Origin of the sequence: Aeromonas salmonicida subsp. salmonicida (assembly GCF_001643305.1) — a bacterium.
Taxonomy (GTDB): Bacteria; Pseudomonadota; Gammaproteobacteria; order Enterobacterales; family Aeromonadaceae; genus Aeromonas; species Aeromonas salmonicida.
The window spans coordinates 1-56,694 of record NZ_LSGW01000071.1; the positions used below are offsets into that span (position 1 = coordinate 1).

At 60.3% G+C, this 56,694-nt stretch carries 53 protein-coding genes, 5 tRNA genes and 1 pseudogene (1 of these 59 only partly in view); 22 read left to right on the forward strand and 37 right to left on the reverse strand.

What is annotated here, in order from left to right:
- The 3 genes from AXW79_RS23780 to AXW79_RS13040 form a co-directional block, all read left to right on the forward strand.
- Positions 1–738, forward strand: a 738-nt coding sequence (locus tag AXW79_RS23780; RefSeq protein WP_043151485.1) for a hypothetical protein, incomplete at its 5' end; no start/stop codon positions are given.
- The gene (locus AXW79_RS13035) at positions 735–1,277 is read left to right on the forward strand and encodes a baseplate complex protein (protein ID WP_005321890.1); all 543 of its coding nucleotides are present in this window, start codon (positions 735–737) and stop codon (positions 1,275–1,277) included. The genes AXW79_RS23780 and AXW79_RS13035, both read left to right, overlap by 4 nt.
- A complete protein-coding gene (locus AXW79_RS13040; RefSeq protein ID WP_011899150.1) occupies positions 1,274–2,887 on the forward strand; it encodes a hypothetical protein in 1,614 nt (537 codons plus the stop codon). The genes AXW79_RS13035 and AXW79_RS13040 overlap by 4 nt, the downstream gene beginning before the upstream one ends.
- Positions 2,888–2,912: 25 nt before the next feature.
- Here AXW79_RS13040 and AXW79_RS13045 read toward each other — a convergent pair whose 3' ends face one another.
- The 3 genes from AXW79_RS13045 to AXW79_RS13055 all read right to left on the reverse strand — a co-directional run bounded on the left by AXW79_RS13045 (position 2,913) and on the right by AXW79_RS13055 (position 5,421).
- Positions 2,913–3,449 carry a hypothetical protein gene (locus AXW79_RS13045; protein WP_011899149.1) on the reverse strand — a complete coding sequence of 179 codons (537 nt, stop codon included), beginning with the start codon at positions 3,447–3,449 and terminating at the stop codon, positions 2,913–2,915.
- Positions 3,446–4,489: a type VI secretion system PAAR protein gene (locus AXW79_RS23785; RefSeq protein WP_011899148.1), complete on the reverse strand. Its 1,044-nt coding sequence runs from the start codon at positions 4,487–4,489 to the stop codon at positions 3,446–3,448. Before AXW79_RS23785 ends, AXW79_RS13045 begins: the two co-directional genes overlap by 4 nt.
- A gap of 846 nt (positions 4,490–5,335) precedes the next feature.
- Positions 5,336–5,421 (reverse strand) — tRNA-Leu (locus AXW79_RS13055).
- A 143-nt stretch (positions 5,422–5,564) separates the two neighbouring features.
- Here AXW79_RS13055 and AXW79_RS13060 point away from each other — a divergent pair.
- Positions 5,565–6,086 carry an RDD family protein gene (locus AXW79_RS13060; RefSeq protein WP_005315730.1) on the forward strand — a complete coding sequence of 174 codons (522 nt, stop codon included), beginning with the start codon at positions 5,565–5,567 and terminating at the stop codon, positions 6,084–6,086.
- A 72-nt stretch (positions 6,087–6,158) separates the two neighbouring features.
- On the opposite strand, the gene lptG is transcribed toward AXW79_RS13060, so the two are convergent.
- Both lptG and lptF read right to left on the reverse strand, forming a co-directional pair.
- Positions 6,159–7,229 carry an LPS export ABC transporter permease LptG gene (lptG, locus tag AXW79_RS13065; RefSeq protein WP_005315733.1) on the reverse strand — a complete coding sequence of 357 codons (1,071 nt, stop codon included), beginning with the start codon at positions 7,227–7,229 and terminating at the stop codon, positions 6,159–6,161.
- Positions 7,230–7,254: 25 nt separating this feature from the next.
- Positions 7,255–8,367 carry an LPS export ABC transporter permease LptF gene (gene lptF / locus AXW79_RS13070; protein WP_011899147.1) on the reverse strand — a complete coding sequence of 371 codons (1,113 nt, stop codon included), beginning with the start codon at positions 8,365–8,367 and terminating at the stop codon, positions 7,255–7,257.
- Between the two features lie 172 nt (positions 8,368–8,539).
- Between lptF and pepA the strand changes: the two genes are divergently transcribed.
- The 6 genes from pepA (at position 8,540) to pbpG (ending at position 16,733) form a co-directional block, all read left to right on the forward strand.
- Entirely contained in the window at positions 8,540–10,048 is a 1,509-nt protein-coding gene (pepA, locus tag AXW79_RS13075; RefSeq protein ID WP_005315741.1) for a leucyl aminopeptidase, read from the forward strand.
- Positions 10,049–10,222: 174 nt separating this feature from the next.
- Entirely contained in the window at positions 10,223–10,678 is a 456-nt protein-coding gene (locus tag AXW79_RS13080) for a DNA polymerase III subunit chi (RefSeq protein ID WP_005315744.1), read from the forward strand.
- Positions 10,679–10,743: 65 nt separating this feature from the next.
- A complete protein-coding gene (locus tag AXW79_RS13085; RefSeq protein ID WP_005315747.1) occupies positions 10,744–13,608 on the forward strand; it encodes a valine--tRNA ligase in 2,865 nt (954 codons plus the stop codon).
- Between the two features lie 184 nt (positions 13,609–13,792).
- Entirely contained in the window at positions 13,793–15,085 is a 1,293-nt protein-coding gene (locus tag AXW79_RS13090) for a hemolysin family protein (protein WP_005315750.1), read from the forward strand.
- Positions 15,086–15,103: 18 nt separating this feature from the next.
- Positions 15,104–15,769, forward strand: a complete 666-nt coding sequence (locus tag AXW79_RS13095; RefSeq protein ID WP_005315753.1) for a DedA family protein — start codon at positions 15,104–15,106, stop codon at positions 15,767–15,769.
- A gap of 136 nt (positions 15,770–15,905) precedes the next feature.
- Positions 15,906–16,733 (forward strand): D-alanyl-D-alanine endopeptidase, encoded by an 828-nt coding sequence (pbpG, locus tag AXW79_RS13100; RefSeq protein WP_011899145.1) that lies wholly within the window; start codon positions 15,906–15,908, stop codon positions 16,731–16,733.
- Between the two features lie 327 nt (positions 16,734–17,060).
- Here pbpG and AXW79_RS13105 read toward each other — a convergent pair.
- The 10 genes from AXW79_RS13105 to pncC all read right to left on the reverse strand — a co-directional run bounded on the left by AXW79_RS13105 (position 17,061) and on the right by pncC (position 24,401).
- A tRNA-Arg gene (locus tag AXW79_RS13105) sits at positions 17,061–17,137 on the reverse strand.
- Between the two features lie 26 nt (positions 17,138–17,163).
- Positions 17,164–17,240: transfer RNA gene (locus AXW79_RS13110), tRNA-Arg, on the reverse strand.
- A gap of 27 nt (positions 17,241–17,267) precedes the next feature.
- Positions 17,268–17,344, reverse strand: a tRNA-Arg gene (locus AXW79_RS13115).
- 3 nt (positions 17,345–17,347) lie between these two features.
- Positions 17,348–17,440, reverse strand: a tRNA-Ser gene (locus AXW79_RS13120).
- Between the two features lie 213 nt (positions 17,441–17,653).
- A complete protein-coding gene (gene csrA, locus AXW79_RS13125; protein ID WP_005315760.1) occupies positions 17,654–17,842 on the reverse strand; it encodes a carbon storage regulator CsrA in 189 nt (62 codons plus the stop codon).
- 93 nt (positions 17,843–17,935) lie between these two features.
- A complete protein-coding gene (locus AXW79_RS13130; RefSeq protein ID WP_005315763.1) occupies positions 17,936–19,183 on the reverse strand; it encodes an aspartate kinase in 1,248 nt (415 codons plus the stop codon).
- 16 nt (positions 19,184–19,199) lie between these two features.
- Positions 19,200–21,824 (reverse strand): alanine--tRNA ligase, encoded by a 2,625-nt coding sequence (gene alaS / locus AXW79_RS13135; protein ID WP_005315766.1) that lies wholly within the window; start codon positions 21,822–21,824, stop codon positions 19,200–19,202.
- A gap of 398 nt (positions 21,825–22,222) precedes the next feature.
- On the reverse strand, positions 22,223–22,732 hold the full coding sequence (locus tag AXW79_RS13140) for a regulatory protein RecX (protein WP_005315770.1): 510 nt from the start codon (positions 22,730–22,732) through the stop codon (positions 22,223–22,225).
- Between the two features lie 35 nt (positions 22,733–22,767).
- On the reverse strand, positions 22,768–23,829 hold the full coding sequence (gene recA / locus AXW79_RS13145; protein ID WP_005315774.1) for a recombinase RecA: 1,062 nt from the start codon (positions 23,827–23,829) through the stop codon (positions 22,768–22,770).
- 80 nt (positions 23,830–23,909) lie between these two features.
- Positions 23,910–24,401, reverse strand: a complete 492-nt coding sequence (gene pncC, locus AXW79_RS13150; protein ID WP_005315776.1) for a nicotinamide-nucleotide amidase — start codon at positions 24,399–24,401, stop codon at positions 23,910–23,912.
- A gap of 201 nt (positions 24,402–24,602) precedes the next feature.
- On the opposite strand from pncC, the gene ybaK reads away from it, so the two are divergent.
- Positions 24,603–25,076: a Cys-tRNA(Pro) deacylase gene (gene ybaK / locus AXW79_RS13155; RefSeq protein WP_005315779.1), complete on the forward strand. Its 474-nt coding sequence runs from the start codon at positions 24,603–24,605 to the stop codon at positions 25,074–25,076.
- A 40-nt stretch (positions 25,077–25,116) separates the two neighbouring features.
- On the opposite strand, the gene AXW79_RS13160 is transcribed toward ybaK, so the two are convergent.
- The 3 genes from AXW79_RS13160 to AXW79_RS13170 all read right to left on the reverse strand — a co-directional run bounded on the left by AXW79_RS13160 (position 25,117) and on the right by AXW79_RS13170 (position 26,858).
- Positions 25,117–25,857 (reverse strand): GNAT family N-acetyltransferase, encoded by a 741-nt coding sequence (locus AXW79_RS13160; RefSeq protein ID WP_005315783.1) that lies wholly within the window; start codon positions 25,855–25,857, stop codon positions 25,117–25,119.
- Positions 25,847–26,284: a rhodanese-like domain-containing protein gene (locus tag AXW79_RS13165; RefSeq protein ID WP_005315786.1), complete on the reverse strand. Its 438-nt coding sequence runs from the start codon at positions 26,282–26,284 to the stop codon at positions 25,847–25,849. The genes AXW79_RS13160 and AXW79_RS13165 overlap by 11 nt, the downstream gene beginning before the upstream one ends.
- Positions 26,285–26,369: 85 nt before the next feature.
- Entirely contained in the window at positions 26,370–26,858 is a 489-nt protein-coding gene (locus AXW79_RS13170; RefSeq protein ID WP_005315789.1) for an OsmC family protein, read from the reverse strand.
- 131 nt (positions 26,859–26,989) lie between these two features.
- Between AXW79_RS13170 and pdxR the strand changes: the two genes are divergently transcribed.
- The gene (gene pdxR, locus AXW79_RS13175; protein ID WP_005315791.1) at positions 26,990–28,417 is read left to right on the forward strand and encodes a MocR-like pyridoxine biosynthesis transcription factor PdxR; all 1,428 of its coding nucleotides are present in this window, start codon (positions 26,990–26,992) and stop codon (positions 28,415–28,417) included.
- 109 nt (positions 28,418–28,526) lie between these two features.
- The gene (locus AXW79_RS13180; RefSeq protein WP_005315794.1) at positions 28,527–29,405 is read left to right on the forward strand and encodes a hypothetical protein; all 879 of its coding nucleotides are present in this window, start codon (positions 28,527–28,529) and stop codon (positions 29,403–29,405) included.
- Between the two features lie 8 nt (positions 29,406–29,413).
- On the opposite strand, the pseudogene AXW79_RS13185 reads toward AXW79_RS13180, so the two are convergent.
- Positions 29,414–30,281, reverse strand: a pseudogene (locus AXW79_RS13185) (LysR substrate-binding domain-containing protein).
- Between the two features lie 126 nt (positions 30,282–30,407).
- Between AXW79_RS13185 and AXW79_RS13190 the strand changes: the two are divergent.
- The 4 genes from AXW79_RS13190 (at position 30,408) to AXW79_RS13205 (ending at position 33,417) form a co-directional block, all read left to right on the forward strand.
- Positions 30,408–30,800, forward strand: a complete 393-nt coding sequence (locus AXW79_RS13190) for a CidA/LrgA family protein (protein ID WP_005315796.1) — start codon at positions 30,408–30,410, stop codon at positions 30,798–30,800.
- A complete protein-coding gene (locus AXW79_RS13195) occupies positions 30,793–31,482 on the forward strand; it encodes an LrgB family protein (RefSeq protein ID WP_005315798.1) in 690 nt (229 codons plus the stop codon). The genes AXW79_RS13190 and AXW79_RS13195 overlap by 8 nt, the downstream gene beginning before the upstream one ends.
- 58 nt (positions 31,483–31,540) lie before the next feature.
- On the forward strand, positions 31,541–32,455 hold the full coding sequence (locus tag AXW79_RS13200) for a hypothetical protein (protein WP_005315800.1): 915 nt from the start codon (positions 31,541–31,543) through the stop codon (positions 32,453–32,455).
- A 77-nt stretch (positions 32,456–32,532) separates the two neighbouring features.
- Positions 32,533–33,417: a type 2 periplasmic-binding domain-containing protein gene (locus tag AXW79_RS13205; protein WP_005315802.1), complete on the forward strand. Its 885-nt coding sequence runs from the start codon at positions 32,533–32,535 to the stop codon at positions 33,415–33,417.
- Between the two features lie 86 nt (positions 33,418–33,503).
- Here the strand turns inward: AXW79_RS13205 and AXW79_RS13210 are convergent, their stop codons facing one another.
- Together AXW79_RS13210 and metB are read right to left on the reverse strand one after the other, a co-directional pair.
- Positions 33,504–35,957 (reverse strand): bifunctional aspartate kinase/homoserine dehydrogenase II, encoded by a 2,454-nt coding sequence (locus AXW79_RS13210; RefSeq protein ID WP_005315804.1) that lies wholly within the window; start codon positions 35,955–35,957, stop codon positions 33,504–33,506.
- Positions 35,957–37,129: a cystathionine gamma-synthase gene (gene metB, locus AXW79_RS13215; RefSeq protein ID WP_005315807.1), complete on the reverse strand. Its 1,173-nt coding sequence runs from the start codon at positions 37,127–37,129 to the stop codon at positions 35,957–35,959. The genes AXW79_RS13210 and metB overlap by 1 nt, the downstream gene beginning before the upstream one ends.
- A gap of 295 nt (positions 37,130–37,424) precedes the next feature.
- Between metB and metJ the strand changes: the two genes are divergently transcribed.
- The 3 genes from metJ to AXW79_RS13230 all read left to right on the forward strand — a co-directional run bounded on the left by metJ (position 37,425) and on the right by AXW79_RS13230 (position 38,969).
- The gene (metJ, locus tag AXW79_RS13220; protein WP_005315809.1) at positions 37,425–37,748 is read left to right on the forward strand and encodes a met regulon transcriptional regulator MetJ; all 324 of its coding nucleotides are present in this window, start codon (positions 37,425–37,427) and stop codon (positions 37,746–37,748) included.
- 39 nt (positions 37,749–37,787) lie between these two features.
- Positions 37,788–38,546, forward strand: a complete 759-nt coding sequence (locus AXW79_RS13225; RefSeq protein ID WP_034283774.1) for an AraC family transcriptional regulator — start codon at positions 37,788–37,790, stop codon at positions 38,544–38,546.
- A gap of 84 nt (positions 38,547–38,630) precedes the next feature.
- Positions 38,631–38,969 (forward strand): tRNA-binding protein, encoded by a 339-nt coding sequence (locus tag AXW79_RS13230; RefSeq protein WP_005315814.1) that lies wholly within the window; start codon positions 38,631–38,633, stop codon positions 38,967–38,969.
- A gap of 72 nt (positions 38,970–39,041) precedes the next feature.
- On the opposite strand, the gene AXW79_RS13235 is transcribed toward AXW79_RS13230, so the two are convergent.
- From AXW79_RS13235 to nudE, 3 genes are all read right to left on the reverse strand, one after another.
- A complete protein-coding gene (locus AXW79_RS13235) occupies positions 39,042–40,313 on the reverse strand; it encodes an aromatic amino acid transport family protein (protein WP_005315817.1) in 1,272 nt (423 codons plus the stop codon).
- Positions 40,314–40,725: 412 nt separating this feature from the next.
- Positions 40,726–41,538, reverse strand: a complete 813-nt coding sequence (gene cysQ / locus AXW79_RS13240; protein WP_005315821.1) for a 3'(2'),5'-bisphosphate nucleotidase CysQ — start codon at positions 41,536–41,538, stop codon at positions 40,726–40,728.
- Positions 41,539–41,579: 41 nt separating this feature from the next.
- On the reverse strand, positions 41,580–42,188 hold the full coding sequence (gene nudE / locus AXW79_RS13245) for an ADP compounds hydrolase NudE (RefSeq protein ID WP_005315824.1): 609 nt from the start codon (positions 42,186–42,188) through the stop codon (positions 41,580–41,582).
- A 148-nt stretch (positions 42,189–42,336) separates the two neighbouring features.
- Between nudE and yrfG the strand changes: the two genes are divergently transcribed.
- On the forward strand, positions 42,337–43,005 hold the full coding sequence (gene yrfG / locus AXW79_RS13250; RefSeq protein WP_005315828.1) for a GMP/IMP nucleotidase: 669 nt from the start codon (positions 42,337–42,339) through the stop codon (positions 43,003–43,005).
- A 434-nt stretch (positions 43,006–43,439) separates the two neighbouring features.
- Here the strand turns inward: yrfG and tyrS are convergent, their stop codons facing one another.
- Positions 43,440–44,708 (reverse strand): tyrosine--tRNA ligase, encoded by a 1,269-nt coding sequence (tyrS, locus tag AXW79_RS13255; protein ID WP_005315832.1) that lies wholly within the window; start codon positions 44,706–44,708, stop codon positions 43,440–43,442.
- Between the two features lie 160 nt (positions 44,709–44,868).
- Between tyrS and AXW79_RS13260 the strand changes: the two genes are divergently transcribed.
- Positions 44,869–45,690, forward strand: coding sequence for a helix-turn-helix domain-containing protein (locus AXW79_RS13260; RefSeq protein WP_005315836.1), 822 nt, complete (start codon positions 44,869–44,871; stop codon positions 45,688–45,690).
- A gap of 62 nt (positions 45,691–45,752) precedes the next feature.
- Here AXW79_RS13260 and exeN read toward each other — a convergent pair whose 3' ends face one another.
- The 12 genes from exeN to exeC all read right to left on the reverse strand — a co-directional run.
- Positions 45,753–46,511 (reverse strand): GspN family type II secretion system protein ExeN, encoded by a 759-nt coding sequence (exeN, locus tag AXW79_RS13265; RefSeq protein WP_005315839.1) that lies wholly within the window; start codon positions 46,509–46,511, stop codon positions 45,753–45,755.
- Positions 46,512–46,608: 97 nt separating this feature from the next.
- The gene (gene exeM, locus AXW79_RS13270) at positions 46,609–47,100 is read right to left on the reverse strand and encodes a GspM family type II secretion system protein ExeM (RefSeq protein WP_005315842.1); all 492 of its coding nucleotides are present in this window, start codon (positions 47,098–47,100) and stop codon (positions 46,609–46,611) included.
- Positions 47,097–48,281: a GspL family type II secretion system protein ExeL gene (gene exeL, locus AXW79_RS13275; RefSeq protein WP_073531791.1), complete on the reverse strand. Its 1,185-nt coding sequence runs from the start codon at positions 48,279–48,281 to the stop codon at positions 47,097–47,099. Before exeL ends, exeM begins: the two co-directional genes overlap by 4 nt.
- A 120-nt stretch (positions 48,282–48,401) precedes the next feature.
- Positions 48,402–49,427: a GspK family T2SS minor pseudopilin variant ExeK gene (exeK, locus tag AXW79_RS13280; protein ID WP_011899138.1), complete on the reverse strand. Its 1,026-nt coding sequence runs from the start codon at positions 49,425–49,427 to the stop codon at positions 48,402–48,404.
- Positions 49,417–50,040, reverse strand: a complete 624-nt coding sequence (gene exeJ, locus AXW79_RS13285; protein ID WP_011899137.1) for a GspJ family T2SS minor pseudopilin variant ExeJ — start codon at positions 50,038–50,040, stop codon at positions 49,417–49,419. The genes exeK and exeJ overlap by 11 nt, the downstream gene beginning before the upstream one ends.
- A gap of 20 nt (positions 50,041–50,060) precedes the next feature.
- Complete coding sequence (exeI, locus tag AXW79_RS13290) at positions 50,061–50,420, reverse strand: GspI family T2SS minor pseudopilin variant ExeI (RefSeq protein WP_005315853.1); 360 nt, start codon at positions 50,418–50,420, stop codon at positions 50,061–50,063.
- Positions 50,417–50,980, reverse strand: a complete 564-nt coding sequence (gene exeH, locus AXW79_RS13295) for a GspH family T2SS minor pseudopilin variant ExeH (RefSeq protein ID WP_011899135.1) — start codon at positions 50,978–50,980, stop codon at positions 50,417–50,419. The genes exeI and exeH overlap by 4 nt, the downstream gene beginning before the upstream one ends.
- A gap of 44 nt (positions 50,981–51,024) precedes the next feature.
- Positions 51,025–51,456, reverse strand: a complete 432-nt coding sequence (gene exeG, locus AXW79_RS13300) for a GspG family T2SS major pseudopilin variant ExeG (protein WP_005315859.1) — start codon at positions 51,454–51,456, stop codon at positions 51,025–51,027.
- A gap of 36 nt (positions 51,457–51,492) precedes the next feature.
- On the reverse strand, positions 51,493–52,713 hold the full coding sequence (gene exeF, locus AXW79_RS13305) for a GspF family T2SS innner membrane protein variant ExeF (RefSeq protein ID WP_005315860.1): 1,221 nt from the start codon (positions 52,711–52,713) through the stop codon (positions 51,493–51,495).
- Between the two features lie 71 nt (positions 52,714–52,784).
- The gene (exeE, locus tag AXW79_RS13310) at positions 52,785–54,290 is read right to left on the reverse strand and encodes a GspE family T2SS ATPase variant ExeE (protein ID WP_005315863.1); all 1,506 of its coding nucleotides are present in this window, start codon (positions 54,288–54,290) and stop codon (positions 52,785–52,787) included.
- Entirely contained in the window at positions 54,290–56,326 is a 2,037-nt protein-coding gene (exeD, locus tag AXW79_RS13315) for a GspD family T2SS secretin variant ExeD (protein WP_005315865.1), read from the reverse strand. The genes exeE and exeD overlap by 1 nt, the downstream gene beginning before the upstream one ends.
- A 21-nt stretch (positions 56,327–56,347) precedes the next feature.
- Positions 56,348–56,694, reverse strand: the 3' portion of a protein-coding gene (gene exeC, locus AXW79_RS13320; RefSeq protein WP_272481857.1) for a GspC family type II secretion system variant ExeC. The gene runs 502 nt beyond the window's last position; 347 of the gene's 849 nt are visible here — the last part of the coding sequence; the start codon falls outside the window, past its right edge; the stop codon is at positions 56,348–56,350.

The following is a 56,694-nucleotide window of genomic DNA, read 5'->3' on the forward strand; positions in this document are numbered from 1 at the left end:
CGCCGCCACCCGTTAAGCGAGGCGGCCACCGCGCTGGCGGGTCTGCGCGCTGAGCTCGACCGGTTGCTGGTCACTGGCCGTTGTCTGACCGTCACACCCTACCAGCACGGGGTCGGCCAACAACAGGGGCAACAGTTCAGCCTGGCCGCCCCCAATGCGGTGGCCACCCTGGCCGCCAAGCTGCAGGATGGGGCCGATCCCCTCCTGCCCAGTGGGCAACTGCATGCCCTCGCCTGGCTGGTCACTGGTAACAGCGCCGAGGATCTGGCCAGGCAGCTGGCCGTCCTCTGCGCCCTGCTGCCACTGCCGGAGTGGTGCGCCACCCTGCGCCGCCTCACCGCCAACAATGACACCATGAGCCAACCCACGGCGGCCAAGGTGCCGCGCTGGCGCGCCGATGAGCCGCTGACTTGGGCACCACTGCGCCCAGCCCGCATGGCGCTGGGGGCAACGCTTGCCCAGCTCGAGAGCCTGGCCCGGGATAGCCAGACCCCGATCGCCAAGCTGCTGGGGCTGGCGACACGCCGCGCCGCTCGCCTGGCACAATTCGCCGAGACCTTGGCCCAGCTGGGCACGCTGACCGGCACGCTCTGGCACTGGCAAGGTCAGGGGGATGTGGCCAGCCTCGCCACCCAGCTCGGGCAGAGCACGCCACCCGACCACAGCCAGAGCATGACGGTCGCGGCCCTGCTGCTATCCCCTTCCCCGCTCACCTTCTGGCAGGAGTTAACCCCATGAGCCAAGCCATGCTGACCCTCGATGGTGAGCCCATCATCATGAAATCGATGCGGGTCTCCGCATCGATGCAGTTTCAGGACAAGGACCAGAGCGGCCAGACCAGCTCAACCAGCAGCGCCGAACAGGGCGCCAAGGCCAAGGAGCTCGATGTCTCCGGCCTCATCCCGTTCAAGGATGAACGCATGCTGAGTCGGCTGTTTGAGCTGGCCGATGCCAAGGGCGATGGCGGCAAGCGCCACGTCTACCGGGTCGGCTCGCTTTTGGCCAAGTCGGTGAAGGTGCGCCAGGCCAAGTTTGCTGGGCGCATCACTGCCAGCGAGCAAGAGGGGCTGCTGGCCTGGCAGGTGCAGTTCACCTTGAAGGAGTTCAACTCGGTACCGGAGAAGCGCGAACAGCGCCTGCCAAAGACGGCCCCAACCGTGGGCCAGGGCACCGATAACACCAGTGCCGCCAAAGGCGGTGGCAAAGGGGATGGCGAGCCGGACCTCAGCAGCTTCGAGCGCTATGTGCTCAAACCAATGGATGACGTGCTGGCATGAAACTCTCCACTTCCCTGACCCTCGCCGGCCAGCCGGTGCACCTGGTCGACCATGATCTGCTGCTGGACATCAACGCCGGCGGCCGCGCCGCCCTGACCATCGAAGGAACGGCCAGCAAAGGGCAGACCTTCACCCTGGACACCGGTTACAACGGCGATCTGCGCCGCTGGTTCACCGGTTATGTGTACGACGTGCAGCCCGCCGCCCAAGGCGCCAGCAAGCTGCTGTGCCGCGAGCTGGCCGGCGCCTTGGGCTCCCGGCTGCCGGTCAGCCAACAACACGCCACCCTGCGCGGCCTGCTGGCCTGGCTGACTGACCAGACCGGGCTGACCTTCCTGCTGCCCCAGGGCAGCGATTACACCGACCGGCCGATCCCGAACTTCACCAGCGCCGGCACCGGTTATCAGCTGCTCGACAACGCTGGCCGCGCCTTTGAGGTGCCTGACTTTGTCTGGTACCAGCAACCCGATGGTGCCATCTTTGTGGGCAGCCACGCCGACAGCCGCTGGCATGACAAGGAGGTCACGCTTGATCCCGCCTGGTCAGGCCGCCAGGCGGGCGACACTCTGACCCTGTCGCCGGTCCCGTCCATCCGGCCCGGCACCATCATCAACGGCAAGCGGGTGATGCGGGTGCGGCTCAAGGGTGACGAAATGACCCTGACCACGGCCACCCCGGGCAAGGTCACCAAGTCACCAGAGCGGCGCAAGATAGAAGGGGAGTTCCCGGAGCTGGCCGACAAGATGCACCTGCCCAAGTTCGGGCGGGTCGAGGCCATCAGCGACCAGGCCAGCGCCGGCCAGCTCAATGACCCCTTTCGCCCCCGCTATGCGGTGGACGTGCAACTGCTGGGCGAAGATTGCCAGCCGGACAAGGCCGCCCCGCTTTATCGGGCCGTGCCGCTGCCGGTGCAGTTCGGCGGGCAGGAGCAAGGGCTGCTGCAGTGTCCCCTCGAGGGGACACTGGTTGAGCTGGGGTTTGCCTTTGGGCGGGCCGACCGGCCCTTTATCCGTACCGTGCTCGGCAGTGGCTGGGCCCTGCCGGACATCGCCCCGGGCGAGCAACTGCAGCAACAACGGGCCGAGGTGTTCAGCCGTACCGATACCGTGGGCAACCTCTGCCGCCATACCGACCGGCGCCTGTATGACCAAGCCCTGCAGATGCACCACCAGAGTGACGACTACCTGGGGGAACATGGCCAGCATCGGCAGCAGGTGGCTCAGCACAGCATCGAGGAGGTTGGCGGGTTCAAGCTCATCGAAGCGCTGGGCGCCATCGAGCTGTTGGCCGGGGATGATCTCACCCTGGGGAGCCTAGGCAACATGAGCCAGACCACGGCGGGGGATCTGGTCGAGGTGGTGGGTCAGCTGCGCCGGGCGGTTGCCGGCGAGCTGCAACACCTGGAGGCGCCCCGTTCGTGGATGGGAACCGACAGCGTGAACATCTTCCGGCTAGTGGTGCATCTGATGAACGTGGTGGAGCAGCTGGCCGCAGCGACCGCCAGCCATACCCACGGCAACGGGCCAGCCCCCGGTAACAGCGGGGCCATAACGGGACATGGCCAACAGGCCAAGCAGTTGGCAAGCCAGCTCACCCCCATCATCGAGTAAAACGAAGGGCCTCTAAGGCCCTTACTCATTTTTGCTCAAACATCTCTTTGTTAAGCTTCTCTTTCAGTGCTTCCAGAGAGAGCTTGTCGAAAGCCTGATCCAGTTTCATTAGCCCTTGCGCACCACAATTTTGGGAGTAGAGGTCCTTGCCAAAACGCCAGCTCGTCTGTTTGACGTAACACTGCTCCCATCCCAAACGCTCAATACTCGACATACTGATTTTTTGCGTCAGCAGTCCCAGAACAGCAGCAACAATAATCAGAGAAATGACAACGATCCCCCGTCGCTTAACAGCCGTTGAAGAAAGGTCTGGCTCAGGTATGGCAATGGAAAACATCAATCTCCCACCGGCATACAGCATGAAGGGGGTCGAAAGTAAGCCAATGAAGATTGCAAACCAGCCTCGCCAGTCATTCATTCGCAACGGATCTGCAGGTGTCAGTGCAAGCAGATCCAAGAATTCAGAACCAAATACCATGGCCATCCAAACGCCACCGGTCCCGAGTAACGCGACCACCAATCCACTGGCCCGCATCTGCCATGAGACATGCACCTTTGTCATTCAAATTTCGCCTTAACCGCTTGTTTCATCATCTCAGAGAGCTCTGCTTCTTCGTCGGCAAAGTCGATAAGTTTACCAGCAACAATCGTTGCCAAAGCAAATACTGTCCCAGTTAACAGTATCCCAGGCCCAAAGACTGTAGCTACAACACCTGCTGCAATGATGCCTACACCATTGGCAAGCGTACCTTTAACAAGATCGACACCTACATTACTGAAAAGGTCGACCATCGTGACTTCATCTTTCAAGATGTAATCAATAACGTTGATAGATACAGAAAAGACAAAATCAGCCAAGAACCCCATCTTTACCAAGTGGGTATTTGCCTTTGCACCTATACCCAACCTAAGAATCTTGGGATTGCTGGCCTTCCAGATATTACCTGGGATCGTTTTGTGAACCTGCTTGTAGTTCTTGATGATCGTATAGGGCTCGCCGTTGATAACTTTGGTGTAAGCAATTACCCCCATACCACCTAATGCTTTAGCGGTAGATTGAGCGAGCCGAATTCGTTCCCCTGCATCTTTGATAGATTTTGCATCCCCCAAGTTGCCTTTGGCGTTGAGCTCCTTCCAAAGCTCCTGGAGCTCTTCAAATGTCAGCACAGCAACGGTTTGTGCCGCCTGTGTATAAACGACATCAAGGTACTCACCAGTCAGGGGGTTATAAGGAGGCCAAAAACCGGGTGATGATGCGGGAATTTCCACTGGGCTAGGGGCTGGAGCAATCGCAGCTGCACGGGCAGATGGAGCTCCATCGCCAACCGTGACAGTTCCCCCACCAATGATTACACCACCACAAGAAACCCCCTTCCCTGTGAACGCGAGTGGCTGACCATTAACAAAGACGGTTGAAGAGCCCGCAGCGATAAACCTGGGATGTGGTGGGTTATTGGGTTTGTCATGAGGTTCAAGCGGATCACCGAGTCGAGCAGCAGGAAGACCATCAATAAATACATCTGACGAGCCGGAGATAATCTTGGTCGGTGGAAACCCGTCATGGTCGGTTCCAATATCTCCGACCTTAGCCGCATTACCCATAGCGTGTCCCCATTCTGTGATTCAAGAACGGAACACTGTAAGGAGCCACTAGAAGCTTGGTCAAAGTTCTAAACCGAAAGTTAAGAACCGAGTCCCAAAATGAACAACCATACGACAAGGGGTGACCGAACGGCCAAGGCTGCCTGACAGCCCGAAGATGGCCAGGGAAAGGCGCCGCATCCATAGAGCCATCAGGCAGCGTTGCATCATACGTGAAGCCTGAGCGCGCTCACAGCCTCACCATGCAGGCTGGCGACGCCCACCGCCGCATCTGCGTCACGGAAACCGCGCTCTTCCGCTCCCGCCTGCGCGCCGCACCAATAAAATTTTTTGCAAAAGTGGATTACCGCAAAACCATAGGCCCAGACCGCGCCAGATAAAGGATCTCGGGCGAGGTGAAGATCTGAAAGGATCGAAAGAAATTGCAGGGTTTTACAGTTTGAAAGGGGTCTGACTAGCGGTGTCGAAAACGTAAGTTGTTGAATGTATTGGGAAGGACGTACTTTTCGTGGGGATTTGAATAATCAGGAAGGATCCGGTTTGCCGCGTGGGAACAGCTGGAAGGCGTTTTGTTTCAACCGGTTAGGTGTGATGAAGGCCGATTTGATAACTGAAATTTTGAAAGGGCGATGCGACCTTGGTGCGCTGGCTGGCCTGCCCCACGGAAAATAGGTTTTCTGTGAAATGTGTCCGGTCACACAAGATGAGAACCACAACGAGACGGACTCGGGCATGAGCCGATCACCAAAACATTAATGTACTCTTTATGTACTCTCGGCCATTTTCAGGGGCCAGAAAAACTTAAGGCCACCCGCTTGGGTGGCCTTAAGTCATTGAATTAGTTGATGGTGCCCGGGGTCGGACTCGAACCGACACGATTATTCATCGGCGGATTTTGAATCCGCTGCGTCTACCGATTTCGCCACCCGGGCAACTGCGAGGGATTATACGAATGGCGCGATGCCATGCAAGGTGTTTTTCTTGTGCACGCTCTCGTTTGCTCATTTATTCAACGCCTTGCCGATACAAGGTCAGTTACATAGAATGCCCGCATCATATTAATGGAATAAAAACGATGGCCAAGCGTACACCCGTCTCACCAAAACCTGTCTCTACCGCTACCCCTCACTACCCGTCGGCTGGTCTGCTACGCCGCCTCGGCGCTCTGCTCTATGACTATCTTGTGGTCATCTCTTTGCTGATCATCGCAGGCTTTGTCGGTATGGGGGTAGCGCATCTGCTGCTGGCAACCGGCGCAGCTACCATTCCGGAAGGCAAAGACGCTTCCTGGCTGCTGACCAGTCCGATCTACAGCGCCTGGCTCGCCCTCATCATCTGCGGTTTCTACACCTGGTTCTGGACCCGTGCCGGTCAGACCATAGGCATGCGCGCCTGGCGACTGCGCATTCAGAATGCGGATGGCAGCAATATTCGCATCACCCAGGCCCTGATCCGGCTGGCGACGGCGGCATTCGGCCTTGGCAACCTGATGTGTCTGTTCAACCGCAAGGCACCCCGCGCCTTTCAGGACATCTGGTCCGAGTGCGAAGTGGTGGTGTTGAGCAAGCAGGAGAATCTGGAGCAGCTGAACAAGTGATCTGGCGAGCAGGGTATGAATAACAAGAAGGGCACCCAGTGGGTGCCCTTCTTGTTTGGTCTATGCAGGCCGCTACTGTTTGCGGCTCAAGATATAGAAGGAGATACCGCCAAACAACAGACTGGGGGCAATGGCGGCCAGGATCGGCGGCACTGCGTACACCAGACTGATGGGCCCGAACACACGATCGCTCACATAGACGGCGAAGCCGGTCATGATCCCCATCAGCATGCGGGCGCCCATGCTCACCGAGCGCAGCGGGCCGAAGATGAAGGAGGAGGCGAGCAGTATCATGGCCACCACGGAGAGCGGCGACAACAGCTTGCGCCACATCTCCAGCTTGTAACGCCCGGCGTCCTGCTTGTTGGCATCTAGATAGCCGATGTAGTCGAGCAGACCGGCCACCGGCAGGTTTTCGGGGTCGATACTCACCACACCGAGCTGCTTGGGCGTGAGCTCGGAGCTCCACTCCATCTGGGCCTGTGTCTCGCTCAGGATCTGCGCGGGATCGTCAAAACGGGTGATCTGGACCTGCTTGAGCAGCCAGTGATGCTGCTCAAACACGCCTTCGCGAGCCTGGAGTATATCGATCAGTTTACGCTCTGGCGTGAAGCGATAGAGGGTGATGCCGGTCAGTGCACCATCGTTGCGCACCCCGTTGATATTGACGAAGTTGTTGCCATCACGTGCCCAGACCCCATAAGCAGAAACAGTCAATCGCCCCTCTGACAGCGCACCAGCCTTGACGTCGTCTGCCATCCGCTTGGCGATGGGCGCCACATATTCACCCATCAATCCCACCAGTATCATCAAGGGGATCGCAGTCTTGAGCGCCGCCATCACGATACTGATCTTGGAGCGGCCCGCAGCCTGCATCACCACCAGCTCAGAGCTGGTCGCCAGCTGACCCAGCCCTATGAGTCCGCCCAGCAGGGCAGCCAGCGGGAAGAACTGAACCGCCTCCTTGGGCATGGAGAGCAGGACGTAATAGAGCGCATTGATCATGTCGTAGTTGCCTTCCCCGACCGACTTGAGCTGCTCCACATACTTGATGAGCGCAGCCAGCCCGACCAGGGTCAGTTCACACAACAGGATCGACATGAAAATGACCCTGCCGATATATCTATCGAGAATGCCAAACATCAGGCGAGATTCCTAAGTTGCAGTATCATGCTGATTTTCTGTTGAAATAGCGCCCTTTCACCCCGTTCCACCAACTGGTGCCCTGTAAGTTGAGCGGCAGGCCGATCAACAGCAGATAGACCAGGGGCACCAGGAACATACCCGGCCAATGGGGCAGGCGTCCGCTGTCGATGGCCGAGCGCGCCGCGCTGAGCAACAGGAAGTAGGAGAGATAGAGCAAGATGGCCGGCAGCAGCTTGGCATAACGGCCCTGACGGGGGTTGACCCGCGCCAGTGGCACCACCAGGAAGGTGAGCACCAGAATGGAGAGCGGCAACGAGATACGCCACTGCAGCTCGGCCATCATGCCGTTGTCCTGAGTCCCCAGCAGATCGACCGTCGGCCTGGCGGCCGCCTTGCGGTTGGAACGCTCCATCTCCTGCTGACGGATCACCAGACTGTACTCGTCAAATTCGGAGATCTGGAACTGCCTGGTGCTGAAGTGCCCCTCATAGCGAGAACCATCTTTCAGGGTCAACCATTGCAGGCCATTGCTGTCGAGGGTCACTACCCCTTCCGTCGCGACCACCACAGAGGGCGGCTTGCCATCATGGGAGCGTTGCAGCACGAAGATCTTCTGCAGCAGAGACGCCTTGTCATTCAACTCCTGGATGTAGGCAACGAGGCGCCCCTTGTCGAGCTCCATGAAGCGACCCGCCTGCAGGAAAGAGATACCCGGATCCGCCTTGAATTCATCGATCACCTGATACTCCCGCTCCTTGGCCTGGGGAGCTATCCAGCCGGTGTTGAAGGCCGCAACGGCGGCAGTCAACAGGGCCAGCACCATGGCGCAGCGCATCACGAAGCGGTGACTGAATCCCACCGCATGCAGCACCGTCATCTCACTTTCGGCATACAGGCGCCCGTGAGCAAACAAGATGGCTAAAAACAGGCTGATAGGCAGCATCAACAAGGCCATATTGGACAGGTTGAGCAGCAACAGGGTGGAAACCAGGCGTGTCGGTACCTCGCCATCGGCGGCATCGCCGATGATCTTGATAAATTGTTGGCTGACAAAGATAAGCAGCAATACGAATAACACTGCCAGCTGCGTTTTCAGGGTTTCCCTGAACAAATATCGGAAAACGATCACAGTCATTCCCAAGTAAACTTGTGTTTTTAGTCGAATGCCTGAAAAATAGGGCCGTATATTGGATTTTTACCAGTTTGAACTGCGGAGCCTATGGCTGTTCGCTCCGCCTCTGATACCCCAACAAGCACCGCATTATTCAATAAAAGGTGCCTTTTGTCTTTAGGATGTAGGAGATTCCATGGAGTTCAGTGTAAAGAGTGGCAGTCCTGAGAAGCAACGCAGTGCTTGCGTCGTGGTCGGCGTATTCGAGCCCCGTCGTCTCTCTCCGGTTGCCGAACAACTGGACAAGATCAGCGATGGCTACATCAGCTCGCTGCTGCGCCGTGGCGACCTGGAAGGGAAACCAGGCCAGATGCTGTTGCTGCATCAAGTACCAGGCGTGCTCAGTGAGCGCGTGCTGCTGGTCGGTTGTGGCAAGGAGCGGGAACTCGACGAACGCCAGTACAAGCAGATCATCAACAAGACCATCACCACCCTGAACGAGACCGGCTCCATGGAGGCTGTATGCTTCCTGACCGAGTTGCACGTCAAGGGGCGGGATACCTATTGGAAGGTGCGTCAGGCGGTAGAAACCACCAAGGCGGGCCTCTACAACTTTGATCAGTTCAAGACCAACAAAGCCGAGCCGCGCCGTCCGCTGCGCAAGCTGGTATTCAATGTGCCGACGCGTCGGGAACTGACCATTGGTGAAAAAGCCATCGCCCACGGTCTGGCCGTGGCGAAAGGAGTCCGAGTCTGCCGCGACGTGGCCAACATGCCGCCCAACGTCTGCAATCCGGCCTATCTGGCCTCCCAGGCCCGCCGTCTGGCCGACTCTTTCGACAATATCACCACCAAGGTGATCGGCGAGCAGGAGATGGCCGAGCTCGGCATGAACTCCTATCTGGCGGTAGCCCGTGGCTCCGAGAATGAAGCCATGATGGCCATCATCGAATACAAGGGCAACGCCGATGCCAAGCCCATAGTGCTGGTCGGCAAGGGTCTGACCTTCGATTCGGGCGGCATCTCCATCAAGCCGGCCGAAGGCATGGACGAGATGAAGTACGACATGGGTGGCGCCGCCTCCGTGCTCGGTACCATGCATGCCTTGGCACAGTTGCAGCTGCCCATCAACGTCATCGGCGTGCTGGCGGGTTGTGAAAACATGCCGGGTGGCAACGCCTATCGCCCGGGTGACATCCTCACCTCCATGTCCGGCCAGACCATTGAAGTGCTGAACACGGATGCGGAAGGCCGTCTGGTGCTGTGCGATGCGCTCACCTATGTGGACCGTTACGATCCCGAGACCGTCATCGACGTGGCGACCCTGACCGGGGCCTGCATCATAGCGCTGGGTCACCACACCACGGGTCTGCTGGCCAACCACAACCCGCTGGCCCACGAGCTGCTCAACGCCTCCGAACAGGCTGGCGATCGCGCATGGCGCCTGCCGCTGTTCGACGAGTATCAGGAACAGCTGGAGAGCCCGTTTGCCGACATGGCCAACATAGGCGGGCGTCCGGCCGGTACCATTACCGCTGCAGCCTTCCTGTCACGCTTCACCAAGAAGTACAACTGGGCCCACCTGGATATCGCCGGGACTGCCTGGAAGAGTGGCAAGGATAAAGGCTCCACCGGTCGTCCGGTTCCCCTGCTGACCCAGTTCCTGCTCAACCGGGCAGGCGTGGATATCGAAGAAAAAGAGTAACTCCCCTGCCCCTTTCGATGAATGCATCGGAAGCCCGGGAGTTGCCCAGTACCACAAGGAAGAGGCCCGCCTCTTCCTTGTTTCATTCTTGTATCAGTGAGCAGCAGGCGGGAAAACTCCCTGTCAGCCTCTTCGGCGGTCAATAGTCCGTCACCGCAAAACGGGATCAACCTGATGAGCCAAGTGACTTTTTACCTGATGAACGAACAGGATGACGCACAGGCCAGCGCCGTCGAACGGCTCGCCTGCCAACTGGCGGCCGAGTCGTGGGGCGCAGGCCACCTCTACCTGTTTTGCGACGATGAGGCCCAGGCCCTGCGCCTGGACGAGTTGTTGTGGCAACTGCCACCGGAGCGTTTCGTGCCGCACCAGTTGCAAGGCGAGAGCGGTCAGGCGCCGGTGGAGATAGGCCATCAGCCGCCGAAACGGCGCTACGCCCGCCTCATCAATCTGGCCAGAGAGACACCTTTGTTTGCAGGACACTTCGCTCAAGTGGTAGATTTTGTCCCCACTGACGAAACGCAAAAGCAGCAAGCCCGCGAGCGCTACAAGCACTATCGCCAGGCAGGCCATGCCCTCGAGATGAGGGATCAGCCCGTCCTTGCCGCACCGGATCCGGCGCAGCCCTGACTGCACCACCCTCGATCCACGACGAATCAACACCAGACTCCATCCATCCAGATTACGGCGAGACCATGGAAAAGACTTTTAATCACAACGCCATCGAACAGGCGCTCTATCAGCATTGGGAAGCCCAGGGTTACTTCAAGCCCCACGGCGACACCAGCAAAGACTCCTTCTGCATCATGATCCCGCCGCCGAACGTCACCGGCAGCCTGCACATGGGTCACGCCTTCCAGCAAACCCTGATGGATACCCTGATCCGCTACAACCGCATGCAGGGCAAGAACACCCTGTGGCAGGCAGGCACCGACCACGCCGGTATCGCCACCCAGATGGTGGTTGAGCGCAAGATCGCCGCCGAAGAGGGCAAGACCCGTCACGACTACGGCCGTGATGCCTTCATCGACAAGATCTGGCAGTGGAAGGAAGAGTCCGGTGGCACCATCACCCGCCAGATGCGTCGCCTCGGCGACTCCGTGGACTGGGAGCGCGAGCGCTTCACCATGGATGAGGGTCTCTCGAGCGCCGTGCAGGAAGTGTTTGTCCGTCTCTACGAAGATGGCCTCATGTACCGCGGCAAGCGCCTGGTGAACTGGGATCCCAAGCTCAACACCGCCATCTCCGATCTGGAAGTGGAAAACCGCGAGATCAAGGGCCACATGTGGCACCTGCGCTATCCGCTGGCCAACGGCGCCAAGACCGCCGAGGGTCAGGATCACCTGATCGTCGCCACCACCCGTCCGGAGACCATGCTGGGCGATACCGCCGTGGCAGTAAACCCGGAAGACCCGCGCTACAAGGCGCTGATCGGCCAGCATATACTGCTGCCACTGGTGAACCGTCTGATCCCCATCGTTGCCGACGAACACGCCGACATGGAGAAGGGCACCGGCTGCGTGAAGATCACTCCGGCCCACGACTTCAACGATAACGAAGTGGGTAAGCGCCACAACCTGCCGATGATCAACATCTTCACCCTGGACGCCCACGTGCGCGCCGAGGCCGAAGTGGTCGACACCAACGGCAACCCCAGCACTGCCTACGACGCCGCCCTGCCGAGCGAGTTCGCCGGTATGGAGCGCTTCGCCGCCCGCAAGGCCATTGTGGCCAAGCTGGACGAGCTGGGCCTGTTGGCTGAAATCAAGGATCACGTGCTGCAGCAGCCTTACGGCGATCGCGGTGGCGTGCCCATCGAGCCGATGCTGACCGACCAGTGGTACGTGCGCGTGGCGCCGATGGCCAAGACCGCCATCGAAGCGGTGGAAGATGGCCGCATCCAGTTCGTACCCAAGCAGTACGAGAACATGTACTTCTCCTGGATGCGCGACATTCAGGACTGGTGCGTCTCCCGTCAGCTGTGGTGGGGTCACCGTATCCCGGCCTGGTATGACGACGCCGGCAACGTCTACGTGGGCCGTGACGAGGCAGAAGTGCGTGCCAAGCACAGCATACCGTCCGTGACCACACTGCGTCAGGACGAAGACGTGCTCGACACCTGGTTCAGCTCCGCCCTGTGGACCTTCTCCACCCTGGGCTGGCCGAACAACACCGAAGCGCTCAAGACCTTCCACCCGACCGACGTGCTGATGAGCGGCTTCGACATCATCTTCTTCTGGATCGCCCGGATGATCATGATGACCATGCACTTCATCAAGGACGAAAACGGCCAGCCGCAAGTCCCGTTCAAGACCGTCTACATCACGGGCCTTATCCGTGACGAAGAAGGCCAGAAGATGTCCAAGTCCAAGGGCAACGTGCTGGATCCCCTCGACATGATCGACGGCATCTCGCTGGAAGACCTGATGGAAAAGCGCACCGGCAACATGATGCAGCCGCAGATGGCCGAGAAGATCGGCAAGCGTACCGCCAAGCAGTTCCCGGAAGGGATCGAGGCTCACGGCACCGACGCCCTGCGCTTCACTCTGGCCGCGCTGGCCTCTACCGGTCGTGACATCAACTGGGACATGAAGCGCCTGGACGGTTACAACAACTTCTGCAACAAGCTGTGGAACGCCTCCCGCTACGTGCTGATGAACACCGAAGATCAGGATTGCGGTTTCTCTTCACAAGGCAATGGCGGCGAAATGCAGTTCAGTCTGGCGGATCGCTGGATCCAGTCCCAGCTGCAGGTCGCCATCCGCGACTTCCGCACCGCGCTGGACACCTACCGCTTCGACATCGCGGCTGGCGTGCTGTACGAATTTATCTGGAACCAGTTCTGCGACTGGTATCTGGAGCTGACCAAGCCGGTACTGGGCAAAGGCTCCGAGGCCGAGCAGCGTGCCACCCGTCACACCTTGGTAACTGTGCTGGAAACCCTGCTGCGTCTTGCGCACCCTATCATCCCCTTCATCACCGAGACCATCTGGAAATCGGTGGCCCCGCTTACCGGCGTGCACGCCGACACCATCATGCTGCAAGCCTTCCCGCAGTTCGATGCCGCCAAGGTAGACGACGCTGCGATGGCGGATCAGGAGTGGGTGAAGGAGTTTATCGTCGGCATTCGCAACATCCGCGCCGAGATGAACGTGGCGCCGAGCGTGGCCTTGAACGTGCTGCTCAAGTGCGATGCCAAGGACACCCAGCGCGCCGGTGACAACGAGGCCTTCCTCAAGTCCCTGGCCCGTCTGGAATCCATCCGCGTACTGGCGGACGGTGAAGTGGCTCCCTTGTCAGTGAAGAAGCTGATCGGTGCCACCGAGCTGATGATCCCCATGGCTGGTCTCATCGACAAGGATGCCGAACTGGCCCGTCTGGCCAAAGAAGTGGCCAAGCTGGTCGGCGAGTGCGCCCGTATCGAAGGCAAGCTCGGCAACGAAGCCTTCGTGGCCAAGGCGCCGGAAGCCGTCATCACCAAGGAGCGCGAGAAGCTGGAAGAGTACCGTGCCCAGCTGGTGACGCTCGAGACCCAGCAGGCCGAAATCGCCGCCCTGTAAGCCGATTGCTGTCCTGAAAAAGCCCCCTTTTACAGGGGGCTTTTGTTTATCTGTCCCCATCCCCGCTGGTTTACTCACACTTTCATACAAATTTAGCGAGCCAAATCACCTGCTTTCACAAGCGCATTTCCCCCAAATTCATTACACTGCCAGCGATCTTTTCTACCAGGAGTGCTGTGGCAGTATGGAAATATTGATCCTGTTTGGATTGATTTTGCTCAATGGCGTCTTTGCCATGTCGGAAATCGCCATTGTTACCGCACGCAAGGCCCGCCTTGGCAAGATGGCGAGCGAAGGGAATCGTTCTGCTGCCATTGCCCTCAGGCTGAGCGAAGATCCGACCAACTTCCTCTCCGCCGTCCAGATAGGCATCACCAGCATAGGTCTGCTCAACGGTATCTACGGCGAGTCCCTGCTGGCCCAACCGCTAGCGCTCTGGCTGCAGGATTGGGGCATGGCCGCCAAGAGCAGTAGCATGCTTGCGACCGTGCTGGTGATCGTCATCGTCACCTACCTCTCCATCGTTGTCGGTGAACTGGTGCCCAAACGCCTCGGTCAGCTCAATGCCGAACGCCTCGCCTGTCTGGTAGCTCGCCCCATGATGTGGCTGGCTGCCATCACGCGCCCCTTTGTCTGGCTGCTGTCGGCCTCCACCAACGCCAGCCTACGTATTCTCAAGGCCAAGCAGGATAGTGGTGCCAACGTGACCCAGGAGGAGATCCACGCCATGCTGGCGGAGGGTTCGGAAGCCGGGGTCATCGAAGATCATGAACACACTATGCTGCGCAACGTGTTTCGTCTCGACGAACGCAGCCTGGCCTCCCTGATGGTGCCGCGCAGCGACATCCGTTATCTGGATCTCGCGCTGCCACTGGAGGTGAATCTGCAGCGACTGGTGGAGTATCGCCACAGCTTCTTCCCTGTCTGTGATGGCAGCCTTTCCGATCTGGTTGGCATCATCAACGTCAGCAAGGTGCTGCACGCCTACATCAAGGGGGAGCCCATCGATCTGGCGGCCCTGACCCAGGATGGCAGCCTGTTGCCGGAGACCCTCAACGGACTCGAGCTGCTCAACCATTTTCGCACCCACGCCGAGCACATGGTGCTGGTGGTGGACGAATATGGCGAGTTGCAGGGGCTGGTCACTCAGCAGGATCTGCTGGAGACGCTGGCTGGCGATTTTCAACAGGAAGACAGCGAGGATAACTGGGCATTCCAGCGAGCCGATGGCAGCTGGCTGCTGGACGGCCTCATTCCCCTGCCGGAGTTGAAGGACTGCCTCGGACTGGTTCGACTACCGGAAGAAGAAAAACATCACTACCACACCCTCGGAGGGCTTATTATGCTGCTCCTTGGCCGTGTTCCCAGGACCGGAGATCTGGTCACCCTGGAACAGTGGCAACTGGAAATTGTTGACATGGATGGTCTGCGCATCGACAAGGTGCTCGCCATGCCTTTGCTCGATCAACCCAGCTAACCTGCGGAGTTTGCAAGAATGGAGCAGTTTTACCAACTGGCTCACGCCTTTATGCATCAGGATCTGGTGACCTTGTCCGATCCCAAGATGGCCTTTATGGTCTGTGGCGTGTTATTGACTTTTCTAGTGCTGGAGAATGGCTTCATCCCCACCGCCTTCTTGCCCGGTGATAGCCTGCTGATCCTGACGGGAGTACTCATCTATCAGGATGTGCTCTCCCTCAGCATAGTGCCGCTACTTATCCTGGCTACCTTCGTCGGTACCTGGCTGGGCTATATGCAGGGTCGCTTCCTCGGCCACACCAAGATGTACCATCGCCTCTTGTCTCATGTTGAAGACAGGCACAAGGAGAAGGTCTTCTATCTGCTGGACAAGTACGGCATCCTGACCCTGATCACCGCCCGCTATATTGCTTTCGTACGCACTGCCTATCCCTATATCGTCGGGGCGACCGAGATCCCCCAGGGGCGCTTTCTCATCGTCAATCTGATCAGCTCCATCATGTGGATCTGCCCGCTGGTCGGGCTGGGTTACTACCTGAGCCACACCAAGCTCGCCGCCCAGTATGAGTCACAGTTTCTCAGCATCATTCTCTACTTGCCGCTGGTGCTCTTGCTGGGGGGCATTGTCGCCCTGCTCTGGCGCTGGCTGAGTAAACGCAAAGCCGTTCTCCCACGAGAGTGAGTCAAATACCAAGGGCCATCGCAAGATGGCCCTTTTTTTACCAAAATAGTGGTGAATTCCCACGGGCACCCTTGTAAAACCAGAGTAAAAATGCGTGAATCTAGCGCCTTTTTTCGATGTAAACGGAGTCGGTAGTATGCGGTGTCGGGTTAGCGCAATGGCGCTGGTATATGCATTGGTTGGACTGCTGGGTTTGCCAGCAGCATTGGCTGCCCCCAACCCGGCCAAACTGCAACTGCGATCGAGCAGTGCCCTTGTAGTGGACGTCAACACGGGCAAGACTCTGTATCAGAAGAACGCCACCCGGGTTCGGCCGATCGCCTCGCTGACCAAGCTGATGACGGCGCTGGTGGTACTGGAGGGGCGACAGAGCCTCAACCAGACCCTGAGCATAGATCAGAATGACAGGGACAACGTCAAGCACACCTATTCACGCATCCGTTTCGGCACCAAGGTGACACGCCGTGATGCCCTGCATTTGACCTTGATGTCCTCCGAAAACCGCATGGCTTCGGCCCTGGCACGCCACTATCCCGGCGGCCGCCAGGCCTTCATCCGCGCCATGAACAACAAAGCCAGGCAGCTTGGCATGCGCAACAGCCGCTTCCATGACTCCACCGGCCTGTCGACGCGCAACGTCTCCACCGCCCAGGATCTGGCCAAACTCATCTCCGCCGCCTATCGCCAGCCGCTGATCCGCCAGTTCACTCAGGATACAAACCGGGATATGCGCTTCAACACCCCCGCCTATCGCCTGATGTTCAACAACACCAACCCGCTGGTGAAGAACCCTGACTGGGGTGTGCGCCTCTCCAAAACGGGCTTCACCGATGAGGCAGGCCGCTGTCTGGTGATGCGCGCCAAACCCGACAGCCGTGAGCTGGCCATAGTACTGCTCAACTCTGTGGGCAAGCGCACCCCCATCGGCGATGCCAACCGCATTCGTAAATGGCTGAAAAGCTGAGTCTCTGAACAGATATGGGAAAAAGGATGCTGCGGCATCCTTTTTTATTGCCCGCAGCTCTACGGGTCTCGTCACGTCGAGCCTGCCACGCTTGCCCATCGGCTTGGCTCATCCCGCTATTTGGCAGAGGAGCGCAGAATGGCGCTATGGTGCAAAGTATTGAGGGGGATCAGCAGGACGAAGTGAACGCAAGGGTGAGGCCGGGTGGAACCCCATAGATGAGGGGAGAGAAAGGGGACGATTGGTCATGTTGCCAGGCATCAGGGGCTGTCTGGCCAGATCCGGCACATAAAAAAACAGCCCCGACCTAAGTCGAGGCTGTCTATATGGTGCGCCCGGGAGGATTCGAACCTCCGACCACCTGGTTCGTAGCCAGGTACTCTATCCAGCTGAGCTACGGGCGCTCATCAACTTTTGGTACTGCTCAAAATGGTGCGCCCGGGAGGATTCGAACCTCCGACCACCTGGTTCGTAGCCAGGTACTCTATCCAGCTGAGCTACGGGCGCTCACAAACTTTTGTGTACTGCTCAAAATGGTGCGCCCGGGAGGATTCGAACCTCCGACCACCTGGTTCGTAGCCAGGTACTCTATCCAGCTGAGCTACGGGCGCAAATGGCGGAGAAGGGGGGATTCGAACCCCCGATGCGGGTATAAGCCGCATACTCCCTTAGCAGGGGAGCGCCTTCAGCCTCTCGGCCACCTCTCCGTTTGCGGGGCTGATAATACTTCACAGGGATTTTTAGTCAAACACTTTTTTGGAGAAAAAAGCGTGTTCGCTCAGCATTTGGACAAAGCGTGGAATATTCAAACAATATCGGCACTTACCCCGCAGTTTAGTGCCTTGCAGGGCCATTTCAGACGCGCAAAAAAACAAAAGGTGACACAATCAGTGTCGCCTTAAAGCAGCTATCGATGCGGCTTAGAAATTCGGTTGGCCCGGCACTTTCTCGGCCTGTATCCGCATGTAGATCTCTTCACGGTGTACGGAGACCTCTTTCGGTGCGTTAACACCGATACGAACCTGATTGCCTTTAACGCCCAGTACGGTGACAGTCACTTCGTCACCAATCATCAGGGTTTCCCCTACACGACGAGTCAAAATAAGCATTCGCTTGCTCCTGTATCCTGTTTTGTATTTATATCGATATGCGACATTATCTTACAAAGATACCGATATGGTAAATGGTTGAAACTAAATCAATCAGGGATTGTTCCCCAAGGGCTGCTCATGAGGCTCATTATCCAGCCCGAAAGCGGCGTGCAAGGCTCGCACGGCCAGCTCCAGGTACTTCTCGTCAATCACCACGGATATTTTGATTTCAGAGGTGGAAATCAACTGCATGTTGATCCCCTCCTCGCCCAATACCTTGAACATGGTGCGGGCGACACCGGGGTGGTTCCACATGCCGACACCGACAATGGACACCTTGGCTATCTCGCCGTTGCCCTGCACGCAGGCGGCCCCCAGTTCACTGGCGGTCTCCTCCAGCAAGGCGCGCGCCCGGCGATAGTCATCGCGATTCACCGTAAAGGTGAAGTCTGCTGTGCCATCCCCCAGCGTGTTCTGCACTATCATGTCGACATCAATGTTGGCGTCGCTGATCGGATTCAGGATCTGCGCCGCAACTGTGGGCCTGTCCGGCACACCCAGAATGGTCAGACTGGCCTCGTTGCGATTGAAGGCTATCCCGGATACCAGGGGAGCTTCCATCCTCTCACCTCCATATGTGATTAAGGTTCCCTCTCCATCGACAAAGCTCGACAGCACCCGTAGTGGTACGCGGTACTTGCCCGCGAACTCCACCGAACGGATCTGCAGCACCTTGGCCCCCAGGCTCGCCATCTCCAGCATCTCCTCGAAGGTGATGGTGGAAAGACGACGGGCCTTGGGCTCGATGCGCGGATCCGTGGTATAGACCCCATCCACATCGGTAAAGATCTGGCATTCATCGGCTTTGATGGCCGCGGCTACCGCTACTGCCGTGGTATCCGAACCACCGCGCCCCAGGGTCGTGATGGCATTGTGCTCATCACGGCCCTGGAAACCGGCGATCACCACCACCTTGCCCGCCCCCAGTTCAGCCTGAACCTGTTCGGTGTCGATGTGGCTGATACGTGCCTTGCCATAGGCGGAGTCGGTATGAATGCGTACCTGATCGCCGGTCATAGAGACCGCAGCGCAACCGCGTTTGTTCAACGCGATCGCCAGCAGCGCTATGGTGACCTGCTCACCGGTGGAGACGAGCACATCCATCTCGCGCCGGTTGGCATCAGGATCCAGCCGCTGGGCCATACCCAGCAACCGGTTGGTTTCCCCCGACATGGCAGAGACCACTACCACCACGTCATGTCCCTGGGCGCGGGTCAGTTGAACCCGCTCAGCCACCGCCTCGATCCGCTCCAGCGTGCCGACCGAGGTGCCGCCGTACTTCTGTACATAGAGTGCCACAGATCACCTCGCCCTTTTACAGGCGCTCTTCCAGCCAGGAGTGAACGGATTGCAGTGCCGCAGGCACAGCTTCTGGCTGAGTGCCACCCGCCTGAGCCATGTCAGGACGACCACCACCCTTGCCACCCACCTGCTGGGCCACCAGATTGACCAGCTCACCGGCCTTGACCTTGCCGGTCAAATCACTGGTCACACCGGCGATCAGGTTGACCTTGTCATCGCTGCTGGTTGCCAACAGCACGACACCGGACTTCATCCGGTTTTTCAGCTCATCCAGCATGCCACGCAGTGACTTGGGATCCGCCCCTTCCAGCGCCGCTATCAGCACCTTCTGACCGTTGATCTCGATCACCTGGCTCAACAGGTCGCTACCAGCCTGGGCGGCCAGCTTGGCCTTGAGCTGCTCCAGCTCGCGCTCCATCATCTTGGACTTGTCCAGTATCTGGCGCACTTTATCGGCGATGGAGAACTGATCCCCCTTCACCAGAGCCGCTGCCTCTTCGATCTGCTCACCCATCTGGTGCATGAAATCGATGGCGCCCTTGCCGGTCACGGCTTCGATGCGACGCACACCGGCGGCAATGCCGCTCTCGGCGATGATCTTGAAGAAGCCGATGTCACCGGTACGCTTGGCGTGAGTACCGCCGCACAGCTCGGTGGAGTAGTCGCCCATGCGCACTACGCGCACGTCGTCTTCATATTTTTCACCAAACAGCGCCATGGCACCGGCCGACTTGGCCGCTTCCAGATCCATTACCTGGGTAGCGATGTCGTGGTTGGCACGGATCTGGGCATTGACCAGCTCCTCGACCCGACGAATGGTCGCCATGGTCAGTCCTTCGAAGTGGGAGAAATCGAAGCGCATGCGCTCGGCTCCCACCAGAGACCCTTTCTGAGTCACGTGATCCCCCAGCGCCTGGCGCAGGGCTGCGTGCAGCAGGTGAGTCACAGAGTGGTTCAGGGCCACAGCCTGACGACGCTCGCCATCGACAACGGCTTCGACCAGGGCGCCTTTCTCCAGGGTACCCAGCTCCAGATAACCCTTGTGGATGATGGCCTTGCCCGCTTTCTGGGTATCGGTCACGGCGAAGATGCCGTCATCTACCTTGAGCACGCCGCAATCACCCACCTGACCACCTGACTCGGCGTAGAAGGGAGTCTCGGCCAGTACCACTACGGCTTCTTCACCGGCGATGAGGCCATTCACTTCGACGCCATCCTTGTAGATGCCGACGACGCTGGTTTTCTGGCTCAGCTGCTTGTAACCGGTAAACGGGGTCTCGAAGTCGAGCTTGAGCACCTCGTTGTAGTTCACACCGAAGCTGGAGGCCTCTTTCGCGCGGGCACGCTGCTTCTCCATCTCGGCATTGAAGCCCTCTTCGTCGATGCCGATCTCGCGCTCGCGCACCACGTCGGCGGTCAGGTCAGCCGGGAAGCCGTAGGTGTCATACAGCTTGAACACCACCTCGCCAGGTATGACCTTGGCATCACCCAGATTGGCCAGCACGTCTTCCAGCAGCAGCAGGCCGCGATCCAGCGTACGGACGAACTGCTCTTCCTCAATGCGCAACACGCGCTTGACCAGCGGCAGCTGGGCGATCAGCTCGGCGCCCACGTCTTTCATCTGCACCGCCAGTTCGGCAGCCAGCTTGTAGAAGAAGACGTCGGTGGCACCCAGCTTGCGACCGTGACGCACGGCGCGACGGATAATGCGGCGCAGCACATAGCCACGACCTTCGTTGGACGGCATGACGCCGTCAGCGATCAGGAAGGCGCAGGAGCGGATGTGGTCGGCGATGACGCGCAGGGACTGATTGCTAAGATCGGTAGTGCCGACGATCTCGGCCGCTTTCTTGATCAGCGCCTGGAAGATGTCGATCTCGTAGTTGGAGTGCACGCCCTGCATGATGGCGGAGATACGCTCCAGACCCATGCCGGTATCCACGGACGGACGGGGCAGCGGTTCCATGGTGCCGTCAGCCTGACGGTTGAACTGCATGAACACCACGTTCCAGATCTCGATGAAACGGTCGCCATCTTCTTCCGGTGAGCCGGGAGGGCCACCCCAGATGTGATCGCCGTGGTCATAGAAGATCTCGGTGCAGGGGCCACACGGACCTGTATCACTCATCTGCCAGAAGTTATCGGAAGCAAAGGCTGCCCCCTTGTTGTCACCGATGCGCACTATGCGCTCGACCGGCACACCCACTTCATTTGCCCAGATATTGAAGGCTTCATCGTCCGTTTCATACACGGTTACCAGCAAGCGCTCTTTGGGCAGCTTTAGGGTCCCGGTCAGGAATTCCCAGGCAAAACGGATGGCGTCCTGCTTGAAGTAGTCACCGAAGCTGAAGTTGCCCAGCATTTCGAAGAAGGTGTGGTGACGAGCGGTATAGCCGACGTTTTCCAGGTCATTGTGTTTACCACCGGCACGGACACAACGCTGGGAAGTGGTTGCCCGATTGTAGGCACGCTTGTCTGCACCAAGGAACACATCCTTGAACTGGTTCATGCCTGCGTTGGTAAACAACAGGGTCGGGTCGTTATGCGGTACCAGCGAGCTGGAAGAGACAACCTGGTGCCCCTGGGAGCGGAAATACTCGAGAAACGCAGCGCGTATCTCTGACGTGGACATATACATGGAAAATCCTGCTTGATTCGAATACGGACTTTTAACCGCATTAATGTAAGTTTTCTGCGGGGTAAAGTAAAACGTGCCGGCCGGTCACGGGTGAAAAAGTGCGCATAAATGTGTGTTGGCAGGCAATGGGGGCAGACAAGCCGTTTTTGCAGAGAAAATACGGCCACACGCGGGGGAATATTCGTGGCAAAACGGGTCGGTGAGCCTACAGAAAAAAGTAACTCACCCTCAATACGCGGACGTGGGCCTGCAGTTGATCTGTGCACCGCCTAGTGGCTTGATGTGACGCGACCTGTGGCCTCATGGGCTGACTGGCGGTCACCCGGAACAATACAGGAACAAGGCCTGTATCGGGATAATGGCGCAATCAGCACGCCTGATTGCATGCCGCTTCCAGATCAACCGTCTTGAGTTTCGCTCTCCATCATGGTCGCGATGGCATAACGGGCCTGATCCTGATTAAACCCGCGTCCCAGCAGATACTTGAGCCACTTCATCCGCAGTTTGAAGTCACCCAGATCGCTGGCTCTGGCTCGCCGCTCAAGCAGGGCAAGAGCCAGCTCGAACCAGTCCAGTTCAGGCTGATCGAACGCGGTCTCTATCTGGCCATCGTCCAGACCCTTGCGACGCAGCTCAAAGCGGATCTTGATGGGACCATGGCCCTTGGCAGCACCAGATCGCACCGCCATGGCACCATAACGCTCGTCATTGACCCAGTTATACCCGCGGCAGTAGTCGACGACAGCGCAGGCGACAGCTTCGTTGAAGCCCTGCTGGCGCAGCCGGTTGGCCAGTTCAGACTCGGCACTCTCGCGGCGAGCCAGACTGCGCATGGCAAAAGCGCGGGCGGCAGCAAACTGCTCTTCGAAGGAGGGTTCAGTGGGTTCGCAGTTAGGTGTATCAGTCATAAATGACAAGGCCGGGGGTTAGCCCGGCCTCACTGTTATTCGAACTCTTGTTCGCTTTCGGCTTCGAGCTCGTCGGCATCCGCCACGACCGGCTTCTCGGCCGGCACATCGCCGGAGAGCAGCAACTCACGCAGTCTGGCTTCCACCTCGGCCGCCATCACCTTGTTCTCGGTGAACAGCTTCATCACGTTGGCCTTGCCCTGACCTATCTTCTCGCCGTTATAGCTGTACCAGGCACCGGCCTTGTCGATCAGCTTGTGCTTGACGCCGAGATCCACCAGCTCACCTTCCTTGGAAATACCGACACCGTAGAAAATCTGGAATTCAGCCTGCTTGAAGGGAGGGGCAACCTTGTTCTTGACCACCTTGACGCGGGTCTCGTTACCGACCACTTCGTCACCTTCCTTGATGGCGCCGATGCGACGGATGTCCAGACGTACTGAGGCGTAGAACTTGAGCGCGTTACCACCGGTAGTGGTTTCCGGGCTGCCGAACATGACACCAATCTTCATCCGGATTTGGTTGATGAAGATACAGAGGCAGTTGGCGTTCTTGATGTTGGCGGTCAGCTTGCGCAGCGCCTGGGACATCAGACGAGCCTGCAGGCCGACGTGGGAATCACCCATCTCGCCTTCGATTTCTGCTTTCGGCGTCAGAGCGGCCACCGAGTCGACGATGATGACGTCAACGGCGTTGGAACGCACCAGCATGTCGCAGATTTCCAGCGCCTGCTCACCGGTATCCGGCTGGGAGATCAGCAGGTCATCGACGTTGACACCCAGCTTGGCTGCATAGATGGGGTCGAGGGCATGCTCTGCATCGATAAATGCACAGACCTTGCCTTTCTTCTGGGCTTCCGCAATCACCTGCAGGGTGAGGGTGGTTTTACCGGAAGATTCCGGGCCATAGATCTCGACGATACGGCCGCACGGCAGACCGCCGATACCCAGCGCCACGTCCAGGGAGAGGGAACCGGTAGAGATGGCTTCGATATCCATGGTCTTGCTGTCGCCCAGACGCATGATGGAGCCTTTGCCGAACTGCTTTTCAATCTGACCCAGCGCAGCCGCCAGTGCCTTCTGTTTGTTCTGATCCATGCCAATCTCCGCTGGAAATCGTGAGTAATAAGTGAAGTTGGGCTAAGTATACTGTCTATTCATACAGTATCAAGCCCAATTTATCTGAGCAGGGCCAAGAGTCCGGACAAGGCCTGTCTGACCGCCTGCTGGCGTACCTGACGCCGGTCACCGTCGAAACGGGCCAGCAGGGAGTGGTGACGGCCGTTGCTGTCGGCCCAGGCGAACCAGACGGTACCGACAGGTTTGTCTTCGGTTGCACCACCCGGGCCTGCGATACCGCTGATGGCCACGCTGATGGCGGCCGACGAGTGGGCCAACGCGCCACGGGCCATCTCCAGCACCACAGCCTCGCTTACGGCCCCGTGCTGCTGAAGACTCTCGCCGCTCACCCCCAGCATCTGCTGCTTGGCCTGGTTGGTATAGGTGACGAAGCCGCGATCGAACCAGCCAGAGCTGCCGGCAATGTCGGTGATGGCCGTTGCCACGCCACCGCCGGTACAGGATTCGGCGGTAGCCGCCAGCCAGCCTCGCTGGCCCAGGGCCTTGCCCAGTTCGGTGGCGAGGTGCTCTATCTCTGCGTCCAGTTTCATCCCGGCTCCCTAGCTCGTTGAGGAGGCTCATTATGCGATCCTGCTGCCATCCCCCGCAACCGGAGCAGGGCAGAAGCCCGCCTTGCCCGTCTCAGCACGGCCATACTGGCAGCCTGATGTCATTCGTTCAGAACTCATCATTGCATCCATCGACTCGCGAGAGCAGACTGTTTGGCCTTGTTTTGACTCAAGGCAACCACCATGACTCCTGCCATCAACCTGCTGAAAAAGCTCAAGATCCCCCATAAGCTCTACCCCTATGAGTGCGACGCTCACGACGATTTCGGCAAGCACGCCGCGACCCGGCTGGGCCTGCCGGAAGCCCGGGTGTTCAAGACCCTGATCGCCCATCATGACAAGCAGGCAGTGGTGGCCATAGTGCCTTCCTCCGGCATGTGCAGTCTCAAACAGCTGGCCAAGGCCACGGGTTTGAAAAAGGTGGAGATGATGACACCGGCGGAGGCCGAGAAGCTGACCGGTTACAAGGTGGGGGGCATCAGCCCGCTGGCCCAGAAGAAGTTGTTGCCAACCGTACTCGATGACTCCGCCATGGCGTTTGACGAGATCCTGGTGAGCGGTGGCAAACGCGGCCTCTCGGTCGGGGTGGCGCCGCAAGATATGCTGACGCTGATGAAATGGATTGCGGCCCCGATTGGTGAACACCAGGGGGACTAGTCAAAAAGAGAGGCCCAGGCCGACCCTGGGCCTCTGCATATCACTCGGCTTTCCCATGACAGGCGGTGGTCAGATCGGATAACCGCAGCCGCTGCCTGCCAGCCTCATCGAAGTTCTCCTCTGCCAACCAGCGCGCGAAACACGCCTGCAGGGCGGGCCACTCGCTGTCGATCACCGAGAACCAGGCGGTATCCCGACTGCGTCCCTTGTCTACCCTGTTCTGGCGAAATGTCCCTTCATAACTGAAACCGAGCCGCAGCGCCGCCCGCCAGGAGGGCTTGTTGAGGGCATTGCACTTCCACTCGTAGCGCCGGTAGCCGAGGGCAAAGGCGTTGGCCATCATCAGCGCCATGGCCGCCGTCGCCAGACGCGACTGTTGCAGGGCCGGCGAGAAGTGCAGCCAACCCACCTCAATGCTGCCAGCCAGGGGATCGATGCGCAGGTAGCTGGCGAGCCCTAGCGCCTTGCCGCTGTCGGCGTCCGTTTTTGCGTCCACTATGGCGTAGAACTGGGGATCCACTTTGGCGACGCACTGTTGCAGCCAGGCCTGCATGGCCGCCTCATCGGTGAAGGGACCACTGGTGAGATAGGTCCACATGGCCCCACTGTCGGTGCCGAACGCCTGCCAGAGCGCGGGTCCGTGGCGCTCGGGATCCAGCGGCTCCAGCCGGCAGCCCCAGCCTGACAGTGGCTGATGGGGAGGAAACTCGGCCCCGCGCCAGTCGGGCAAGAGGACGCCAACCGCTTGGTCGAACTCGTTCAGATGATGATCAGTAGCCACAGGTCATTCCCCCTTCCAGCAAAACGCCCGCATCTTCACCGAGGGCGACGGCAAAGCCGTCCTGACGCCACCAGTGCAGGCCACCTATCAGCTCCTTGACCTGAAAGCCCAGCGCCGCCAGTTTGTAGGCCCCTTGAGTCGAGCCGTTGCAGCCTATGCCATCGCAGTAGCAGACATAAACCTTGTCCCGCGCAAGGGTGGCCGTCGTCGCTTGATTCATGGATCCATGGGGGAAAGAGACGGCCCCTGGAATATGCCCCAGCCGGTAATGCTGCGCGGATCGAGTGTCGATGACGACGATGCGCTCTTCTTTTTCCAGCAGATCGGCAGCCAGGTCCGCCGGGTCGGTGCGAAATCTCAGCTGGGCCTCGAAAAAGGCGCTGGCGTCCATCGGGCTGGCAAGACCCGTACTCAATACATGACTCATGGTGAAGCTCCTTGTGGCTAAACCCGGATCCGGGTGGTGGCGATGGTGTTGACCAAGCTGATGAGGTCGGAGCCCAATACATGGCTCATAGGGAAGCCTCCCGTGGCCACAGTACGATTTGGGTGATCACTGTGGTCCTGACGGAATTGGCGATGAAGCACTCCTCGTGGGCCTGGTGGTGCAGTTGCTCCAGCTCGGCCAGGGTCGGCTGGCGTGCGCCGCCAAACAACACCTGCGGACGCAGGGTCACCCGGGTAATCGACTGACGCCCCCGTTCATCCGTCTCCATGACGCCAATCGCCTGATCCCGATAGCGGTCAACCAGATAGCCTTGCTTGGCCACCAGCCAGAGAAAGGTCAGCATGTGGCAGCTGGAGAGGGCGGCCACAAAGGCCTCCTCCGGATCGACGTGCTCGGCCACCGACCAGGGCAAGGGCACCACGTGCGGGGAGGAGGAAGCGGCCACCCTGACGCCGCCGTCGAATTCCCATTGATGGACCCGACTGTAGCGCTGATCGAGGAAGCGCTCGCTGGCACCTCTCTCCCAACTGATGATGGCGCTGTATTCCGACATGCAGACTCCTTTCGTTGCCAATGTGGTTGCTCATGTTCCTTGCGCACCAATGTAACGGGATAATGGCCTTGCCACGCCGACCAATTTTGCCAATATGGGCAGACCAATTATGCCAAGCGCCGGAGATAGCCATGCCCGCCCTGCCAACCCTGTTTGCCACTCAGCAAGCAAGCGATCTGCCGCTGCACGAACAGCTGGTGCGCACCCTGCGCGGCGCCATCCTGGCCGGCCATCTGCCCCAGCACAGCCGGCTGCCCGCCAGCCGTATGCTGGCAGGGGATCTGGGGGTCTCCCGCAGCACGGTAGAGCTGGCTTATGGTCGGCTGGAGGCGGAAGGTTATCTGGTGCGCAAGGTGGGGGCCGGCAGCTTTGTAGCCCTGGCAGCGGTATGCCCGGCGCCACGTCCGCCCCAGTCGGCGGCCGGACTCTCCCGCCGTGGTCAGGAGATGGCCGCAGGCGGCGCCTGTCATGACACACCACACGTCGGCACCTCGTTTGCGTCCAGTCAGCCTGACTCCCGCCTCTTCCCTCATGCGCACTGGGGTCGGCTGATGCAGCAGCAGTGGCGTCAGCAGGGTGAACGCTGGATGAACTATGGCGACCCGCAAGGCTTGCCTGAGCTGCGGGCCGCCATCAGCAGCTATCTGGTGCAGTCCCGCGGCGTGGTGTGCGAACCGGATCAAATCCTGATCCTCACCAGCTCCCAGCAGGGGATACTGCTGGCGACCCAGCTGCTCATCGATGCCGGTGACACCGTCTGGGTAGAGGATCCCGGCTACCCCGGGGCCCGTACCGCCATGGAGAGCGCCGGTGCCAGAGTGCACCCTGTGCCAGTGGATGGGGAGGGGCTCAACCCGCTGGGGCAACACCCCACACCCCGCCTCATCTATACCACACCGGCCCACCAGTACCCCCTGGGCATGCCCATGAGCCTCGCCCGCCGAATGGCGTTGCTGAGGGAAGTCGAGCGTCACGGCGCCTGGATCCTGGAGGACGATTACGATGGGGAATATCAGTACGATCAGCGCCCGCTGCCCGCCTTGCAGGGGCTGGATAACCAGGGGCGAGTCATCTATGTGGGGACCTTCAGCAAGGTGCTGTTCGGTTCATTGCGACTCGCCTATCTGGTACTGCCAAGGCCGCTGATGAGTGCCTTCTGCCAGGCCAGGGCGGCCTTTGATGGCCACAGCAACCAGTTGCAGCAGGCGGTCACGGCGGACTTCATCCGTGCCGGTCACTTCGCCACCCACCTGCGCCAGAGCCGGCTCATCTACCAGAGCCGGCGCGACCTGCTGCTGGCCGAGCTCGCCAGTCACTGCCCGCAGCTCACCCCCATCCACAGCGGCGCCGGGCTGCAATGCGCCGTGCTGTTGCCCGCTGGCGGCGAGACCCGCTGGACCAACCCCGCCAATGCCCGGGGCATGGGTCTGCGTCCGCTCGGACAGTTCTACCTCGGCGAGCCAAATCTGGAGGGCTGGCTGCTCGGCTTTGGCGCCCTCGACAACCAGACACTGCGCCAGCTATGTCGCCAGTTGGGAAACTTGATGAAGTCGTCCTGATGGCGGTGTGAACGCACTCTTCGCCGAGCAGATGCGTGGCCTGCGACCGGGCAAGACCCGAAAACAGCGAACTATAATGGATGCAAGATAGTCGTTGAGCCTAGCCGAGATGTATAGACTCCTGTTTCTGACCCTCTGCCTTTTCCTCCCTTCCATTCTGATGGCAGCCACCCGTTTCACCTACATCAGCCCGGAGAGCGAACGGGATCCCCGCATGACCTATGACAGAGAGCTGCTACGGCTGGCGCTCGACAAAACCCGCGACATGTTTGGTGACTATGAGCTGGTGCCCGCCCCCATCATGACCAAGGACAGAGCGCGCCTCAGCCTGCAATTCAACAGCTTTACCAACCTGTTCGTCATGGACAGTTACAGCAGCAGGCGCAATGGGAAGGGGCTGGCCTATGTGCGCTTTCCCATTCATCTGGGCATCGTCAGCTACCGCATCTGCTTCGTCAGCCCCCGGCAGCAGGCTGCCATGGCTGGGGTAACCGATCTGGACGGGTTGCGCCGTTTCACCTTTGGCCAGGGCAAAGGCTGGCTGGATGTGGAGATACTGCGCCATGCAGGTCTCAAGGTCGTGGAGGTGGTGAGTTACGAGATGCTGTTCAAAATGGCGGCTCGTGGCCGTTTCGATCTCTTGTGCCGCGGCGCGAGCGAATTGCGCAGCGAACAGCTTACCCACAAGGACGTTGCGAACCTGCTGGTAGACGACCATCTGCTGCTCTACTACCCGCTACCTCGGCTCTTTTACACCAACATGGCAAATGGTAATGCCCTGAAACGGGTAGAGGTCGGCCTGCACCGGGCATGGCAGGACGGATCCCTGCAAGCGCTGTGGCGCCACAGCTTCGGCCCCGCCATCGCCTTTGCCGGGCTCAAGCAGCTGCGCATGCTGCGACTGGAAAACCCCTTCCTCGCGGGGATCAACTTCGACTATCTCCCCTACTTCTACAACCCCATGACGGATCGCTTCGGCAAAGACTGAGCACGATTTCAGCCCTGCTCGCTGCAGAGCGCGAGCCAGGCTTCGGCGGTGCGGGAGAGATAGCGATCGCTCGGCCAGATCACCCCGAGCCGCCAGCTGAGTTCAGGCAAAAGCGGCCGCAGCACCAGCCCGTCCGGTGTCAACCGACGGCAGATGGGTTCGGGCAAAAAGGCGACGCCCATGCCGCTGCGCACCATGGCGGTGAGAAAATCCCACTGGCTGCTGCGGGCCGCCACCTGGGGCACGAAGCCCGCCTGCTGGCATGCCTTCTCCAGCCGCTCGCTCAGGGTGAAGGCCTGGGTGTAGAGCAGGAAGGGTTCATCACGCAAATCCTCCAGCCGGATCTCGCGGCATGCGCGGCAGGTCCGGCAGCACTACCTGAATGGGATACTGATCCAGCTCCAGCGCGCTCAGGGCGCCCCCCTCCCGGGTTGGCAGCATGGTGATGGCAAGATCCAGCTCCCCCGCCAGCACAGCCTGCTCGATGCGCCGACCGCCATATTCGACGATGGAGAGCTCCACCTTGGGGTAGCGGCTGCGATAGGTACGAATGAGATCCGCATAGACGTGGCCCACCATGGGCGGTATGCCGAGAGCCAACCGGCCAAATTGCAGGCTCTGCAGATCGGCGAGTTCCGCCTCCAGCTGCTGCATCTCGGCCAGTATGGTCTGGGCCCGATTGAACAGCACCTGGCCGCTGTCGGTCAGGGTGAAGCGGCGCCCCTCGCGGTTGAGCAAGGGTTGGCCCAGCTCCTCCTCGATATTGCGGATCATCTTGCTGATGGTGGGCTGGGTAACGAACAGCTTCTCGGAGGCGCGGGTGAAGCTTTGCTCCCGCACCAGTTCCACAAAGTAACGCAGAGCTCGGATATCCATGGTGATCTCTATGCTGGCTGGAACCTTAATCATGCCTCTTTGGCATGATTTTGATAATTTAAATTCATTTTTTGCAGGTTTTGCCTGTCTCTATACTGTGAGCCAGTTCACAGAAAGACACCCATCATGAAAGCCCTCTGCATTCGCTGGTTCCAGACTCCCTTTCAAATCGCCCTGCTGGCCGCCATCTGGCTGCTGGCCGATGCGGCGGTACGTACCTTCCATTTGCCGCTGCCCGCCAACCTCACCGGCATGCTGGCGCTGCTGGTCCTGATCCTGCTCGGCGTCCAGTGGTTCAGCGCCGGTGCCCGCTGGCTGCTGGCCGAGATGCTGCTGTTCTTCGTGCCGGCCGTGGTGGCCGTGGTCAACTATCAGGACCTGCTGTTGCAGGAGGGGTGGCGCATCATGCTGGTCTTGCTGATCAGCACCACTCTGGTGCTGGGCACCACTGCGTTGGTGGTGGACAGGGTCTATCGCCTCGAACTGAAACTCGCCCGCCGGAGTCGCCGCCATGTCTGATACCCTGCTCGGCCTGCTCTGCTTCGCCCTTACCCTGCTGTTCTATTACGCCAGCAAATGGCTCTATGGTCGTAAGCGCATACTGCCCCTGATGCCGCTGCTGCTGGCGCCCACCCTGCTGGTCGCCGTGGTGCTGCTGTTTCACATCCCCTATCAGGACTACATGGCTCAGTCCCACTGGCTGCTCTGGTTGCTGGGACCGGCCACCGTCGCCTTCGCCGTGCCCGTCTACGAGAATCGCCAGCTGATCCACCGGCACTGGCTCTCCCTCTCGGTAGGCGTCGTCGCCTCCGTCATCATGGCTGTGGGCAGCACAGTGCTGCTGGCGCGCTGGCTGCACCTCTCCGACATGTTGCAGCGCAGCCTGGCGATGCGCTCCATCACCACACCGTTCGCGGTGGAAGCGACCCGCGCCATCGGCGGCCAGACCGATCTCACTGCGCTGTTTGTGGTGCTGACCGGGGTGATCGGCATGGCGGTGGGGGAGAGCGTGCTCACCCTGCTCGCCATTCGCAGCCGCCTCGGCAAGGGGGCCGGTTTCGGCGCCTCGGCCCATGGCGCCGGTACCGCCAAGGCGTACCAGATGGGTAACGAGGAGGGCGTCGTCTCCAGCATGGTAATGATGATAGCGGGCATGGTGACGGTGCTGCTCGCCCCCTTGCTCGGCCGGATGTTCTGGTAGCACGGGCAAACAGGCTGGGCACACTACACTCAAACAAGTGTGTGTCTGGAAACATCGCATGATCCGTTATGGCCTGTTCTCGTTCTGGTTGCTGCTTGGCAACCTGCTGCTGACCCAGCCCTTGCTGGCGGTCGAGATTTTTACGCATGCCAGCCCGGAGAGCGAACAGGACAAGCGGGCATCTTATTACCGTGACCTGCTGCAGCTGACTCTGGATAAAACCCGTGACAGCTACGGCGAGTATGAACTGCAGGCCGCGCCGCCCATGAATCGGGTACGGCTGCGGCTAGCCATACAGCAGGGAAGCTATCCCAACTTTTTTGCGGTGGATAGCCAGCGCCCGGCCAGTGAAGCCGAGTCTCTCGACTATGTTCCCTTCCCGGTAGACCTCGGCATACTGAGTTATCGGATCTGTTTTGTCAGTCCCCAGCGTCAACAAGCACTAGCCAGACTGACCCGCCTTGATGAGTTGAAAAGCTTCCTCCATGGCCAGGGGCGAGGCTGGCAGGATGTCACCATTTTGCGTCATGCAGGCATGCGAGTGCAGGAGGTCGACAACTACGAGCGCCTGTTCAAGCTGGTAGAGCGGGGCCGGATCGACCTGTTCTGCCGGGGGGCCAACGAGCTGCTTACCGAGCTGGAAACCCACAGGGATCTCACCCGCCTCACTGTCGATCAACACATAGCCCTCCACTATCCCTTCATCCACCTCTTCTATACCCACAAGGGGAACAAGCACGCCCTCAAACGCATCCAGACAGGACTGTTACTGGCCTGGCAAGATGGCTCCTTGCAGACGCTCTGGCTCAAGACCTTCAAGCCTGCCCTCGACTTTGCCAGACTGGATAAGCGACGGCTGTTCCGGTTGGACAATCCGCAACTCCGGGAGTTGGAGATTGACTACCGCGACTACACCTACGATCCGCTCAGGGGCACCTTTGGCTCAGGAGGCACGAGAAACGGCGAGCCCTGACGCCAGGTGACACAGACGCAGTAACACGGCCGCAGCCACTATATTCAGAAGAGTCTATTTTTCGACAGGAGGTCGTGATGATCTGGTTCTCTCTGCTTGTCCTCTTGCTGACCCTGTCAGCGCAGGCTGCCACACCGACTCTGTTCACCCACATGAGCCCGGAGAGTGAACGGGATCCCAGAGTCACCTATGACCGTGAACTGCTGCGACTGGCGCTGGAGAAGACTCGCGCCAGCCATGGTGACTTTCAATTGCGAGCCGCCCCCCCCATGACATTGGCCAGGATGTGGATCAGCCTGCGCTTCAACCACTATCCCAACCTGTTTGCCATGGACAGCTACCGCTCAGACCGTGACATGACGGGGGTCGACTATGTTCGTTTCCCCATCCATCTCGGGATCGTCAGCTACCGCATCTGCTTCGTCAGCCCCCAACAGCAGGCAGCCGTCGCCAGCGTCACCACACTGGATCAGCTGAAGAAGTTTACTCTCGGCCAGGGCAAGGGTTGGCTCGATGTACAGATCCTGAGGCAGGCAGGGTTCAAGGTACAGGAAGTAGAAGGCTATGAACTGCTGTTCAAGATGGTGGCACGCGGTCGCTTCGATCTCTTCTGTCGCGGGATCAACGAGTTGCCGCAGGAGAAACTGAACCACAAGGAGATCAGGGACCTGGTCATGGATGAGAGCATAGCCCTCTACTATCCCCTGCCCCGGGTCTTCTTCGCCCACAATGCCAATCGGGAGGCCATACAGAGAGTAGAGGCCGGGCTGAAAGCTGCCTGGCAAGACGGTTCGTTGCAAACCCTCTGGCTCAACACCTTCAAACCTTCCCTCACCTTCGCCCACCTCGATACACGCCGCCTGTTTCGGCTTGAGAACCCCTTCATCAAGGGGATAGGCTTCAACTACCAGGCTTACTTCTACGATCCGGTCCACAGTCGGTTCGGGCCGGGCGAGCCATAGCAAGAGGGCGCCAACCGGGCGCCCTCTGTTTATTTGCGGTGACAGCGCCAGATCCGAGCGCCACTTTCCCCACCTTAGCGATCTTCTCAGAGGCTAGTGCAGATCTGCCACAGGTCATACTGGATAGCGGCGGCCGTCACTTCACGCCCTGCCCCCGGTCCCTGTATCACCAGCGGGTTGGTACGATAGCTGTCGCTCTCGATGGCGAACACGTTGTCACAAGGCAGCAAATTGGCGAACGGGTGGTGAGGCTCCAGCGCCTCCAGCCCGACCCTGGCCTTGCCATCGTGCTCGAAGCGGGCGACGTAGCGCAGCACCTTGCCAACCCGACGCGCACCTTCAAATGCGGTCTGGATCGGGTCATCCAGCTCTTTGAGCCTGTCCATGAACTGATCCGTGCTCACCTTGCGCAGTGTCACCGGCACCAGGTTTTCCAGTTCGATATCGGCGGAATCCAGCTCGAAACCCGCCTCCCGCGCCAGGATCAGCAACTTGCGGCGCACATCCTGACCGGAGAGATCCTCGCGGGGATCCGGCTCGGTCAGGCCGTGCTGCCACGCCTCGTCCACCAGCTCGGAGAAGGGGCGAGTGCCGTCATACTGCTGGAACAGCCAGGAGAGGGTGCCGGAGAAAATACCCGAGACCCCCTGAATGCGGTCGCCGCTCTGGCGCAGCATCTGGATGCTGGACTGGATCGGCAGCCCGGCGCCCACGGTGGCGTTGTAGCGCCACTGCACCTGATGATCGCGGCAGGTCTGCTTGATGCGCTGGTAGAACTCGCTCTCGGCGGCACCGGCAAACTTGTTGGCGGCGATGATGTGAATACCGAGCTGGGCAAAATCCGGGTAGTAGCGACTCACCGTCTCGCTGGCGGTCAAGTCCAGGGCAATCAGCGTATCGAAACTGTGCTGCTCCAGCTGGGTCAGCAGTTCGGGCCAGATCAGCGGTTTGGGGTTGAATTTGTCCTGCACCTTGAGGGGATCCAGCCCCTCTTCGTCCAGCAGCCCCCCTTCCGAGCTGAACACCCCGTACAGGGTCAACGCCAGATTGAGCTCATGTTCGAGCCGCGCCTTCTCGCGGGCATAGAGGGTGAGCCAGTGGCCGCCTATGTTGCCCTTGCCAAATACCACCAGCCCGACCCGGGTAGGGCGACTGAACAGGGCGCTGTGCAAGGCGATGAGCAGGGGCTCCAGCACCACCTGACGCAGCACGGCCACCAAGCTCAGGCCATCTCTGGCCACCTGCACGAACTCCAGCGGCTGATCCGCCAGCAACTGATAGAAGCGGTGACACTGCTCTGCGTTGTCGGTGACACCGGCGCCCACCAGGGCCACCAGACTGAACCCCTCTTTCTGGATGAGACCGGTGAAGCTGCCCTGCAGCTGGAAGTCACGCAGTATCTCGAACGCCCCTTCCGCCACTTCCAGGGTATAGGCCAGACGCAGCACCCGCCGATCAGGCTGGCGCTGCAGGGTGAGCGGATTGAGGCGATGACGGGCCAGATGGGCTTCGATGGCCGCTACCGTCTGCTCATAGTGGGTCTGCGGCAACACTTTCAGCTCGATGAGAGCGATCTGATCCACCGAAGAGACGATGCGGGCACCACCGGAGCGCGGTGCCCGGCGCAGTATGTGAGTGCAGCCCTCATCCGGGTTGTAGCTGCAGCGCAGGGTGAGACGCTGGCGACTGTCCGCCACCGGTTGCAGGGTACGGGAGTGCAGTACGGACGAACCGAGGCGAGCCAGCTCGTTTGCTTCTGCCAGACTGAGACGCTCCAGCAGGCGCGCCTCCTTCACTCGGCGCGGATCGGCGCTGTAGACACCGGCCACGTCGCTCCAGATGGTGGTGGATTCGCCATCAGCCAGGGCTGCCAAGAGGCTGGCGCTGTAGTCGGAGCCGTTGCGCCCGAGCAGCAGGGAGCGCCCCTCCATGTCGGCGGCGATGAAACCTGTCACCACGATGCGACCGGCATGTTCGGCCAGACGGGCCTTGAGCAGTTCACTGGAAAGGGCTGTATCCACCTTGACCAGGGCACCATCCTCGGCACGCAGGAAGCTGCGGGCATCAAGCCAGATGGCCTTCTCACCGCGGCTGCTGAGCAGGGCGGCCAGCAGGCGCGCCGACCACACTTCGCCAAAGGCGAGCAGGCCGTTACGGGCGAAGCGGTCAAACTGCCCCTCCAGGGTCTTGGCGATCAGTTGCATGTCATCGGCCAGCTGCTGGCTGAGATCAAGCTGCAGCTCTCCCTCCAGCAGGCCATCGATCAGGCTCTGCTGATAAGCTTGCAGCGCAGAGATGGCTTCACCGGCCGCCTCATCCCCCGCATCGGCCAGCTCCACCAACTGGATCAAGCGGTTGGTGGTCTTGCCGGCGGCGGAGACCACGACGAGCTCATCCCCGCCAACCTGCTGTTCGACGATAGCGGCGACCCGGCGATAGCAGACCGGATCCGCCAGACTGCTGCCACCGAACTTGTGTACCTGCCGCCGCTTCAACCCTGCTTGTGTTGCCACCGCTATATCTCCTTGCTGCTGTTCCATTACTTCGCCACCTGTTCTGCCAGCTGCGCCTGTTCAAAAGCCTGAGCCAGATCGGCCACCAGATCTTCACCGTGTTCAATACCCACCGACAGACGCAGCAGCTGGGCGCTGATGCCCGCCGCCTGCTGCGCCGCAGGTGTCATGGCCCTGTGGGTCATGCTGGCCGGATGGGCCACCAGACTCTCCACCCCGCCGAGAGACTCGGCTACCGAGAAGAGGGTAAGGGCCGCGAGGAAGGTGCGTAATCCCGCCTCGCTGCAATCGAGTTCAAAACTTAGCATGGCGCCGAAGCCGGACTGTTGACGGCGCGCAATATCATGGCCTGGATGGCTCTGCAGGCTGGGATGATAGATTTTTTTGACCAGCGGCTGTTGCTGCAGGAAGGCGAGAATGCGGTCCGTGTTCTCCTGATGGGCGCGCAATCTGGGAGCCAGGGTGCGCAGGCCGCGCAGGGTGAGGTAGGAGTCGAACGCCCCGGAGGTGAGTCCCAGACAGTTGGCCCACCACACCAGTGATTCAGCCAGCGCGGGATCCTTGGCAATGGCCACGCCCCCCACCACATCGGAGTGGCCATTGATGTACTTGGTGGTGGAGTGCACCACAACATCGGCACCCAGCGACAACGGCTGTTGCAGCAGCGGAGAGAGGAAGGTGTTGTCCACCACCACCTGGGCACCCACCTCATGGGAGGCGGCGGCGATGGCGGTGATGTCCACTACCCGCAGCAAGGGGTTGGAAGGGGTCTCCACCCACACCAGCGCCGGCTTCTGTGTCAGCGCCTCTGCCAGTGCGGCCTCATCACCCTGATCGACAAACTGCACCCGATAGTGGCCCTTGGCAGCCAGATACTCGAACAGGCGCCAGGTACCGCCGTAACAGTCGTGAGGGGCGATCAGCAGATCCCCCGCCTTGAGCAGAGCCGTGGTCACCAGATGGATGGCCCCCATGCCAGTGCCGGTTACAACGGCGCCAGCCCCCCCTTCCAGCGCCGCCAGGGCGTCCGCCAGATTGGTACGGGTCGGGTTGCCGGAGCGGGCATAATCGTATTGACGAGGCTCGCCAAAGTCGGCAAATGTGTAGTTGCTGGAGAGGTAAATGGGCGGCACCACGGCACCGTGCTGCGTGTCTGTTTCAATCCCGGTGCGTACCGCCAGGGTGGCCTTATGACTCATGCTGCTCTCCTTGGCTTTGTGACTGGGCGATTGATCCGGCTCGATTTCCGATGCAACGTACCGGCAGGGTAGCCTTGTGGGTCATTTCCGCTCTCCTTGATGTGTCTCGGGACTGTGTCTGCGGTTTCTCTGCCACACTCATCCCCGCCATTGCTGGCTCATGGTGAACCACACTACGCCACTGCAAAAAAGCCGTCAACACTTCTGGACGTCTAAATGGCTTTGCTGTTGGATTGCCATTAATTTCCTTAAGGGTTAAAATCCGCGCTCACGGCCAAATGAGAACAGGTGAATCATGGGTACAGAGTGGAACGGCGACTACGTCAGCCCCTACGCAGAACACGGCAAGAAGAGCGAACAGGTCAAGAAGATTACTGTCTCGATCCCGCTCAAGGTGTTGAAGGTGTTGACCGATGAGCGCACCCGTCGCCAGGTGAACAACCTGCGTCATGCGACCAACAGTGAGCTGCTCTGTGAAGCCTTCCTGCACGCTTTCACCGGTCAGCCGCTGCCCTGCGACGACGATCTGCGCAAGGATCATCCGGACAGCGTCCCCGCCGAGGTGCGCGCCATCATGGAAGCGCTGGGCAAAGAGATCGAAGATTTCGACGCAGAGTAATACCTGCGACCTATGCCAAACAGCAATCCCTCTTTGAAGATGACGCGGCCCCAGGCCGCGTCATTGCTATCTACCGCCTCCCCCTTCAGCCTGCGCCACTACCAGAGCGACATCAGCAGCCACAGCCACGACTTCGCCCAACTGGTGATCCCCCTGGACGGCCCCCTCGAGATCGAGGTGCAGGGCCAGGGACGTCGCCTTGCCCCCGGTTTTATCTGCGTGATAGCCCCCGGCGAGCGGCACGACTACGCCGCCGATCCGGCCCTCTCGTTTCTGGTGCAGGAGAGCGACTGGCTCCCCGGCGATCTGGCGGCCCGCCCCTTTATCGCGCTGGACGAGCCCCAGCGACACTACCTCGCCTTCCTGCACCGCATGGTGACAGCGGGTCGACAGGTCGCCGGGATGGAGCAGGTGTGGCTGGGCCTGCTGGCACAAGGGCAAGAAATGCACTCCTCTTTTCCTCCTCGCCTTGCCGCCCGTATCCTCAAGGTGCAGCGCCATATCGAGGCCCACCTCGCCGAGCCCCTTGGCAATGAGCAGCTCGCCGCCATCGCCTGCCTCGGTCAGAGTCAGTTCAAGCACACCTTTCGCCAGCAACTGGGGATGAGCGTCTCCCACTACATACGGGCACGGCGCATGACACTGGCACGCACCCTGCTTTCCCACACCGAACTGCCCATAGGCGAGATCGCCAGTCGCTGCGGCTACCAGAATCAGGGAGCCTTCGCCGAGCGCTTCCTGACCGAGAGCGGGCTGACCCCTTCCCTCTGGCGCCAGCAAAACGGCCTTTTGCCGTAACAAGGCGGCCAGCCACCGAAGACAGCCAGCGCCGTTTCGAGGCATGCTGAGGCCAATGCAAGGTGTATGAAACGAGGAGCCAAGATGCAGACCATAAGCTGGCAGCAGTTCGAGATGATAGAGCTGAGAGTGGGCACCCTGGTGCGGGTCGAGCCCTTCCCCGAGGCACGCCGGCCCGCCTACAAGGTATGGGCGGATTTCGGCCCCGAGCTCGGGGTACGCAAGAGCAGCGCCCAGATAACGGATCTCTATCAGCCGGAGGATCTGGTGGGGCGCCAGATAGTCGCCGTGGTGAACTTTCCCCCCAAACAGATAGGCCCCATCCAGTCGGAGTTTCTGCTGACCGGTTTCTACCGGGCTGACGGTGCGGTTGTGATGGCCATCCCTGAGCAGGCGGTGGAGAACGGCGCCAAGCTGGGCTGATGCCCTTGGCCCCATGAAAAAAGAGAGGCGACCCCGGGGTCGCCTCTCTCATTTTGTTGCCGCAGCTCGCTGTTACTTCAACAGGCTGAAGATCAGCGCCGACACCGCCAGCGACCCGGTCAGCAGGATGAAGCCGTTGGTCCAGCCCTGGCGGAAGCGGGCCAGCGCCTCCACCTTGTAGACCGCTATCACCGGCATGATGAAGAGGATCATGGCGATGACGGGGCCGGAGAGGGTCTCCATCAGACCTAGGATACCCGGATTGATAACGGCGGCCCCCCAGATGGCGAAGAACATCAGGGCGATGCCCAGCTTGTCCGCCTTGGCCAGCGACAGGCCGGTGGGCTTGGCGATCAGGCTCTTGAGGCTCTCGCGGGCACCGAGGAAGTGGCCGAGGAAGGAGGAGCTGATGGCGATAAAGGCGATGAGCGGCCCCAGCGTCACTATCACAGGGTTGTCGGTGATGTTGGCAAGATAGGAGAGCACGGAGACGTTCTGGGCCTTGGCCTCGGCCAGCTGGGCCGGAGTGAGGCTCAGCACGCAGGAGAAGACGAAGAAGAGCACGAAGCCCACCAGCATTATGGTGGTGTTGCGCAGGATCAGGCCGCTCTTGGCCTCCGCCTGCTCGCCATATTCCCGCCGCTGCACATTGGCAAAGCCGGAGATGGCGGCGGCGTGGCTGAAGGCAAACACTGTCACCGGCAGCGCCAGCCAGACGGTGTTGAGGAAGCTGCCGCCCTCAAAGGTGGTGACTTCCGGCCACTGCCACTGGGGAATGAGATAGCAGGAAAGCGCCGCCAGAATGGCCGCCAGCGGATAGACCATGAAGGCAAAGGCGCGCAGCATCGCCTTCTCCCCGGCCATCATCACGGCGATCATGGCAAACACCAGCATGCCGGAGAGCATCACCCGGTTCGGGGTCGCCATGCCGAGCTGGTTGACCATGAAGCTCTCGACCGTGTTGGTCAACCCGACGCCGTAAATAAGCAGTATCGGGAAGATGGAGAGGAAATAGAGCGCCGAGATGAGCCGACCGGCCATCTTGCCGAAGTGCTCCTCGGCCACCTCGGTGAAGTCAGCATGGGGACGGGAGGAAGAAAGCACGAAGCGGGCCAGCCCGCGGTGAGCCAGGAAGGTCATGGGGCCAGCCAGTACGGCGACTATGACCAGGGGCCAGATACCGCCCAGACCCAGGTTGATGGGCAGAAAGAGTATGCCGGCGCCAACGGCGGTGCCAAACAGGCTGATCACCCAGTGGGTATCATGACTGCGCCAACGGGCAGTGGTGGTAACGGCTGGCTGGGAAGCAGACAGCTCCTTGACGACATCTACAGATAAACTCATTACTAATCCACTTTTTGTCAGTGTTTTAATCTGAGCGTATTGTGGTTTATCAGGATTTAATTCTCAAAATGAGGGACTGAAACATATCACTACCATAACGAGCTCAAGCCAGTGAGATAGGGAATTCAATCGGGATTGGATAATCATGTAAAACTACAAATAATAAAAAATGCGATATATAAATCCAAATTTACATTCATACTCACTTTTTTATTTTGACCAAATGATCGTTCGCAGGATTACCTGAAAATCCATGCCAAATCTTCCCGCTCGATGATGACGTTCCACTGTCATTCACGTTCTTTTCCAGTGGATACTCCTATGCGTGCCGGATAAAAGCAGCGGATCACACCAGACAATCAGGCGACCATGAGGTCGCCTGATTGAGTCTTGCGATGAAATGTCAGCCAACTCAGTGAGCGAGAATAGTGCCCCAGGCGAGATCCGGATCTCCCATCACTATAAAGTCCGGGTTCTCCAGCGACTCGGTTTCGTTGTAGCTAAGCGGTTGCAACGCCAGGCTGAGGATACGACCGCCAGCCGCCTCGACGATGCACTGTGCAGCGGCGGTATCCCACTCGCCGGTGGGGCCGAGTCGCACATAGCAATCGGCAGCCCCTTCTGCCACCAGGCAGGACTTGAGGGAGCTGGAACCGAGCGGGATCAGCTCGTAGTTGATGGCCGGATTGAGGCGACGGGTCAGATTCTCCAGCTTCTGGCGACGGCTGATGGCCACCACCAGGGAGTCTGGCTGGTCATGTTCGTGATGCATGGCGCTGATAGGCAAGGTCTCGCCGTTCACCTCCTTGAAGGCGCCGTGACCACGCACCGCCCAGTAGAGCACGTCAGACTCGGGGGCGTAGATGACACCGAGCACCGGCACGTTGTCCCGAACCAGGGCGATCAGGGTGGCGAAATCGCCGCTGCCGGCAATGAACTCACCAGTGCCGTCGAGGGGATCCACCAGCCAGTACTGCCGCCAGTTGGATCGCTGACTGAAGGGCACATCGGCCGCCTCTTCGGTCAGCACGGGTACATGGGGGGTGAGCGCCGACAGCGCCTGTTTGAGGTAGGCATCGGCAGCAAGATCGGCACTGGTGACCGGGGTCGCATCCTCCTTCAGCTGACGCTCGAACTGACCGCCGTGATAGATTTCGTGAAGGATACGTCCCGCTTCGCGGGCGATCTCCTTGACCCCTGGAACCCAGGCCAACAACTCCTGCATCTTGTTATCCTCTGTTTTTATTGCCTTTGCCCACGTTCGGGCTAGTTTTCCTGCTCCGCCAGCCACTTCTGGGCCAGCAGCAGGGCACTGATGCTGCGCGACTCGGTAAAGTCGGAACGCGCCAGCAATTCATCAATCCGGTTGAGCGGCCAGGGGATCACCTCCAGAGGCTCGGGTTCATCGCCGACTCGCTGCTCGGGGAAGAGATCCCTCGCCAGCAGTATGTCCATCCGGCTGGAGAAGTAACCCGGCGCCAGTGACACCTGCTTGAGGGGGATCAGGCTGTTGGCGCCAAAACCGGCCTCCTCCATCAGCTCCCGGTTGCCCGCCTCGAAGGCGTTCTCACCCGGGTCGATCAGCCCCTTGGGAAAGCCCAGCTCGTAAGAGTGAGTACCAGCCGCATACTCGCGCACCAGCAGCAGGGTGTGAGCGTCATACATAGGCACCACCATGACGGCGCCCCGGTTGCCACCCCGCATCCGCTCATAGACTCGCTCCTCGCCATTGGAGAATTTGAGGTGCAGGGATTCCACCTTGAACAGCCGGCTCTCGGCCACTATCTCGGCCTTGAGGATCTCCGGCTTGTTCTTGTCGAGATCCAGGGTCTCGGCACAGATATGCTCGGGCTTGCTCTTGTGGTGGTCACTCATCGGGCGTTGGCTGCTCGTTAAAAAATAGTGCTTCAAGAGTAAACGATTCCCACACCGAACACCACGGGGCAAGGGCGGGAAAACGGATGGAAAAATCCGTTATAATGCCGCCCCGTTTTCCTCCCGAATATTGACACCAAGAGGCCCCATGCCGACCCAGCTGCCCTGGCACCAGATAGACACAGTCCTGCTCGATATGGATGGCACCCTGATCGATCTCCATTTTGACAACCACCTCTGGCAACAACTGGTGCCGACACGCTACGCAGAGCGACTCGACCTGCCGCTGGACCAAGCCAGAGCACAGATCGATGCCCACTATCACGCCGTCAGCGGCACCCTCGACTGGTACTGTGTGGATTACTGGAGCCAGACCCTGGGGCTGGATATTCGCGCCCTCAAGCAGGAGATCCTGGAGAAGATCCAGTGGCGGCCCAACGTCATCCCCTTCCTTGCCGAGCTGCGGGCGGCTGGCAAGCAGCTGGTGCTGTTTACCAACGCCCACCCCGCCAGCCTGTCGGTCAAGGATGCGCGGCTCGGCCTAGCCGGGCATCTGGACCTGATGGTGAGCACCCACGAGCTGGGCTGGTCGAAGGAGAGCCAGCACTGCTGGCAGGCGCTGGCAGAGCGGCTGGCGTTCGATCCGGCCCGCACCCTGTTTGTGGATGACAGCGAGCGGATCCTGCGCGCCGCCGCCGACTACGGCATCGGCTATCAGCTTGCCATCCAGAATCCGGACAGTTGCCAGCCCGAGCAGCACATCACCGCCTTCCCGGCGATCCGTGACTATGCCGAACTGCTGCCGCTGACTACTTGATACCGATACGGGGGCAGGATTCACCAGCCTCCCCGATGTATTCCGTAACTACGCAGAATTGCTGCCGCTGACGATGTGATACCGATACGGGGACAGAACTCACCGCCTTCCCCGATCTATTCCGTGACTACGCCGAATTGCTGCCGCTGACTACTTGATACCGATGCGGGGGCAGAATTCACCGCCTTCCCCGATGTATTCCGTGACTACGCCGAACTGCTGCCGCTGACTACTTGATACCGATACGGGGACAGAATTCACCGCCTTCCCCGATGTATTCCGTGACTACGCCGAATTGCTGCCGCTGACTACTTGATACCGATGCGGGGGCAGAGTTCACCGCCCTCCCCTGTATACCGAGCGGCTGACAGGTGGGGACGCACAATGGAAAGGGCTGCCCGGGCAGCCCTTTCTCGTTGCTATGGCGCTGCAGGCTAGCCCAACCACGCCACCAGCTGGTACTGCTTCTTGCCCCTGCGCAGCAGCAGGTAGCGGTCAAACAGCCGCTCCTCGGCACTGAGCTGCTCATCCTGCCTGATGGTGCCATTGAGGCTGATGGCCCCCGCCGCCAGCAGCTCGCGGGCGATGCGTTTGGAGTTCGCCAGACCGCAGCTGACCAGCAGGCTGACCAGATCAGTCTCGCCGCTGACTGTGCTGCTCGGCATGCCATCCTGCGCCAGCTGGGCCAGATCGCTCTCGCCGAGGCGGACCACGTCGCCGCTAAACAGCAGCTCACTGATGCGCTGCACCGCCGCCAGCGCCGCCTTGCCATGCACCAGTTCGGTCAGCTCGTTTGCCAACACCTGCTGGGCCTGCTTGCGCCCCTGCCGCTGGGCATCTTCCTCCTCCAGTGCATCAATCTCGCTCAGCGACATAAAGCTGTAGTAGCGCAGGAAGCGGTAGACATCCTCATCCGCGGTGCCGAGCCAGAACTGGTAGAAGGCGTAAGGGGAGGTGAGCGCCGGATCGAGCCAGACCGCGCCACCCTCGGTCTTGCCGAACTTGGTGCCGTCTGCCTTAGTGATAAGGGGCAGGGTCATGCCGTGTACCTGCGCCTGATGGAGGCGACGGGTGAGATCCATGCCGCTGGTGATGTTGCCCCACTGGTCGTTGCCGCCAATCTGCAGGGTGCAGCCGAGCCGCTGGTGCAGCACCGCAAAGTCGTAGGATTGCAGCAGGGCGTAGGAGAACTCGGTGAACGAGATACCCTGATCCGGGCGGGCCAGCCGCTGGCGCACCGATTCCCGTGCCAGCATGGCGTTGACCGAGAAGTGCTTGCCGATATCCCGCAGAAAATCGAGGGCGGACATCTGCCCCATCCAGTCGCCATTGTTGACCAGTTGCGGGGCGGACAGGCCGTCATCGGCGGGCAGAAGCGCCCTGATCTGGGCCGACAGGCTCGCCACCCAACCCAGCACGGTATCGGCACTGTTGAGGCTGCGCTCGGTCGCCTTGAAGCTGGGATCGCCGATAAGGCCGGTCGCCCCGCCCACCAGTGCCACCGGGGTGTGGCCTGCCAGCTGGAAGCGGCGCAGCATCAAGAGCGGCACCAGATGACCGATATGCAGGCTGCCGGCGGTGGGATCGAACCCGCAATAGACGGTGCGTGACGTGGCGAGGTGGTCGGCCAGGGCCGCCGGATCGGAATTCTGGGCCACAAGGCCGCGCTGGCTCAGCTCATCGAGCAGGTGGGGGTTGATCATGGGTTCTCCAACAGCAGGGGGAAAAGCCGTCATCCTCGCCGTTCTGGCCCGTGGCGAATATGTCCCCTGAGGGACAGTTTTGTCACTCTCGTGCTAGCATCCAGCCATAGTGGGGAGATGCTCCCCGCCACCGGGAACCCACCACCATGACTCAACGACCATGACCCAGCCATTCACCGCAGATGCCCTGACCCGCAGCATGACCGAGGTGGTCAATGCCCTGCACAGCAGCGCCTTTGCGGGGGCGCTGGTACGCCTGATCCAGCAGCAGGTGGCGTTTGATTGCGCCCTGCTGCTCGGGGTGGGGCAGCGGCCCGTCTATCTTTACGACAACCTGAGCCACCAGCGAGCCCTGCTGTTTGATCGCTACCTCACCAGCCACTTCAGTCAGGATCCCTTTATGCAGGCGCTGGAGCAGGGCTTGCCTGCCGGCGTCTGGACCCTGGCGCAGGTGTCACAAGGGCGGCTCGATCCTGAATATCGCCATCACTTCTATCAGGCCACCGGCTGGCAGGAGGAGGTGGGGCTGATCCTGCCGGTGCGGGACGGACTGACGCTGATGCTGTTTCTCGGTCGCCTCGACAAGCGCAGTACCCTCAGTCGTGACGAGCTGGCACGGCTGGAGGGGGTGTTTCCGCTGGTACATTCGCTGTGTCGTCAGCAGTGGCAGCAGAGCCAGCCGCTGCTGGCCCAGAGCACTGCGCAGCCGGACAGCACCAGCCTCAAGAGTGCTGTGGAGCAGGCGATGGCAAGCGTAGGGGGCGATAGGCTCACCCGCCGGGAGCGGCAGGTGGCGGAGTTGCTGCTGCAGGGGCTGGATACCGAGGCGATTGCCGCTGCGCTCGGGATTGGCAACGGCACTGTGAAGAATCACCGCAAGCACCTCTATGGCAAGCTGCGGCTCGGCTCGCGGGCCGAGTTGTTCAATCTCTTTCTGAACCATCTGATCACGGCGCCGGTTGGCGACATACAAACCCCATAACGACATAACCCCGCCGAAGCGGGGTTATTTTCATTATGCGTCCACAACACCAGACAATATCGTCAGATACGGCCCTGGTAGCGCAGCGGGAAACGGCCCTGACCGTCGGGTTGACCGAGGAAGGGCAATCCCTGCTTCATCTCTTCCGGCAGCTCAGGGCCAGGTTTGAGAGAGCCCTGGAACAGGTACTGGCGATTGGCCTGCAGTTCCAGTTTGCCCATCACCTGCACCGCCTCCGAGCTCTGCTTGAGTTCGGCCACCAGACGGGAGTCGATGCAGGTCAGCTTGATCTCGGGATCACCCAGCGGCAGCTTGCCGGCCGAGGTGTCTGCATCGGCGCCATACCAATAGAGATTGCCGTAAAGGTTGTCACACCAGGGGTTGCCCTGGGCAAACTGATCGACCTTGAGCTGCAACTGACCCGCCACCGTCAGCGGGAACGGCAGCCGCATGGGCACCCGATCCAGTACCCAGGGTGCGGGCACATTGAGGGTAATGTCGCGACCAAAGGCGGCGCCGTTCCAGCCGACCACACCCTGGCCATTGAGGCCGCTGCGATCGCCGAAACGCAGAAAGACCTCAGGGGCGAAGCGCAGCAGTGACCAGCCGTTGAGCTCCCAGCGCAGCTGGGTCAGCGACTCGCTGGCATATTGCAGCCGGGCGACCTGGCCGCTCCAGAGGGTACCGCTCACCCCTTCCAGCTGCACCAGGTTGGGCGGCAACGGCAGATGGCGCACCACCAGAGTAGCGGGCAGCTTCACCAACAGAAAACCGAGATAGGCCACCAGAAACAGGGCGGCGATCAGTACTTTTTTCTTCATAGAAAATGACTCAACTGAAAATGTCTGGCCTTGACCAAGCCCGGAGCCCCACAGGGACGAAATACCTGGCACTCGGCGGCACTCAGCCCGCTGGATGTCATTGGGGACGACTCAACTGCAAGCGTCTGACCTTGACCAGGCCCGGGGCCAGATTCTCACGGGCCACCTCGATGACCTGCACCTGGACACCGTGCTGATCGGCAAGGCTCGCCAGCCAGATCAGCAGATCATCGAACGGCACTGTGTCGATCCACACCTGCAGCTCCTGACCCTGGGGTTGCAGACGGGCAATCTTGATCTTCTGGTTGAAGGCGGTGCGGTTCACCACCCCTTCCAGGGTGCCGCTGGTGTCAAGCTGACGGCCCTGACCGCCCTGCATCGCCAGCACCTCTTCCCCCTTCTCTTTCAGCCAAGCGAGCGTCTGTTGCTGACTCAGCACCTGCCGCTCGCGCTCGGCGATGCGGTTGGCGATGGGCTGCCAGACGATCCAGTAGAAGAGCCCGATCAGCAGGCAGCTGCCACCCACTGCCACCAGCCGCTGCTCGCGGGCGCTGATGCTGCGCCACCAGCCTTGTAGTTTGTCCATCATGATGATTTACCTTTCAGCACCAGTGCCCCTTCAACCTTGCCTTCTGTGCTGCGCACCTCACCCTGCTGCACCTCGAAACGCTTGCCCGCCAGCTCGCGAAAGCGCTCTATCTCGGTGAAACCGGGTGCCGTCACCTGCAATCTAAGCTCGCCCCGGGCGGCGTCGAAGCGCAGCACCTGCGGCTTGAGACCCGGCACCTCGGCGAAGGTGGGGGCCAGTTCGGTCAGCAACAAAAGCACACCATCCTGCGGCGTCTGCCCCAGCAACTTGAGGTGCTGCGCCATCTGGCTGCGCACGTTCACGATGCGGGTCTCCCCCGGGAAGATACGGGTGTAGACCTGCCGGATCTCTGCCTTGAGAGCCTTGTCCTGCTCCGCCAGCTGATAGAGATGCACACCGCGCTGGGTCAGCGCCACCAACAGCAGCAAGCCGGCAACCACGGCAACCTTGCGCCACTGCAACCAGTAACGGGAGTATTCGGTTTGCGGCCGGTAGGGGCCCTGCAACAGGTTGGCCTGACAGTTCAACGCCCCTTTGGCCAGAAGCAGCATGGGCAGTTCCGGATCCGCCGCCTGCCAGTTAGCATTCGGGATCGGCGGTACCGGGGTATGGCTGTGGATGGTAACCGGTTCGGCTTCGACCGCCAGCAACATGGCCAGCAGCGGCTCGTCGGCCACTATGCCCTGGCAAGGGCCCTGGCGCAGCAGCCACTCCTTGCCCAGTTGCAGGGCTGACCAGCCGTCGGCGGCCTGAGGCAGCGCCAGCACGTCCGGCAGCAGTTGCTGGCTCTTGAGGCCCGCCGCCTCCAGCCAGCCCAGCCAAGTCTGCATCTTCTCCTTGTCGACCGCCATCAGGTCCACATCGTGGCCCTCGTGGCCCAGCACCACCAGATACAGTTCATCCACATCGGAGGCGATTTGCTCCTCCAGCAGATAGGGCAAGGCAGCCGCGGCCTGGCGACTGTATTTTCCCGGCAGGCTCACCCGCCGGAAGATAAGGTCGCTGCCCGGCACCAGGGTCACCACGGGGCGGCCACCGGCACGCTCCCGCAGCTCGCCGAGGGCATGGGCCGAGGCCAGGGTACCGGAGGCAATGATCTCCTCCTCCTTCGCCGACCACACCAGCCACTCGACCGGTTGCTGCGCATTGGTCCCCAGACGGATGACCAGACTCTCGCTCACAAATATCTCTCCTGCCATTCCCGTCCGCATCCAGAAGATGGGCGGGAGCGCAGCCTTTGGCTGCTGTCCAATACGGATTCAGAGCGGGTTCGGCCATCAGCCGTCACCCACACCTGTTTGTTATTCGGCGCCACCGCTGAGGCGGCGCAGCATCACCAGCTTGTTGTCCTTGCCACGCACGAAGACACTCTCCAGCCTGGCCCGGGTATCACCGACTTCGGCGATCAATTTGGCTTCGAAATAGCTGCTCTTGACGTCCAGCGCCGTATCCAACCCGATGATTGTGCTCACCTGCACCGGCATCTGATCCGTCATCGCTTTTTTATCCTTCCACCCCTTCTGGGGGCGGCTGGTCAGCACCCGCTTGGCGTCATCGAGACCAATCTTGTCCTGATAAAGCGCCACCAGCAGCGCGGCCTGCTCCGGCTTGATGGTGTTGATGTTCACCACCAGCTTGTCGGTCGGCAAGGCGCACACATAGGGCGCCAGCCGGGCATACAGTTTGGCACTCACACCGCGCACTGCCCTCAGCTCATCCGTGCTGATCATCCACTGGTTCGCGGTCAGATAAGGGGGCGTCAGCCCTTCGTAATAGGCATCTTCGGCACCGTAGCTGGAGACCAGCGCCGTATCCTTGTCGGTCCAGTCGCGGATGGCGTCGGTCAGCTGCACCGCCTCGTAATCCTCGACTTCGAGCTGCTTGAGCAGGGCGCGAAATGCCTTGACCTGATAGGGCTGCTTCTCGAGGTCATCGCCGCTCACCCCGTCTTTCAGGGGCACGCTCAGGCTGTTGAGGTTGAAGCAGGATTGCAGATCCCGCACCCGACCGGTCAGCTTGCCGTCATCCACCGGGAAGACAGCATCCTGCCTGGCCCAGTTCTGGCCCAGGTTCACCACATTGGGATCGTCTTTGAAATCCTGAGTCAGCACCTTGCTCACCAGGGCTTCCGCCGACATGGCATACCACCATGCCTGCTTGCCGGCAGTGAGGTTGCCGGTGCGGCGCAGTTCCAGCTGCAAGCGACCGCTCATGTTGCTGGCAATGATCACCATCACCGACAAGATGAGCAGCACCACCAGCAGGGCCATGCCGCCCTGGCGAGCCGGTCTGGCTGCGTGCACTCCCCGATTGCCCCTAGTTGCCATTGTCTGCTCGCTGGCCACCGGCCCCTATCAGGAACTGGCGGCGAATGGTGCCGTAATCCTCCAGATCCAGCTCCACCGCCAGGCCGTAAGGCAGCACGTTGCGCTGGGTCCACTCCTCCTTCCAGGCACCCTTGTCGTAAAAATAGAGCCGCAGCGCCGTCACCCGATCCAGCATGGGCTGAATACGCGGCTCTGTGCCGATCACCGGATCCGGATAGAGGTAGCTCAGCCGCTCCAGCTTGTGATCCTTGAGACGCCAGCCAACCCGCTGTAAACCGGAGCGTGGCAGCATACCATCCGGATTGAGCCAGCCACCGCGAATGAAGGCCATGCCCCAGTCATCGCTCTGCTGGCCGAAACGGGACGCCGCCAGCAGCACCTTGTTGTTCTCGCCGTCGATGCGGCCACTGCGGGGTACCATCTGGGTGATGTCCCGCTCCATCAGGGTGAAGGCCAGCTGCAACTCGGAGAGACGGGCCTCTTTCTTCTTGGCCACCTCGTCACTGGTGAGCACACCTTGCAGCACCTGATAAGCACCCATGCTGAGGCTGGCGAAGATGGCGATGGCCACCAGCATCTCAAGCAGAGTAAAACCGCCCTGACCAGATCTCATTTGGGTATCTTTGACCAGGTTCATCGGCTGATATAGGTCCGGATCATGGCCACAGGGCTATCGGCCTTGGGGGCAGTACGCACTTCCATATCCAGCGCCTTGAGGTTGTTGTCGGCGGTGGCGACGCCGCGATAGCGCCAATACCAGGTCTGCCCAGCCATCTTCTCGTCCCCTTCCACCCAGCTATCGCCGGGCCACTTGGCTTCGAGTTTCTGCTGCACCAGCTGGTTTTCCACCACCCAGGTCGCCAGCGTCTTCTCTTCCAGATAACTGAGTGCAGAGAGGTGTTCGCTGGCGGTTTTCATCACGGCTAGACCCGCGATGGCAAACACCGCCAGTGCGACCATGACCTCGAGCAATGTCATGCCACGGGCGTTCACTCCTCTTCCTCCTCGTCCTGCAGCAGTCGCAAGCGACCGAATTCATCCGCCTTGACAGTCCGCAGGTAACGCACGTCCTCATTCTGCTGGGTCAGGGTCAATACGAAAGGGCTGAGCTCGCCACCGGGGAAGATCAGTACCTGGGGCGTACGCTCCTTCTCGTCCCGACCCTGCTCGGTTTTCTCGTCGGACTCGGTCCGCCAGCTGAACCCTTCGAGCTCGATGGCCAGCGTCATCTCGTCCGGCAGTGTGACCTGCCCCAGGATCTTGTCATCGGTCAACGCCTGCCATTTGCGATCCTTGGCCCCGCGCTGCATGAACTGCCAGCCGCTCGCCTCGATACGCAGCCCCACCAGCCGACCATCCATCACCGAATACTCCTGCGCCTGTTGCAGGGTCGCCATGAAGCGGCGCGCCTGCTTGTCGAGCTCGCGATCGCCTCTGGCCCCCCCCATGCTGAGGGTGACGGCAGTGGCCACCAGCCCCATCAGCATGGCCACCAGCAATACTTCCAGCAGGGTGAAACCGGCTTGGCGATGACGAGACGAGGAGCCCCTCACGGCAGCCTCGCCCACAGCACCTTGATGGCAGCGCAATCAATCACTTATTGGAAATCCTTCAGATTCCAGTTGCCGATGTCGTCATCGGTACCGGCTTCGCCATCCAGCCCCATGGAGAAGATATCGATCTTGCCGAACTGGCCCGGGCTCAGCAGCTGGTAAGGATTGCCCCAGGGATCCTGCGGCAGGCGCTTGATGTAGCCGCCATCACGGTAGCTGCGCGGCTCGGGGGCAGCGGTCGGCTTGTTGACCAGCGCATCCAGGCCCTGCTCCGTGGTCGGATAACGGTTGTTGTCCAGCTTGTACATGTCGAGGGCATTTTCCAGCGCCACTATATCGGAGACGGCTTTCTGCTGGTCAGCCTTCTCCTTGTTGCCCATCAGGTTGGGCACCACCAGGCTGGCCAGGATCCCGAGGATCACTATGACCACCATGACTTCCAGCAGGGTAAAACCGGATTGACGACGCTTTTGCATGACTTACTCCCTAACGAAATGAGATGGCGCAGGCCATCAGAGATTGACCATATTGTTGAGCTCGAGGATCGGCTGCAGGATCGACATCACGATAAACAGCACAACCCCGGCCATGGAGACCACCAGCAGGGGCTCGAACACGCCGAGGGCGATATTAACCTGGGTTTCAAATTCCCTGTCCTGGTTGTCCGCCGCCCGCTCCAGCATGTTGTCGAGCTCGCCGCTCTGCTCGCCGGAGGCGATCATGTGCAGCATCATGGGCGGAAAAATCCTGGTTTCATCCAGCGCCTTGCGCAGGCTGGTCCCCTCACGTACCCGTTCGGTGGCCTCACCAATGCGCGTCCGGGCAAAGTCGTTGGAGAGCACTTCGCCGGCGATCTTCATCCCCTCCAGCAAGGGCACGGCACTGGCATTGAGGATGCTCAAGGTGCGGGCGAAGCGGGCCGTGTTGAGACCACGGCTGACCCGGCCGATGACCGGCAGGCGCAGTATCACCTGATGCCAGTGACGGCGACGCTTCTCGTCGGTCAGCCACCAGCGCCAGACAAAGCCCCCCAGGAACAGCAGCAGCAGGAACCAGAGGCCGTAATGCTGCATCAGCTCGCTGGTGCCGATGAGGAAACGGGTCGTCGCAGGCAACTGCTGGCCCATGTGTTCAAACTGGGCCACCACCTTGGGTACCACGGCAGTGAGCAGGATCGAAATGACCCCGACCGCCACCAGAGTGAGGACTATGGGGTAGATCATCGCCTGCAGCAGCTTGGTGCGCATATGCTGGCGCTGCTCCGTGTAGTCGGCGAGCCGGTTCAGCACCTTCTCCAGATGACCGGACTTCTCCCCTGCCGCCACCATGGAGCGGAACAGCTGATCGAACACGTGGGGGAAGGCCCCCAGCGAATCGGCCAGCGAGTAGCCTTCTACGACCTTGCTGCGCACGGTTGCCACCAAGCTGCGCAGGTGGGCCTTTTCGCACTGCTCGGCCACTGCCCGCAGCGCCTCTTCGATAGTCAGGCCTGCACCCACCAGGGTCGCCAACTGGCGAGTAATGAGGGCCAGCTCGGAAGTGGAGGCACCACGGCGAAACAGCACGAAGCGATTCGCTTCCCGCTTTGCCTTCTCTGTGGTCTCGTTCACCTCGAGCGGGGTCAGCCCCTGCTCGCGCAGTTGCTGGCGTACCTGACGGGCCGAATCGCCCTCGGTCACCCCCTGCTTCTGGCGCCCCTTGCTGTCGAGGGCTTTGTATTCAAATGCTGACAATACTTTTGCTCCTCTGCCCTAGCACTGTGACGTCTTGCTATCCCGATTCAAATCGCTTGCCTGACCGAACATCAATCTTCCCGGGTCACCCGCAGCACTTCTTCAAGGCTGGTCTGCCCCTTGAGCACCTTGTCGATGCCATCCCGGCGGATGCTGGGGGTATGACCGCGGATCAGCCGCTCTATGGCCAGTTCGCCGCTGGCGCTGTGGATCGCCTCGCGCACCGCCTCGTCGATCACCACCAGCTCGTGAATACCGGTCCGGCCGCGATAGCCGGTGTGGTTGCACTGCTCGCAGCCAACCGGGCGCCACACCTGCTGATCTGGCGCCAGCTCCATACCCATGGCCTCCCGCTCCTGCTCAGTGATGGGGCGTGGAGTGCGGCAATCCGGACAGAGGGTACGCACCAGCCGCTGGGCCAGTACCGCCAGCAAGGATGAGGAGAGCAGGAAAGGCTCTATCCCCATGTCCCGCATTCGGGTGATGGCGCCGATGGCAGTGTTGGTGTGCAGGGTCGACATCACCAGGTGACCGGTCAGCGACGCCTGCACCGCTATCTGGGCGGTTTCCAGATCCCGGATTTCCCCCACCATCACCACGTCCGGATCCTGACGCAAGATGGCGCGCAGGCCGCGGGCGAAGGTCATGTCCACCTTGGTGTTGACCTGGGTCTGACCTACCCCTTCGAGGTCATATTCGATGGGGTCTTCCACCGTCAGTATGTTGCGGTCCCGCGAGTTGATTTCGGAGAGCGCTGCATACAGGGTGGTGGACTTGCCCGAACCGGTCGGGCCCGTCACCAATATGATGCCGTGGGGCTTGCGAATGAGTTCGCTGATGATGTTGCGGTTGGCCAGCGTCATGCCAAGCTGCTTGAGCTCGAGGCGCACGTTGTTCTTGTCGAGCAGACGCAATACCACCCGCTCGCCGTAGCTGGACGGCATGGTCGAAACCCGCACGTCCACCGCCCGGCCACCGATACGCAATGAGATGCGGCCATCCTGCGGGACCCGCTTCTCGGCGATGTCCATTCGCGACATGACCTTGATGCGCGACACCAGCAGGGAGGCCAGCTTGCGATGGGGGCGCAGTATCTCCCGCAGCACGCCATCGATGCGAAAGCGAATGACCAGCACCCGTTCGAAGGTCTCGATATGGATGTCGGACGCCTCCTCTTTTATCGCCTCGCTCAACATGGCGTTGATGAGGCGAATGATGGGGGCGTCGTCATCGGCGTCCAGCAGATCCTCGCTCTGGGGCAGCTCTTCGGCCAGGGCAAAGAAGTCCATCTCGTTGCCGAGATCTTCCATCAGCTGGCGCGCCTCGGAAGAGTCGCGCTGGTAGTGAGCCATCAGCAACTCTTCAAAAGCATCGTTCTCGAGCTGCTCCACCTCGAAGGCGCAGCCCGCTACCCGCCGGACTTCCAGCAGGGTTTGCGGCGCGCCCCCCTGACGACAGAGCAGCAAGGGAGTCCCCTGGCGTTCGGTCAGAATGACACCGAAGTTGCGGGCAAAGGCAAACGGCAGCTCGGGCAGGGCTGCTGGCAGATCCGTTCCATCGAGCTGGTACGCCGCCATTACTTGTTACCCTGTACGAACGGCTGTGCTCCATCGGCCGTCGCCTGCTGGCGGGCCTTCATCAGCTCGATCTGCTTCTGTACCTCGGGCGACTGGGCCACATCCTGACCATATTCGGGCAGCACCTGACGTTTCGGTGAGGTGAGATAGCTCTCCTGAGCGGCAGCGTCCAGCTGCTCGGCCCGGAACATGGTGTACTTGTTGCTGGATATCCCCGAGTAGACGTGGGCATCGCGCAATATGGTGGGGCGGATAAAGACCATCAGGTTGCGCTTGGAGGTGGTGTTGTTGGTAGAGCGGAACAGGTAGCCCAGCACAGGAATGTCGCCCAGCAAAGGCACCTTGGAAACCTTCTCCTGAGTCTGCTCATCCATCAGACCGCCCAGCACCACGGTTTCGCCGCTTTTGACCAGCACGGCGTTCTTGATGGTGCGAGTATCGAAGGTGGGGCCCAGATCGGCAGTACCGGTCGCCTGTTTCTGCGCCACGCTGGAGACCTCCTGCTCGATATTGAGCAGCACTGAGTCCCCTTCGTTTATCTGCGGCGTCACCGTCAACTTGGTGCCCACCGTCTTGCGCTCTATGGTGTTGAACACCTGATCGCTGGTGGTGGAACTCTGGGAACCACTCTGCACCGGCACTTCCTGACCCACGTTGAAGGAGGCTTCCTTGTTGTCCATGGTGACGATACTCGGGGTGGAGAGAATATCGCTCTTGGTGCTGGTGGAGAGCGCCGTTACCAGCGCAGCCCAGTTGCCATGGTAGAAACCGGCGGCCATGCCGTTAAAGCCCTTCGCCAGATCGGCAAGACCCGTGGTGGTGCCATTCTCGTTGTAATCCTTGGCGGCAATGGCCACCGAGCCAATAGGCAGGTTGGTATCGGTAAACTGGGTACCGCCACCGTTGGTATTGGCCCACTGAACCCCCAGGTTGAGACCGTCGCCGTCGGCGATTTCGACGATGATCGCCTCCACCAGCACCTGAGCACGGCGGATATCCAGCTTGGCAACCACCTGCTCCAGCTCGGCCATCACATCCGGCTGGGCCGTGATGACCAGCGCATTGGTGGTCTCATCAGCCGAGATGGCCAGCTTGCCACCACCTATGCTGGCATTGCCGCCACCGGCCGTGGTGCCGCCCCCCTTCTTGTCCGCTTCTATGCTGGTGCTGACGCCCTTGAGCACCTCCACCATGTCCTTGGCCTTGCCATATTTGAGATAGAAGACCCGGGTATTGCCCTGGCTCTGCAGGTCGCGGTCGAGCTGGCGCACCATCTGTATGATGCGAGCCCGCGCCTTGGGTTCACCACTGACCACCACGGAATTGGTGCGCTCATCGGCCACTACCTTGGGCGCCAGCAGCAGGGAAGTGTTGCCGCCCTGGGTGTTGCCATCCTTGTTGAGGTTGGTCACCAGTCGTACCATCTCGCCGGCGGAGGCATATCTCAACTTGATGATGTCCACTTCCTGATCGCCCGCCTTGTCGACCCGGCGCACCACTTCCACCAGACGGTTGACCACGGCGGCACGGCCCGTGATAAGCAGCACGTTGGAGGGATCGTAATGCACCACGTTGCCGCCACCGGCGTTGTCGTTGAGCTGACGCAGCAAGGGGGCCAGTTCACGTACCGAGACATTGCGCACCGGCACCACCCGGGTCACCATCTCGTCGCCAATGCCCGGGTTGGTCTCATCCACCACAGGGATGGCCGAGGTCTTGGCATCCTTGGAGCGCACAACCTTGAGCACGCCGTTATCCATGGGCACAACGGCAAAGCCATAGACGTCGAGCACGCTCAGGAAGAACTGGTAATACTGCTCTTCGTTGAGCAAGTCGTAGCTGCGGACGTTGATCTTGCCGCGTACCGAAGGCTCTATGATGATGGTCTTGCTCAGGTTCTTGCCGACCGTGTTGATGAACTCTTCGATGTCGGCATTCTTGAAGCTGGCAGAATACTCGGTGGCCCAGGCAGAGCCTGCCATCATCAGCGCCGCCGCGACCGTGGCAAGACGCCAGCTCTTCCCTTTATTTATCATTCTTGGTGCTACTCCAAATCATTATTCTGACAAGCCGACATAAACGTCGTAGAGCTGTCCCTGCCGTTCGACGGTGACGGTCATTTCCGTGGCGCCTGCCACCTGCTGCATCGCCTGCATGGCCTGAGCGTTATCCCGCAGATCCAGACCATTGATGCTGACCGCCATGTCATTGGCGACCAGACCGAGTTGATTGAACAGTTCTGGATTGCTGCCCGGATTGAGGCGATAGCCGACCATGCGGCCATCCACTCGTACCGGTGAAATATTGAGGTAATCGGTGATCTTGCCGGGGTTGCCCAGCAATTCGCTGCGCACCGAGGAGAGCTTCTCATCCGGGTTGCCCTGCTTGGGCAGGGGTTTGCCGT

Coding starts and splice junctions, on each gene's coding strand:
- AXW79_RS13035 (WP_005321890.1), top strand. CDS start 735: ATGAGCCAAGCCATGCTGACCCTCGATGGTGAGCCCATCATCATGAAA.
- AXW79_RS13040 (WP_011899150.1), top strand. CDS start 1,274: ATGAAACTCTCCACTTCCCTGACCCTCGCCGGCCAGCCGGTGCACCTG.
- AXW79_RS13045 (WP_011899149.1), bottom strand. CDS start 3,449: ATGACAAAGGTGCATGTCTCATGGCAGATGCGGGCCAGTGGATTGGTG.
- AXW79_RS23785 (WP_011899148.1), bottom strand. CDS start 4,489: ATGGGTAATGCGGCTAAGGTCGGAGATATTGGAACCGACCATGACGGG.
- AXW79_RS13060 (WP_005315730.1), top strand. CDS start 5,565: ATGGCCAAGCGTACACCCGTCTCACCAAAACCTGTCTCTACCGCTACC.
- lptG (WP_005315733.1), bottom strand. CDS start 7,229: ATGTTTGGCATTCTCGATAGATATATCGGCAGGGTCATTTTCATGTCG.
- lptF (WP_011899147.1), bottom strand. CDS start 8,367: ATGACTGTGATCGTTTTCCGATATTTGTTCAGGGAAACCCTGAAAACG.
- pepA (WP_005315741.1), top strand. CDS start 8,540: ATGGAGTTCAGTGTAAAGAGTGGCAGTCCTGAGAAGCAACGCAGTGCT.
- AXW79_RS13080 (WP_005315744.1), top strand. CDS start 10,223: ATGAGCCAAGTGACTTTTTACCTGATGAACGAACAGGATGACGCACAG.
- AXW79_RS13085 (WP_005315747.1), top strand. CDS start 10,744: ATGGAAAAGACTTTTAATCACAACGCCATCGAACAGGCGCTCTATCAG.
- AXW79_RS13090 (WP_005315750.1), top strand. CDS start 13,793: ATGGAAATATTGATCCTGTTTGGATTGATTTTGCTCAATGGCGTCTTT.
- AXW79_RS13095 (WP_005315753.1), top strand. CDS start 15,104: ATGGAGCAGTTTTACCAACTGGCTCACGCCTTTATGCATCAGGATCTG.
- pbpG (WP_011899145.1), top strand. CDS start 15,906: ATGCGGTGTCGGGTTAGCGCAATGGCGCTGGTATATGCATTGGTTGGA.
- csrA (WP_005315760.1), bottom strand. CDS start 17,842: ATGCTTATTTTGACTCGTCGTGTAGGGGAAACCCTGATGATTGGTGAC.
- alaS (WP_005315766.1), bottom strand. CDS start 21,824: ATGTATATGTCCACGTCAGAGATACGCGCTGCGTTTCTCGAGTATTTC.
- AXW79_RS13140 (WP_005315770.1), bottom strand. CDS start 22,732: ATGACTGATACACCTAACTGCGAACCCACTGAACCCTCCTTCGAAGAG.
- recA (WP_005315774.1), bottom strand. CDS start 23,829: ATGGATCAGAACAAACAGAAGGCACTGGCGGCTGCGCTGGGTCAGATT.
- pncC (WP_005315776.1), bottom strand. CDS start 24,401: ATGAAACTGGACGCAGAGATAGAGCACCTCGCCACCGAACTGGGCAAG.
- ybaK (WP_005315779.1), top strand. CDS start 24,603: ATGACTCCTGCCATCAACCTGCTGAAAAAGCTCAAGATCCCCCATAAG.
- AXW79_RS13165 (WP_005315786.1), bottom strand. CDS start 26,284: ATGAGTCATGTATTGAGTACGGGTCTTGCCAGCCCGATGGACGCCAGC.
- AXW79_RS13170 (WP_005315789.1), bottom strand. CDS start 26,858: ATGTCGGAATACAGCGCCATCATCAGTTGGGAGAGAGGTGCCAGCGAG.
- pdxR (WP_005315791.1), top strand. CDS start 26,990: ATGCCCGCCCTGCCAACCCTGTTTGCCACTCAGCAAGCAAGCGATCTG.
- AXW79_RS13180 (WP_005315794.1), top strand. CDS start 28,527: ATGTATAGACTCCTGTTTCTGACCCTCTGCCTTTTCCTCCCTTCCATT.
- AXW79_RS13190 (WP_005315796.1), top strand. CDS start 30,408: ATGAAAGCCCTCTGCATTCGCTGGTTCCAGACTCCCTTTCAAATCGCC.
- AXW79_RS13195 (WP_005315798.1), top strand. CDS start 30,793: ATGTCTGATACCCTGCTCGGCCTGCTCTGCTTCGCCCTTACCCTGCTG.
- AXW79_RS13200 (WP_005315800.1), top strand. CDS start 31,541: ATGATCCGTTATGGCCTGTTCTCGTTCTGGTTGCTGCTTGGCAACCTG.
- AXW79_RS13205 (WP_005315802.1), top strand. CDS start 32,533: ATGATCTGGTTCTCTCTGCTTGTCCTCTTGCTGACCCTGTCAGCGCAG.
- AXW79_RS13210 (WP_005315804.1), bottom strand. CDS start 35,957: ATGGAACAGCAGCAAGGAGATATAGCGGTGGCAACACAAGCAGGGTTG.
- metB (WP_005315807.1), bottom strand. CDS start 37,129: ATGAGTCATAAGGCCACCCTGGCGGTACGCACCGGGATTGAAACAGAC.
- metJ (WP_005315809.1), top strand. CDS start 37,425: ATGGGTACAGAGTGGAACGGCGACTACGTCAGCCCCTACGCAGAACAC.
- AXW79_RS13225 (WP_034283774.1), top strand. CDS start 37,788: ATGACGCGGCCCCAGGCCGCGTCATTGCTATCTACCGCCTCCCCCTTC.
- AXW79_RS13230 (WP_005315814.1), top strand. CDS start 38,631: ATGCAGACCATAAGCTGGCAGCAGTTCGAGATGATAGAGCTGAGAGTG.
- AXW79_RS13235 (WP_005315817.1), bottom strand. CDS start 40,313: ATGAGTTTATCTGTAGATGTCGTCAAGGAGCTGTCTGCTTCCCAGCCA.
- cysQ (WP_005315821.1), bottom strand. CDS start 41,538: ATGCAGGAGTTGTTGGCCTGGGTTCCAGGGGTCAAGGAGATCGCCCGC.
- nudE (WP_005315824.1), bottom strand. CDS start 42,188: ATGAGTGACCACCACAAGAGCAAGCCCGAGCATATCTGTGCCGAGACC.
- yrfG (WP_005315828.1), top strand. CDS start 42,337: ATGCCGACCCAGCTGCCCTGGCACCAGATAGACACAGTCCTGCTCGAT.
- tyrS (WP_005315832.1), bottom strand. CDS start 44,708: ATGATCAACCCCCACCTGCTCGATGAGCTGAGCCAGCGCGGCCTTGTG.
- AXW79_RS13260 (WP_005315836.1), top strand. CDS start 44,869: ATGACCCAGCCATTCACCGCAGATGCCCTGACCCGCAGCATGACCGAG.
- exeN (WP_005315839.1), bottom strand. CDS start 46,511: ATGAAGAAAAAAGTACTGATCGCCGCCCTGTTTCTGGTGGCCTATCTC.
- exeM (WP_005315842.1), bottom strand. CDS start 47,100: ATGATGGACAAACTACAAGGCTGGTGGCGCAGCATCAGCGCCCGCGAG.
- exeK (WP_011899138.1), bottom strand. CDS start 49,427: ATGGCAACTAGGGGCAATCGGGGAGTGCACGCAGCCAGACCGGCTCGC.
- exeJ (WP_011899137.1), bottom strand. CDS start 50,040: ATGAGATCTGGTCAGGGCGGTTTTACTCTGCTTGAGATGCTGGTGGCC.
- exeG (WP_005315859.1), bottom strand. CDS start 51,456: ATGCAAAAGCGTCGTCAATCCGGTTTTACCCTGCTGGAAGTCATGGTG.
- exeE (WP_005315863.1), bottom strand. CDS start 54,290: ATGGCGGCGTACCAGCTCGATGGAACGGATCTGCCAGCAGCCCTGCCC.
- exeD (WP_005315865.1), bottom strand. CDS start 56,326: ATGATAAATAAAGGGAAGAGCTGGCGTCTTGCCACGGTCGCGGCGGCG.